The 57,671-nt window shown below is 41.3% G+C and carries 49 protein-coding genes (1 of these 49 running past the window's edge); 29 read left to right on the top strand and 20 right to left on the bottom strand.

All coding sequences use genetic code 11. The annotated features are described in order from the left end of the window. The first annotated feature begins 177 nt into the window (after positions 1 to 177). From traF to JFU56_RS04360, 5 genes are all read left to right on the top strand, one after another. Positions 178 to 1,269, top strand: a complete 1,092-nt coding sequence (gene traF / locus JFU56_RS04380; protein WP_198436064.1) for a conjugal transfer protein TraF — start codon at positions 178 to 180, stop codon at positions 1,267 to 1,269. Between the two features lie 172 nt (positions 1,270 to 1,441). Then, positions 1,442 to 2,278, top strand: a complete 837-nt coding sequence (locus JFU56_RS04375) for a crotonase/enoyl-CoA hydratase family protein (RefSeq protein WP_198436063.1) — start codon at positions 1,442 to 1,444, stop codon at positions 2,276 to 2,278. 17 nt (positions 2,279 to 2,295) lie between these two features. Continuing rightward, a complete protein-coding gene (locus JFU56_RS04370; RefSeq protein ID WP_198436062.1) occupies positions 2,296 to 4,749 on the top strand; it encodes a bifunctional acetate--CoA ligase family protein/GNAT family N-acetyltransferase in 2,454 nt (817 codons plus the stop codon). Beyond that, positions 4,742 to 5,668, top strand: a complete 927-nt coding sequence (locus JFU56_RS04365) for a LysR family transcriptional regulator (RefSeq protein WP_198436061.1) — start codon at positions 4,742 to 4,744, stop codon at positions 5,666 to 5,668. Before JFU56_RS04370 ends, JFU56_RS04365 begins: the two co-directional genes overlap by 8 nt. Before the next feature lie 68 nt (positions 5,669 to 5,736). Beyond that, positions 5,737 to 6,348: a LysE family translocator gene (locus JFU56_RS04360; RefSeq protein ID WP_019439463.1), complete on the top strand. Its 612-nt coding sequence runs from the start codon at positions 5,737 to 5,739 to the stop codon at positions 6,346 to 6,348. Between the two features lie 126 nt (positions 6,349 to 6,474). Here JFU56_RS04360 and JFU56_RS04355 read toward each other — a convergent pair whose 3' ends face one another. After that, the gene (locus tag JFU56_RS04355; RefSeq protein ID WP_242065849.1) at positions 6,475 to 9,282 is read right to left on the bottom strand and encodes an insulinase family protein; all 2,808 of its coding nucleotides are present in this window, start codon (positions 9,280 to 9,282) and stop codon (positions 6,475 to 6,477) included. A 333-nt stretch (positions 9,283 to 9,615) separates the two neighbouring features. Between JFU56_RS04355 and sixA the strand changes: the two genes are divergently transcribed. Then, positions 9,616 to 10,083: a phosphohistidine phosphatase SixA gene (sixA, locus tag JFU56_RS04350; RefSeq protein WP_198436059.1), complete on the top strand. Its 468-nt coding sequence runs from the start codon at positions 9,616 to 9,618 to the stop codon at positions 10,081 to 10,083. Positions 10,084 to 10,242: 159 nt separating this feature from the next. Then, the gene (locus tag JFU56_RS04345) at positions 10,243 to 10,440 is read left to right on the top strand and encodes a DUF1107 family protein (RefSeq protein WP_198436058.1); all 198 of its coding nucleotides are present in this window, start codon (positions 10,243 to 10,245) and stop codon (positions 10,438 to 10,440) included. 76 nt (positions 10,441 to 10,516) lie between these two features. On the opposite strand, the gene JFU56_RS04340 is transcribed toward JFU56_RS04345, so the two are convergent. After that, entirely contained in the window at positions 10,517 to 10,783 is a 267-nt protein-coding gene (locus tag JFU56_RS04340) for a hypothetical protein (RefSeq protein ID WP_198436057.1), read from the bottom strand. Positions 10,784 to 10,803: 20 nt separating this feature from the next. Next, on the bottom strand, positions 10,804 to 11,433 hold the full coding sequence (gene smrB, locus JFU56_RS04335; RefSeq protein ID WP_198436056.1) for an endonuclease SmrB: 630 nt from the start codon (positions 11,431 to 11,433) through the stop codon (positions 10,804 to 10,806). 75 nt (positions 11,434 to 11,508) lie between these two features. Between smrB and prmB the strand changes: the two genes are divergently transcribed. After that, positions 11,509 to 12,438 carry a 50S ribosomal protein L3 N(5)-glutamine methyltransferase gene (prmB, locus tag JFU56_RS04330; RefSeq protein WP_198436055.1) on the top strand — a complete coding sequence of 310 codons (930 nt, stop codon included), beginning with the start codon at positions 11,509 to 11,511 and terminating at the stop codon, positions 12,436 to 12,438. A gap of 226 nt (positions 12,439 to 12,664) precedes the next feature. Then, a complete protein-coding gene (gene aroC / locus JFU56_RS04325) occupies positions 12,665 to 13,753 on the top strand; it encodes a chorismate synthase (protein WP_198436054.1) in 1,089 nt (362 codons plus the stop codon). A 242-nt stretch (positions 13,754 to 13,995) separates the two neighbouring features. Here aroC and JFU56_RS04320 read toward each other — a convergent pair whose 3' ends face one another. From JFU56_RS04320 to ebgR, 4 genes are all read right to left on the bottom strand, one after another. Next, on the bottom strand, positions 13,996 to 15,426 hold the full coding sequence (locus JFU56_RS04320) for an amino acid permease (RefSeq protein WP_198436053.1): 1,431 nt from the start codon (positions 15,424 to 15,426) through the stop codon (positions 13,996 to 13,998). 167 nt (positions 15,427 to 15,593) lie between these two features. Continuing rightward, on the bottom strand, positions 15,594 to 16,046 hold the full coding sequence (locus JFU56_RS04315) for a beta-galactosidase subunit beta (protein WP_198436052.1): 453 nt from the start codon (positions 16,044 to 16,046) through the stop codon (positions 15,594 to 15,596). Beyond that, a complete protein-coding gene (gene ebgA / locus JFU56_RS04310) occupies positions 16,046 to 19,129 on the bottom strand; it encodes a beta-galactosidase subunit alpha (RefSeq protein WP_242065848.1) in 3,084 nt (1,027 codons plus the stop codon). Before ebgA ends, JFU56_RS04315 begins: the two co-directional genes overlap by 1 nt. Before the next feature lie 381 nt (positions 19,130 to 19,510). Then, positions 19,511 to 20,506, bottom strand: a complete 996-nt coding sequence (gene ebgR, locus JFU56_RS04305) for a transcriptional regulator EbgR (RefSeq protein WP_198436051.1) — start codon at positions 20,504 to 20,506, stop codon at positions 19,511 to 19,513. A 204-nt stretch (positions 20,507 to 20,710) separates the two neighbouring features. Here ebgR and galE point away from each other — a divergent pair, with 204 nt between their 5' ends. The 5 genes from galE to JFU56_RS04280 all read left to right on the top strand — a co-directional run bounded on the left by galE (position 20,711) and on the right by JFU56_RS04280 (position 28,061). Then, positions 20,711 to 21,721, top strand: coding sequence for a UDP-glucose 4-epimerase GalE (gene galE / locus JFU56_RS04300; protein WP_198436416.1), 1,011 nt, complete (start codon positions 20,711 to 20,713; stop codon positions 21,719 to 21,721). A gap of 4 nt (positions 21,722 to 21,725) precedes the next feature. Further along, entirely contained in the window at positions 21,726 to 22,802 is a 1,077-nt protein-coding gene (locus tag JFU56_RS04295; RefSeq protein ID WP_198436050.1) for a UDP-glucose--hexose-1-phosphate uridylyltransferase, read from the top strand. A 153-nt stretch (positions 22,803 to 22,955) separates the two neighbouring features. Beyond that, the gene (gene galK / locus JFU56_RS04290) at positions 22,956 to 24,116 is read left to right on the top strand and encodes a galactokinase (protein WP_198436415.1); all 1,161 of its coding nucleotides are present in this window, start codon (positions 22,956 to 22,958) and stop codon (positions 24,114 to 24,116) included. Between the two features lie 9 nt (positions 24,117 to 24,125). Beyond that, positions 24,126 to 25,226 (top strand): galactose-1-epimerase, encoded by a 1,101-nt coding sequence (galM, locus tag JFU56_RS04285; protein ID WP_242065847.1) that lies wholly within the window; start codon positions 24,126 to 24,128, stop codon positions 25,224 to 25,226. Positions 25,227 to 25,397: 171 nt separating this feature from the next. Then, a complete protein-coding gene (locus tag JFU56_RS04280) occupies positions 25,398 to 28,061 on the top strand; it encodes an ATP-binding protein (RefSeq protein WP_198436048.1) in 2,664 nt (887 codons plus the stop codon). Between the two features lie 70 nt (positions 28,062 to 28,131). Here the strand turns inward: JFU56_RS04280 and JFU56_RS04275 are convergent, their stop codons facing one another. Beyond that, a complete protein-coding gene (locus JFU56_RS04275) occupies positions 28,132 to 29,133 on the bottom strand; it encodes a substrate-binding domain-containing protein (RefSeq protein WP_198436047.1) in 1,002 nt (333 codons plus the stop codon). Positions 29,134 to 29,263: 130 nt separating this feature from the next. Here JFU56_RS04275 and JFU56_RS04270 point away from each other — a divergent pair, with 130 nt between their 5' ends. The 3 genes from JFU56_RS04270 to JFU56_RS04260 all read left to right on the top strand — a co-directional run bounded on the left by JFU56_RS04270 (position 29,264) and on the right by JFU56_RS04260 (position 30,495). After that, positions 29,264 to 29,596 (top strand): tRNA-binding protein, encoded by a 333-nt coding sequence (locus JFU56_RS04270; protein ID WP_198436046.1) that lies wholly within the window; start codon positions 29,264 to 29,266, stop codon positions 29,594 to 29,596. Positions 29,597 to 30,008: 412 nt separating this feature from the next. Then, a complete protein-coding gene (locus tag JFU56_RS04265) occupies positions 30,009 to 30,203 on the top strand; it encodes an SHOCT domain-containing protein (RefSeq protein ID WP_198436045.1) in 195 nt (64 codons plus the stop codon). A 55-nt stretch (positions 30,204 to 30,258) separates the two neighbouring features. Further along, positions 30,259 to 30,495 (top strand): DUF2933 domain-containing protein, encoded by a 237-nt coding sequence (locus JFU56_RS04260; RefSeq protein WP_242065846.1) that lies wholly within the window; start codon positions 30,259 to 30,261, stop codon positions 30,493 to 30,495. Between the two features lie 85 nt (positions 30,496 to 30,580). Here JFU56_RS04260 and JFU56_RS04255 read toward each other — a convergent pair whose 3' ends face one another. Continuing rightward, on the bottom strand, positions 30,581 to 31,921 hold the full coding sequence (locus JFU56_RS04255; RefSeq protein WP_198436044.1) for an aromatic amino acid transport family protein: 1,341 nt from the start codon (positions 31,919 to 31,921) through the stop codon (positions 30,581 to 30,583). 551 nt (positions 31,922 to 32,472) lie between these two features. Next, positions 32,473 to 33,762 carry a sphingomyelin phosphodiesterase gene (locus JFU56_RS04250; RefSeq protein WP_198436043.1) on the bottom strand — a complete coding sequence of 430 codons (1,290 nt, stop codon included), beginning with the start codon at positions 33,760 to 33,762 and terminating at the stop codon, positions 32,473 to 32,475. A 361-nt stretch (positions 33,763 to 34,123) separates the two neighbouring features. Between JFU56_RS04250 and JFU56_RS04245 the strand changes: the two genes are divergently transcribed. Together JFU56_RS04245 and JFU56_RS04240 are read left to right on the top strand one after the other, a co-directional pair. Continuing rightward, complete coding sequence (locus JFU56_RS04245; protein WP_198436042.1) at positions 34,124 to 35,491, top strand: sodium-dependent transporter; 1,368 nt, start codon at positions 34,124 to 34,126, stop codon at positions 35,489 to 35,491. A 339-nt stretch (positions 35,492 to 35,830) separates the two neighbouring features. Continuing rightward, entirely contained in the window at positions 35,831 to 36,832 is a 1,002-nt protein-coding gene (locus JFU56_RS04240; protein ID WP_198436041.1) for a porin, read from the top strand. Positions 36,833 to 36,961: 129 nt separating this feature from the next. Here JFU56_RS04240 and ybaK read toward each other — a convergent pair whose 3' ends face one another. The 3 genes from ybaK to JFU56_RS04225 form a co-directional block, all read right to left on the bottom strand. Next, on the bottom strand, positions 36,962 to 37,432 hold the full coding sequence (ybaK, locus tag JFU56_RS04235; RefSeq protein ID WP_198436040.1) for a Cys-tRNA(Pro) deacylase: 471 nt from the start codon (positions 37,430 to 37,432) through the stop codon (positions 36,962 to 36,964). Positions 37,433 to 37,485: 53 nt separating this feature from the next. Beyond that, a complete protein-coding gene (locus JFU56_RS04230) occupies positions 37,486 to 39,360 on the bottom strand; it encodes a monovalent cation:proton antiporter-2 (CPA2) family protein (protein WP_198436039.1) in 1,875 nt (624 codons plus the stop codon). A 161-nt stretch (positions 39,361 to 39,521) separates the two neighbouring features. Continuing rightward, positions 39,522 to 40,208, bottom strand: a complete 687-nt coding sequence (locus JFU56_RS04225; protein WP_198436038.1) for a DUF1868 domain-containing protein — start codon at positions 40,206 to 40,208, stop codon at positions 39,522 to 39,524. A 379-nt stretch (positions 40,209 to 40,587) separates the two neighbouring features. On the opposite strand from JFU56_RS04225, the gene JFU56_RS04220 reads away from it, so the two are divergent. From JFU56_RS04220 to JFU56_RS04200, 5 genes are all read left to right on the top strand, one after another. Beyond that, positions 40,588 to 41,670: an ABC transporter ATP-binding protein gene (locus JFU56_RS04220; protein WP_198436037.1), complete on the top strand. Its 1,083-nt coding sequence runs from the start codon at positions 40,588 to 40,590 to the stop codon at positions 41,668 to 41,670. Further along, positions 41,670 to 42,530 (top strand): ABC transporter permease, encoded by an 861-nt coding sequence (locus JFU56_RS04215; protein WP_198436036.1) that lies wholly within the window; start codon positions 41,670 to 41,672, stop codon positions 42,528 to 42,530. The genes JFU56_RS04220 and JFU56_RS04215 overlap by 1 nt, the downstream gene beginning before the upstream one ends. After that, on the top strand, positions 42,527 to 43,366 hold the full coding sequence (locus JFU56_RS04210; protein ID WP_198436035.1) for an ABC transporter permease: 840 nt from the start codon (positions 42,527 to 42,529) through the stop codon (positions 43,364 to 43,366). Before JFU56_RS04215 ends, JFU56_RS04210 begins: the two co-directional genes overlap by 4 nt. A 34-nt stretch (positions 43,367 to 43,400) precedes the next feature. Then, entirely contained in the window at positions 43,401 to 44,519 is a 1,119-nt protein-coding gene (locus JFU56_RS04205; RefSeq protein ID WP_198436034.1) for an extracellular solute-binding protein, read from the top strand. A 125-nt stretch (positions 44,520 to 44,644) separates the two neighbouring features. Then, positions 44,645 to 45,754 (top strand): ROK family transcriptional regulator, encoded by a 1,110-nt coding sequence (locus tag JFU56_RS04200; RefSeq protein WP_198436033.1) that lies wholly within the window; start codon positions 44,645 to 44,647, stop codon positions 45,752 to 45,754. 79 nt (positions 45,755 to 45,833) lie between these two features. Here JFU56_RS04200 and trpA read toward each other — a convergent pair whose 3' ends face one another. From trpA to JFU56_RS04170, 6 genes are read right to left on the bottom strand one after another with little or no spacing between them, the layout of a single operon-like run. Further along, on the bottom strand, positions 45,834 to 46,658 hold the full coding sequence (gene trpA / locus JFU56_RS04195) for a tryptophan synthase subunit alpha (protein WP_242065845.1): 825 nt from the start codon (positions 46,656 to 46,658) through the stop codon (positions 45,834 to 45,836). Further along, entirely contained in the window at positions 46,658 to 47,848 is a 1,191-nt protein-coding gene (gene trpB, locus JFU56_RS04190; protein ID WP_198436032.1) for a tryptophan synthase subunit beta, read from the bottom strand. The genes trpA and trpB overlap by 1 nt, the downstream gene beginning before the upstream one ends. A gap of 11 nt (positions 47,849 to 47,859) precedes the next feature. Continuing rightward, complete coding sequence (gene trpCF, locus JFU56_RS04185; RefSeq protein ID WP_198436031.1) at positions 47,860 to 49,272, bottom strand: bifunctional indole-3-glycerol-phosphate synthase TrpC/phosphoribosylanthranilate isomerase TrpF; 1,413 nt, start codon at positions 49,270 to 49,272, stop codon at positions 47,860 to 47,862. A 41-nt stretch (positions 49,273 to 49,313) separates the two neighbouring features. Then, positions 49,314 to 50,351, bottom strand: a complete 1,038-nt coding sequence (gene trpD, locus JFU56_RS04180) for an anthranilate phosphoribosyltransferase (protein ID WP_198436030.1) — start codon at positions 50,349 to 50,351, stop codon at positions 49,314 to 49,316. Between the two features lie 4 nt (positions 50,352 to 50,355). Continuing rightward, the gene (locus JFU56_RS04175) at positions 50,356 to 50,961 is read right to left on the bottom strand and encodes an aminodeoxychorismate/anthranilate synthase component II (protein WP_198436029.1); all 606 of its coding nucleotides are present in this window, start codon (positions 50,959 to 50,961) and stop codon (positions 50,356 to 50,358) included. Positions 50,962 to 50,971: 10 nt separating this feature from the next. After that, positions 50,972 to 52,621: an anthranilate synthase component 1 gene (locus JFU56_RS04170; RefSeq protein WP_198436028.1), complete on the bottom strand. Its 1,650-nt coding sequence runs from the start codon at positions 52,619 to 52,621 to the stop codon at positions 50,972 to 50,974. A 344-nt stretch (positions 52,622 to 52,965) separates the two neighbouring features. Between JFU56_RS04170 and JFU56_RS04165 the strand changes: the two genes are divergently transcribed. From JFU56_RS04165 to rluB, 5 genes are all read left to right on the top strand, one after another. Further along, the gene (locus JFU56_RS04165) at positions 52,966 to 53,832 is read left to right on the top strand and encodes a PHP domain-containing protein (protein ID WP_198436027.1); all 867 of its coding nucleotides are present in this window, start codon (positions 52,966 to 52,968) and stop codon (positions 53,830 to 53,832) included. A 78-nt stretch (positions 53,833 to 53,910) separates the two neighbouring features. Beyond that, the gene (locus JFU56_RS04160) at positions 53,911 to 54,531 is read left to right on the top strand and encodes an L-threonylcarbamoyladenylate synthase (protein ID WP_198436026.1); all 621 of its coding nucleotides are present in this window, start codon (positions 53,911 to 53,913) and stop codon (positions 54,529 to 54,531) included. A 3-nt stretch (positions 54,532 to 54,534) separates the two neighbouring features. After that, positions 54,535 to 55,320: a ScpA family protein gene (locus tag JFU56_RS04155; protein ID WP_198436025.1), complete on the top strand. Its 786-nt coding sequence runs from the start codon at positions 54,535 to 54,537 to the stop codon at positions 55,318 to 55,320. A 14-nt stretch (positions 55,321 to 55,334) separates the two neighbouring features. Next, positions 55,335 to 55,901 (top strand): SMC-Scp complex subunit ScpB, encoded by a 567-nt coding sequence (gene scpB / locus JFU56_RS04150; protein WP_374221035.1) that lies wholly within the window; start codon positions 55,335 to 55,337, stop codon positions 55,899 to 55,901. A 51-nt stretch (positions 55,902 to 55,952) separates the two neighbouring features. Next, positions 55,953 to 56,969 carry a 23S rRNA pseudouridine(2605) synthase RluB gene (rluB, locus tag JFU56_RS04145; protein WP_198436023.1) on the top strand — a complete coding sequence of 339 codons (1,017 nt, stop codon included), beginning with the start codon at positions 55,953 to 55,955 and terminating at the stop codon, positions 56,967 to 56,969. 75 nt (positions 56,970 to 57,044) lie between these two features. On the opposite strand, the gene JFU56_RS04140 is transcribed toward rluB, so the two are convergent. After that, on the bottom strand, positions 57,045 to 57,671 hold the 3' end of the coding sequence (locus JFU56_RS04140) for a cache domain-containing protein (protein ID WP_198436022.1). 1,878 nt of this gene lie beyond the right edge of the window; 627 of the gene's 2,505 nt are visible here — the last part of the coding sequence; the start codon falls outside the window, past its right edge; the stop codon is at positions 57,045 to 57,047.

The following is a 57,671-nucleotide window of genomic DNA, read 5'->3' as shown; positions in this document are numbered from 1 at the left end:
ACCGTATTACATATTATTCCTACCATGATTAATTGGCACATAAATCGCATGTTTAATTGTATATTTTATGCGGCAACACTAATTGCCTAAAGTTGTCAGCAGAGCTGACGATATAAATATTATCATTTGTGCGATTAAAGTTATCGCGATTCAAATATCATAAGGATTCATGAGCTGATGAAGATTCAACGTCGCCAAGCATTATTGTTACCTCTATCTCTAGGGATTGCATTCACAAGTTGTTCACTATTGGCGACGGAGTTTGATGCGCGTTCATATGCTATGGGTGGCGTTGGTGTCACGACGGCAGATTATGTCACCGCTTCGTTTCACAACCCGGCAATGGCGGCAAAGCATGACGTACGTGATGACTTTGGCTTACTTGCCCCTGTGATTGGATTACAAATTGATGATGAAGCTGATTTATTTAATGACCTACCGTCTGATCCATTAGAACTTGTTGGTGATAAAGCGTATTACGAAACTGGCTTTGGCCTTGTTGCATCCGTGCCTACACGTTATTACTCCACTAATGTATTTATCAAAGGCTATGCCGATTCATTAGCATTTGCAGATGTAGTTCCCAATGATAGTAATTCTAAAGTAAGCGTATACGCAATTTCTGTTTTAGAATTCGGCATGACTTTTGCGCGTAAGTTTGATACGCGTTACGGTGGTATGCACTTTGGATTTTCACCGAAATATAACATTTTCTCTACTTATAACTACTCTGAAGTTGTTAATGATTTTGATCCCGACAAATACAAAGACGGTGCGAGTAGTGATGATAAAGGGTTTAACCTTGATTTAGGCATGGAGATGGGATTGTTACATGGATTAAGTGTCGGTGCGGCAGTTAAAAACTTGATATCACAGGAAGTGGATTTGAAAACCATGAATAACTCTAGCGCGAGCTATAAGCTGAATCCAGTCGTCACGACCGGAATTAGTTGGACTGGTGATTATGCCATGCTAGCGATGGATATTGATTTAAATGCGGCGCTGGGTTATGAAAATATGAATACATTATCAGGGTTGAGTGATAATTTTGATGATACGCAAATGTTGAAAATTGGTGGTGAAATAGGCTCCGAATCAGCAGTACAGTTCCGCGCAGGTTATATGTACGATTTACAAGGTAATAAAAGCCAGATATTTACCGCTGGTGTAGGCTTATCACCGTTTAATGTTTTCCAACTTGACCTGGCTGCAAGTTATGGTGGTGAAAATAAACTCGGTGTTGCAGCACAAACCATGGTGTGGTTTTAAGAAAATACTTGTATGAGCACTATCTTTGAATGTAAGTATTACCGTTCAATATAATTTGGACATTTACTCTAAGAATATGAAAACTTGAGTTACGTCATGAACTAAAGAGCCTGTTTACTCTACTATCTTGTTATATGGTTTATTATTAATCTAATACAAGGAGTGTTAAGAGATGGCTGAGAATCAAACTGCAACAAACCAATCTACAGTAAAGCAACCACGCGTAATTGTGGAAATCATCGATGAAGTGGCGGTCGTCACCCTCAATCGAGGTGCTAAATATAATGCACTCGACATGGATATGTTTCATGCATTAGATAATACAGCGACAGAACTTGCTGATAACAAAGCCATCCGAGCAGTGATCGTTCGCGGTGATGGTAAGGTATTCTGCGCTGGCCTTGATGTTAAAAGTATTATCAAAAATCCCCTCAATCCCGGCAAACTATTAAAACGTGAAGAAGGCGAACTCGCTAATCTGGCTCAAAAAGTCGGTTATCTGTGGCGCCAAATTCCAGTACCTGTCATTGCGGTGACACACGGTGTGTGTTTTGGTGGCGGATTACAAATAGCACTCGGCGCTGATTTTCGTTACAGCACTGCAGATTGCGAATTTTCAGTGATGGAAATTAAATGGGGATTAATCCCTGATATGAGCGGTATGGTGACCATGCGTGAACTAACGCGCATTGATATTGCCAAAGAACTCACCATGACAGGACGTAAATTTAGCGGCACTGAAGCTGAGAAATATGGATTAGTGACACATGTTTGTGACGATCCAATGGCTGCGGCTATGACCTTTGTTGATAGCATAAAAACACGTTCTCCAGACGCTATTGTGGCGGCTAAATCATTATTGAATGAGTCATGGGTTGCATCAGAGCAAGCAGCCCTCGTACTCGAAACCCAAACACAGAAAAAAGTCATGGGAAAGTGGAATCAAATTGCGGCAGTAACTCGTAATTTTATCAAAAAATCATTACCCTATAGAAAACGTAGTATTTAACAGGCGATCTTATAACTATGTCCCAATTGAATATAAAAGCATTATTAGAACCTTCGTCAATAGCCGTTATTGGTGCTAAAAATAGCACTGAGAGTATTGGTTATTGGGTCGTTAAAAATTTAATAGCCAGTCAGTATGATGGTCCGATTATGCCGGTATCATTAAAGGCTAATAATGTCTGTGGGATTTTAGCATACGAGAAACCAAGTGATTTACCGATAGCGCCCGATCTCGGTGCTATTTGTACGCCGATCCGCTTTGCACCGAAAATTATCAAAGAGCTTGGTGAAATAGGCTGTAAAGCGGTTATTTTATTTAGTGACGAACCCTATGAAGGCAATGCTGAGACTTGGGAAAAAATCGGCTTGATTGCGGCAAAATACAATATTCGTGTATTAGGTCCGAGCAGCTTAGGGGTATTGAACCCACGGTTAAAATTAAATGTCAGTGTCGCTCACGTCGCGCCACCTGCCGGTGATGTGGCGGTGATTTCTCAATCTGCGGCATTTGCTACCTCGATGATCGATTGGGCTGAAACACGTGGTGTGGGCTTCTCTTGTTTCATTTCTATTGGTACCCGTATTGATGTGAACTTTGCTGATTTAATCGATTATTTAAGTCGTGATCGTTTTACTAAATCGATAGCCTTGTATGTTGATAATATTATCGATACACGTCGCTTTATGTCTGCAGCCAGAGCCGCGGCATTTAAAAAGCCGATTGTGGTGGTTCGTTCAAGTTCAAACATTGGTGGGCCAACCGAACAATTACAAGACCGCCGAAATAAAATATCTTATAACACTGCGTATACAGCGGCATTCCAACGATCGGGCATGCTCCGAGTGAATGATACGTTTGAATTATTGTCGGCGATCAAAACGGTTGCCACGATCAAACGTTCTGTACGTGGTGATAAAATGCTGATCATCTCTAACGGTGGTTCGCCTGCCTATATGGCGATCGATGTATTAATCAAATCAGGCTGTAAGTTAGCTGAACTGAGTTATGAAACCGAACAGAAATTGTTAAAAGCATTTCCGGGTAAAATCACCGCGATGAACCCGATCAATATTCTGGGTGGTGTGGATGCGCAGGCATACAGTAAAGTGATTGATATTGTCCTTGAAGATGCAAAGTACGATGCGCTACTGATTATTCATGCGCCACAAGTGACTGAGTCATGTCAGGCGACAGCTGAAAAACTGATCCCACAGCTCGTTAAAAATAATAAAAAAGGCCCGATTATATTCACTTCATGGATGGGTGAAACAAGTGGTCGAATTGCCCGCCAGACGTTAATTAAAGCCGGTATCCCATCTTATGGCACACCAGAAGTCGCGGTGAATGCGTTTAACTACATTGTTAAATTTAGACGTCACCAAAAGCAACTTATTCAAACACCAGAAACGTTAGCGGATCTAAATCCAGATGTGATGACTGACGCGAAGATGATGATTGATAAAGCCATGCGTAAGGGCGTCAAAGAACTCAATGAAAAGGGGATCAACTTACTGCTCAGCGCTTATGGTATTACCTCTGATACGACATTATCACGCGATGAAATTAATAAATTCAGAATTGAAGTCATTGATGATGCAGCGTTTGGCCCTATTATCTGTTTGGGTGAAGCAGGTGGTGATTGGGATATCGATCTAGATGCTGGCGTCGCCTTGCCACCGTTAAACATGGCGTTATCACGTTATCTTGTTGTTGGCGCAATCAAGCAAGGTATTATCCGTGAGCGTAGTTTATCAGTGCGTTTAAACATGGACGGTTTGTGTGAAATATTAACCCGTATCTCGCAAATGATTATTGATTTCCCGATGATTAAATCGCTCTTGTTAGAGCCATTAGCATTAGGTCGTACGGCATATAACATCAAGACTGAAAACGTTAAAATTGGTTTACGTGGTCGTCGTTCACAGCAAAAATTAGCAATATTACCTTATCCGAAAGAGCTGGAAAGTATCTACACCATGAAAAATGGTAAAGGGGTACTGTTAAGACCGATTCGTCATGAAGATGAACCGCAGCATCAAGTCTTTGATTCTTCACTTACCGCTGATGATCGTTATTTACGTTACTTTGGCGCACGTTCTAAGTTCACTCATTTCGAAATGGCGATGCTAACGCAAATTGATTACGAGCGTGAGATGGCGTTTATTGCCAGCGCTAAAAATCCGATGGGGCAGTCTGAAACCTTAGGGGTTGTACGGGCTATCTTTGATTGGGATAGTGGTGAAGCTGAATTTGCTATTTCAGTACGATCTGATTTGAAAGGTCAGGGCTTAGGTAAAGCGCTGATGTTGAAGATTATTGAGTTTTGTCGTCAATCGGGCTTAAAAACCATGGTGGGGTTCACCATGCCAACCAATTCCGGGATGATTAAATTAGCAAAATATTGTGGCTTTAAAGTGGTAATGGATTATCGTGAAGGCAACGCAGATTTAAAATTAAAGCTAAATGATTAATTTACAACGTATCAACCTAAACTTATTACTCAGTTTGCAGTACTTGTTGCAAGAACAGCAAGTCACTGCAGCGGCGCAACGGCAATTTATTACCCAGTCGGCAATGAGCAAAAACCTGGCTAAATTACGCGAGATATTTGCCGATCCCTTGCTGATAAAAATGGATAATAAAAGCCAGTTGACTGAAAAAGCCAAGCAGTTAAAACCAGTATTAGCGCAGATCCTAAATAACATCGATGGTCTGTTAGTGACGGGCGGTTTTGATCCTTTGCAATCGCAACGTGAGTTTACGATCGCTTCCACCGACTATGTGACCGATTATATTCTGCCAGTTGCAGTGGCGCACCTATACCAACAAGCACCGAATATTAAACTTAACCTGACGTATTGGGATAAGTTTACCTTGGCTGCGATGGAACGTGGTGAGATTGATTTAGGCGCGACGATCATTCGTCCTGAACATAAACACCTTTCGTACTTACCGCTAGAGCAAGACAGCTATGTGTGTATTATGCGTCAGGGACATCCGTTAGAGCAGGTGCCATTAACACTGTCTAATTACACCCAATATCCACACGGTATTATTACCTCGGGCGCAGACAAATCCAGTGATATTGACGTGGCATTGTCGGCGCAGGGGCTATTTAGGGATGTAGCATTACGCATTCCATCTTACTCTTCGGCTTTTAGTATTATTGCTAAAACAGACCATTTATTGACCATTCCTAATTCGATAGCCGATAAACTCATCATTGGCGAGCAGTTCACGCGAAAAAAATTACCCATTAAATTACCGATTTTACAGGCTGCAATCATCTGGCATCCGCGTTTTGACCATGATCTGGCGCATAAATGGCTGCGTGACGAACTACATGCTCAATTAAGTAGCAATATTCCAAATGGGACTATCGAGGAGTAAAAGAAGTCATTTTATTCATTTCAATATGCGTTCTATTATAATTGTAACGCAATGGAATGGTGAGCCTCATGTACGAAATTATAGTGTCTTTATTAATTATCAACTTCTTTGGTATGCTCAGCCCAGGGCCTGACATGATGTTAGTTTTAAAATACGGTAGCCTCAATGCTAAACGTGCTGCCTGGTACTGTGTTGGTGGCATCATTAGTGGTCTAGCTGTGCACATGATGTTAGGTTTATTCGGTATTTCATTATTGATCTCAAGCAACCCAATGTTATTCAATGTCGTACGTTGGTTAGGTGCTGCTTACCTTATTTATATTGGTATTAAATCACTGCGTGCTGGTAAAAGCGAAATTGAAGTGGATGCGGGTACGTTAAACTACCGTCCATTAAAAGCGTATTTAGATGGCTTATTGTGTAATTTGTTAAACCCTAAAATATTGATGTTTATGGTGGCTGCATTCAGTCAGGTAATTGCACCTGAAACACCAACGTCAGATAAATTATTAATCAGCTTATCTATCTTTGTAGAAACAGCCGTACTGTGGTCGTGTTTCATTATCTTGCTGAATCGCGGCACGCTAAAACAAATGTTGAATCGTTATCAAGACAAAATTAATAAAGCGACAGGTGGTCTACTGATCACACTGGGTGGCTTTATTGGTCTAAGTAGTTAATGAGTTAATCGCGAAGCAGTTAAGATGCGTTAACGATAAATTGATAAAATAAAGGCGCTGTGGGTGGATACCGACAGCGCCTTTTTTGTGCTTTTAATTTAGTACTTAAGATTTAGAGTGAAGAGCTTAAAGCTCAAAGATATTACTCTGTTGTTGGAAGGTTTCTACATCCGTAATATAGGTACCTTCAAACTTGTCTACAGCGCGTTCTTCGTATTCATCGACGTCTGTATCCTGCGCGTGTACTGGGCCCGCCGTAGCCATGATCAAGCGATCTGACGTGCGAGACTTTAATTCCACCATGAAGCGGATAAGGTCGACGCGTTCTATTTTCTCTAATTCTTCTGCGATCTTATCAGACTTATTAAAATCGCCATCTTTAATGCCAATCGAATGCCACAGACGCTTACTTTTACCGTTTATATTACTGTCTGGTTCGCGTAGCTTTGAGATTAAGCCTTGCTTACTCGATTGCCATTGCTGCTCGGTAAACGAGATCATCCCGAATGGGAAGAAATCAATAAAGTCATTGATTGCATCAAGTAGCTTGGTTGGCGGGGTATGTGGCGATTGCACATAGAACATCAACCCTGCATGACGGTTAAGCGGAATGTTACCTGTACCGACGACATAGCCGAGTTGTTGTTGGGTGCGCAGCTCATAGAAGAACTTCGATGACATCACATGATTGGCTAAGCTGTAATAGGCTAACTCTTTCGGTGATATTTTCGGTGCTTGATAATACACAATCAGCGCCGCATCGTTATGCTCGACAGCGACTTCATGCACCAAAGAACCGGTATCACGAATATCCACCAGTTTACGAATTGTTTCTTTACCTGGTGTACTTATCGGGTGCAGTTTTTCTTTGATGTATTGGCTTATTTCTAGGGCTTGGGACTGATGCCAATCACCGTGGACCAATACTTCGACACTGATGTTTTGATATACCTTTTCCAGATACTCTGGTAACTGTTCTTGCTTAATACTCGTCAAGGCTTTGGCTAAGCGCTCGCTCGATGGATTATTGGGTTGCAGTACAGAGGTTAATTCTGAAAATAATCGGTTGATCGGTTTCGCTTGTTTGTGGTTTTCCCATGAAATCAGTAGCTGATTACGAATACTGGCAAACGTCTCATTGTCCACGGCTTGTAAGTGGCGATGACCAATGAGTAATTTTAACAACTCAAGCTGTTTCTGAGCAAAGCCAGCAAGATGTAAGGTAAAGCCGCCTTGATGGGCATAAATATGGTAATTAATACCGGCAATCTCAGCTTGATAAGTGAGGCTGTTTAATTGCTCCATCAATAGTTCGACAGCTAACCGAGTCATGGCAATGTTATGGGTATTAGCGATGGCATATTCACTGTCAATGGAAATGAAGATATTCCCTTTCGGCAGATGGAACTCATGCTCTTGCATAAACCAGGTTTTAAAACCGTCACTTTTATCAATCAAGGTTGGTTTGTCACTGAGGTTGGCTTTATCCAGCGCTAGCGCTTCTAGTGATGAGCTCATGAACAGGTTTTTAATCGGTAGCGCAAAGTGTGCGTTCATCTCGACATCGGCCCAGCGTTGTTTTTGGCACGCTGAAAATGCATCGACACGATAAGGGGTGTCATACCAAGCTGCTTTTTTATCTGTTTCTAAGTTTGGCGCAGACACCATTAAACGCATATTGCTGGCATTAAGCTGCTGTAAGAAGAAACGACAAGCTTCGATATCAAAGCCTGTCATCATGTAATCACCGTAAATGACATGCTCAGGTTGATAGATGTGTAGGTTTTGCGACAGGTGTGAAACGTTTTTAATTGCAGGTATTTTTTCTTGATAGCGAAATGCTTGTTCTAGGAAGTTTTTCTTTTCGTCATAACGCCAAGCCTGTAGACCTTGTTCTGCGATCAGTTTGATATATTGCAAACAGCATTTAACAATATCGGAAATATGTTCAAAGCCCTCACTGGTTAGGCCTACGATGACATTATAATCTTTGAAATTGGCGCCTGTTTGACCACTGCCAGCCGATAGTGCTGTGACCCAACCTTTATGTTTTAGCAATGACAGTAAACTACCTTCGGTTTCATCACCGATTAATTGACTGATATAACTCAGTGGCTTGATCTGGTAGTAAGGCAGGATATTGCCCAAGGGAAAACAGATATACAATTTCTTGTGACCGCTAAGGGATTCAACCCAAATAGTCTGCTGTAATTGTGCTGCGGTATAGAGCGGGGTAGCTAAAGGCACTGCATTGATGCCGCGATTCGGTACTGCTGAAAACATGTCTCTGAGCATGTACTCTTGCTTATCTAATGTTTGATCAGACTGGATCACAAGCTTCATTAAAGAGGCGCAGTAATGCTGCTGGTAAAATCGTAACAACTCATCGCGTAAGGTGTAGTGTTCAGTATCTGATAATGTCGAGAGGTTACCCACTGAAAATTTACTGAAAGGATGGGTAGGATTAACGGTTTCTTTATGTGCTTGATAGAAACGCCGTACGTCATCTTTAAGCTTGAGCTTATATTCAGAATCAACAGCATGGCGTTCTCGCTCTAACAAGTCGGCATTAAAGCTGGGCGCAATAAAAAATTGCGCAAAACGATCAAGCGCGTTATGGAAATAGCTGTTGTTAATGTCAAAGTAATAGTTGGTGTATTCGGTCCCTGTCCAAGCGTTGTTACTGCCGCCATGCATGGAAATAAACGATTGGTATTCACCTGGTTTAGGGTATTTTTCGGTGCCGAGAAATAACATATGTTCGAGTAAGTGCGCGAGGCCTTCATGTTGCAGTGGATCATCAAAATGACCGACGGCAACAGACATGGACGCGGCTGATTTTTTACATTGTTCATCTTGGATCAGTAATACAACTAAACCATTTGGGAGCGTGATGTGGCGATATTGTTTGTAATCATTAGGGCTAGTTATCAAGGCGAGTGCTCCATGTGATGACTGCATTAGTGTGAGAATTTAAATAAGATCGACTTCAAAGTATAGCCAATCACAAATGCAGTAATGAATGCTGAGGTTTAAGCTTAATATAGATACCGAAATAGACGATACCGTTACATATAATATAAATCAGTATGGCGCTAAAATCGCGGTAAGTAATTATTTTTTGAAAACTTTTTAAAAGAAATGTTGAAAAATATAAGCGTGACGAGGTTTTTAATATTTTTGTCATCAAGTGACGTTACCATACAATCGTTTTTTTGGAGTATGTTAAGATCTACAAGACTTCAATTGATAATATAGTGTGGTGGTATGAAGATTTATATTATGCGTCATGGCCAAGCAGGTTTATATGCGAATAGCGATGCGGAACGTGAATTAACGGGTACAGGACGCCAGCAATCTGCTGATATGGCTGATTGGTTAAGTGCGATAGAGCCGACGTTAGATTGTGTATTACACAGTCCATATATTCGTGCTGCACAAACTTGGGATGTTATCGGGAACTTTTTCACGGTACATAAGGTCGAAGTATGTGAAGACATTACACCTTATGGAGATGCCGAATTTATAGCTGATTATGTTAAGGCGTTAGTCGCACAACATAATTATGAAACAGTCTTGCTGGTTTCACATTTACCTGTGGTGAGTTATTTAACCTCAGCGATGACAGCCGGTAAGCATATGCCTGCGTTCGCAACATCTGCGATTGCTTGCTTAGAAATGAATGGAAATGATTGTCACTTTAAGTGGTTAGAAACACCAGCGAGTATAAAGTAGTTAACTGATTTGTTATTTATTTTTATGATTAGTGCTTACACTTTATACAACGGATAATGCAGTGTTAAAACCCTTTGCATTACCCTATTGTTAGTATATTATGCCGCTTCTGTTTGGGTACTTGGATGGTACCTATATAAGCGTATAAAGGAGTGCTAAATGCGTAGTTTTAAACAGTTTAACTCGTTACGTATCGCAAAATATGTAAAAAGTTTTTTTCGTGGAACTCTGTATGTCACAGGTTTGGGATTATTAGAGTTTCAGCAAGGTATGTTAATCATGCCGAGTAACGCAGGTAACAATGTTAAAATGCGTGTCTCGGAAGTGAATCGTGAAATTAAACGATTTGCAGTTTAACAGACTGAGCTTGAGAGGTTAGTGTTACGCACTAACCTTTTTTTGTGCCTGTTTTTTAGTGCGGATAGTTTTCAGGTCACTCAAGAAACATCGCTGCATTAAACCCAGCCGTAACACATACACTCAACAGCATGATGATGATGATATTGTAACGCTTTAAAAAGCTCAGTTTTGGGTGCTTGGCGTGAAACGCTGCCGATTTTTCGGTCTTTACCTTTATCTTTGCTGATTTTATAACGTGTAGCCTATCTTCTTCCTGCATTGCTGCTTCAAGCTCAGCCAGACGTTCGTTATTTTCTTTTTCGAGTTCTGCAAACCACTGATCTTGTTTATCAACTACCATTAACTCATCACCTTAACTAGCTACCTTAAAAAATCTTCTTTATTCGTTAACTCAACCAAGATGGAGATAGCTGCACTGCCACCCCACGTTTTCGTTGCTTGATGGAAAGCCTCGATATCTGGATGCTGTGCTAACCACATCGGTAATTGGTGTTTCAGAATGTTTTTACCATGACCGTGCATCACATTACAGCAACGAATATGTTGTTTACGGCACTCTGCAATTAACGCGGATATTTCTACTTTGGCAATTTCTTGCGTTAGACCGTGTAAATCCAACATCAGCTCGGGTTCGTAATCACCACGACGTAATTTTTTCAACTCATACGGAGAAACGCCGTCACGTATATAGCGGGTAGGTCCTTCGTCGGCAATATGCGGTTGAAATTGATCGGAGAAAAAATGTTCACGTTGTGCTGATTCTTGTCTGATTGAATCATTTGGTTGTATTTTAGGTTTTTTAGCCCTGATTTTTTGTGTGCGTATGCTATCCTGTGGCAAAGGTTTTATACCTTTCATACTATCAGAGAAAAGAGTGTGTGCATCTGGTTCCGGCGTGGCTTGTGATACTTTAATCGCAGCAGCTTTGGTCTGTTCTTTGGCTGTGTCTATTTGCAGCAGCATCTTTTTTTTCATTTGTTTATTAAACATAATGTGGGTACCTAATTTCAACTGCGAAACCAGTTGATTAAACATTTTGTTATTTTACCAAAATTGGAGTCAATTGTGGACAGGATTTTTATTGACGAAGCAGTCAAAGAGTTAACTACTATACAAGATATCATCCGTTGGGCAGTTAGCCGCTTTAATGATGCGAATATTTTCTATGGTCACGGTACTGATAACGCATGGGATGAAGCTGTTCAGCTGATTTTACCAACGTTACACCTGCCATTAGATATTGATCCGCAAATTCGTCATGCGAAACTGCTTACATCAGAACGCCAAAAACTGGTTGAGCTAATTGTTCGCCGTGTTAATGAGCGTATTCCTGCTGCATACCTAACAAACAAAGCTTGGTTCGCAGGATTAGAATTCTTCGTTGATGAACGCGTACTTGTGCCTCGTTCACCGTTCGCAGAACTAATCATGAATGGTTTCCAACCTTGGTTAACACACGAACCTATGCGCGTACTTGATATGTGTACGGGCAGTGGTTGTATCGCAATTGCATTATCTCACGCATTCCCAGATTCAGAAATTGATGCTGTTGATATTGAACACGGCGCGATTGAAGTTGCCGAAATTAATATTCAGGATCACGGTGTAGAGCATCAAGTTACGCCAATTCAATCTGACTTGTTCTCAAACTTAACTGGCTTACGTTACGACATGATCGTATCTAACCCTCCTTATGTTGATCAAGAAGACATTGATAACCTGCCTGAAGAATTCAAGCATGAACCTGAGATTGGTTTACAGTCAGGCTTTGATGGTCTTGAACTTACGCTGAAGATGATTGCTCAAGCACCTGATATGCTAAACGATGGTGGTTTACTGTTCGTTGAGATCGGTAACAGCATGGTACACATGCAAGAGAAATTCCCAGAAGTACCATTTACATGGTTAGAAATGCAAAATGGCGGCCACGGTATCTTCGTGATCAGCAAAGAGCAGATCGAAGATTCAATGGCAGAGTTTGCTCAGTTTAAGTAAATAGTTTGCTCAGTTTAAATAAATAGCCGCACCGTTTAAATAGTCAAACTGTTTAAGTCATTCGGTAACGGATTATAGGCTATTAAAAGCCGCGATAAACCTGTGTTCATCTTTGATGGCCACAGGTTTTTTTTATTGTTTTTTTTAACGATTTGCTATTGTCGCTAAGCCGTAGGTCTTGTATTCTCAAGGGTATTAGTCAGTATTTTATAAAGGAAAAGCTGTTATGGCAGGGAATAGTATTGGGCAATTATTTAAGATCTCCACATTCGGAGAAAGCCATGGACCAGCACTTGGGTGCATCATTGATGGCTGCCCTCCAGGACTTGAAATTTCACTAGAAGATCTACAGTTTGATCTTGACCGTCGTAAGCCTGGCACATCTCGCTATACTACTCAGCGCCGTGAAGCTGATGAAGTACAGATCCTTTCTGGTATTTTTGAAGGTAAAACCACAGGTTGTTCAATTGGCCTGATGATCAAAAATACTGATCAACGTTCACAAGATTATTCGAACATCAAAGACACCTTCCGTCCGGGTCATGCTGATTACACATATCATCAAAAATTCGGCCATCGTGATTACCGTGGTGGTGGTCGTTCATCGGCACGTGAAACGGCAATGCGCGTAGCGGCAGGTGCTATTGCGAAAAAATACTTAAAAGAGCAACACGGTATTGTTATTCGCGGTTATTTATCACAACTGGGTCCAATTAAAGCTGAAGCGCTGCAATGGGATCAAGTTGAACAAAACCCATTTTTCTTCCCTGATCCAAGCAAATTAGAAGCGCTTGATGAATACATGCGCGGGTTGAAAAAATCAGGTAATTCAGTGGGTGCTAAAGTAACGGTTGTAGCTGAAGGTGTGCCAGTTGGTTTAGGTGAACCAGTATTTGATCGTTTAGACGCGGACATCGCACATTCATTAATGAGCATTAACGCAGTGAAGGGCGTTGAGATTGGTGATGGTTTTGGCGTTGTAGAACAGCTAGGTAGCGAACACCGTGATGAGATGACACCAGAAGATGGTTTCCTTTCTAATCACGCTGGTGGCGTACTCGGTGGCATTTCAAGTGGCCAAGATATTATTGCGCACATTGCAATGAAACCGACTTCAAGTATTACCATTCCTGGTAAATCAATTGATAAGTTTGGTAACGCGATTGAAGTGGTTACTAAAGGTCGTCACGATCCATGTGTGGGTATCCGCGCAGTGCCAATTGCTGAAGCACAACTTGCTATCACGCTAATGGACCACTTGCTAAGACACCGTGCGCAGAATCTACATGTAGAAACGCAAACACCAAATATGTAGTTTTTGGTTAGATAGATAGTAGACATTTAAATACCCATCAGCTTAGGTTGATGGGTATTTTTTTGCCTGTGAAATTGTGCACTGAAGAAATATACCCTCTCTTATTATTTAATCATAAAAGTAGGGGGTTAGGGTGGGATCATGTTTTTTGAGGTAACAAAAAAGGCACTGATAATAAATATCAGTGCCTTAAGGTTTACTTAGAATTTAACTATTTCTAATAAAGCCGACTCTAATAAAGTCTATTCCGCAGAAGCTAATGTTTGCTTCGTTGTAGTTTCACCTTGTGCTTGCTTCTTTTCAAAGCGAGAGATCCACCACCATGCTAGTGCCGAGAACACCATGGTCATGAATACGTTGATGAAGAATGCATTCACTAAATCAACACCTGTTGGGAATGCTGATGCAGTCATACTTACCACAAAGATAACGATAAGTACTGACACAACACTCATACCCACTTTACGAGAACCCATGCGGAAATCACGCGGTGTATCATCGTATTTAAGACGGAAGATGAAGTAAGCAACCATGATGAAGATAGGTGGTAACATTGCTGTACCAGCCGTTAAATTAATCGCTGTGCTCATCATCTCTTGTACTGATTCAGAACCAAAGCCATTCACTACTAACATGATCACTACGAACGCAAACTGCCACCAAGCTGCGCGTACTGGTACGCCGTGCTCGTTCAGTTCAGTTGTCTTCTCACCGTAAACACCTTTTGGAATTTCTGAGAAGTGAATTTTAACAGGTGCCGCAGTCCACATCATCATCGAACCGAACATGGCGATGAATAGAATCACACCAACAAAACGACCGACTAGGTTTTCAGAGATATTGAAGTATTGCGCCATACCTGTAAAGATTTCAACCATGCCGCCAGCATAAGTTAGTGCCTCACGTGGAACGAATACGTTTACAAGTAGTGAACCAACTGCGTACATCGCACCAATTAAAATACCAGCTGAAATGATCACGCGGATGAATGTTTTCTGGCCGCCTTTCACATCTTTCAAGTATGCCGCTGCTGTTTCTGCACCACCTGCTGCCTGGAAGATCCAACACATAATACCGATAGTTGCCCAGCTGATCGTTGGTGTCATTGCTTCAACTGTGATTGGTTGTGCTGGAACATGGTCACCGCTAAGTGCTGTCACTGCGCCAATGACATAGATAGCAAATAGTGCGAATACACCGTAAGCTACCATTTCTGATATTTTACCTAACCAAGATGCACCCTTAGTCGAGATGTGTGTTGCAGCAGCAAATAACACAATCGAGATAACAGACGTCACCACTGGAGAGAAGTTGTACTCATAACCAAGCATTGCATAAGATGCATAAGCAATTACGTTTGGCAGCAGCGATACGAACCAGAATAGGTTTACGAACCAATACAAGAACGAACCTAGGTAAGCATTTTTAGTACCTAATGGTTTTTTCAGCCAGTCATACATACCTGATTCAGAGTCTTTATTTGCTGATACAAATTCAGAAATAATAAACACGAACGGAATGAAGTAGACTAGCGTTGCAAGTAAGAAGATAGGTGCGGAACTTAATCCTAATTCGATGTTGTTATTAACGATGTTACGGACATTAAAGACCGCCGCTAGCGTCATAGACAACAAGGCAAACTTGCCAATGGTACCACGTGCAGATTGAGACATAGAGCCCTCCAAGGCTTTATACTATTTAGTGTAGGGGGAGCTGGAGGCTTCAACAAGTCGTTTTTAAAATGAATTGTTGAAGCACATTTCCCTGTCTTTCGTTAGGTCTGATTTTTATAATTATTAGTATTTATTCAGTGCTGTTTTGTCGCTATTTATTCAGCTCTTTATTTATTCAAAAAGTAGCCATCTTCAATAGTTACTTTCAGTACCACTTTTCGCACGCGGTTATCACCGTGGAAGCGATACGCTTTGCTATTATCAAATACAGCCATTTGGCCTTCACAAAGTTGTTTTGTCTGACCGTGACCAGTCAGGTATTCACGGTCAGTTTCATCGGTGTAAGGGTGTACTAGTTCAAGTTCAGCCTTATCTGCGACTTCGACAGTTTCACGGCCTTCGAGATAATAGTGCACATCAAAGTAACGACGGTTGCCTTCAAATTGCTCGGTGTTAGCCGCCACACCGTCTGCAATCATGTAAACTAATGAATCGCCAATGGAATACATCACGCCATCTTTTAGGTTGCCGATGTTTTCAATAGCTTCAATACAACGATTCCATTTACGCCCATCGCGATACACTGATTTGAAGTGGTCTAGGTTGTCTAAAATGATCATTACTTATCTCCGTCAGCAGTTTGGCTTGTTGACATAAATGTGTGATTAGCTAACGCGCTTGGCTTACAGCCACCTTGATGAAAAGGCACTAGCGTTAATGCGTAGTTGAACTTCTCCATGTACACACGGTATGAATCTAATACTTCCGAACCCCAAGAGTTTGAACCTAAGCCCATTAATTTGTGGTCAAGATTCACGGTGATGTAACCGCTCTTCTCAAGTTCAATCGTATGTTGTGCTTCATGGATATTATGGTTGGTATAGAACCACGCACTGAAGTTGATTTCTTGCGCTGGTTTCACTAATAAACCAGAGCCTTGGCGATTCGATAATGATGCCCATCGTACGTGTTGGCGGTTACCGTTGTTTTGTGGAAATGGGTAATTCTCAAACATATCGGCAACGTTAGTTTTATACACATCAATCAAGTTAGCTTGCTGGCTGTCTTGGTAGTTTTCTTCAGGACCTCGGCCATAATATTGCACTTGATCGAAGTCATTATTAATCCCTAAGTCCAGACCAAGCACTGGGATCACATGTGGGTAATCACCGTACTTCTCGCCTGATAGTTGAATGTTTAGCTGACCTTCTTTATTGATTTCATACACGTAAGTACAGCGCATACCAAAATCAAACACTGGCGGTGCAATAATGCTAGTCACGGTGAAAATCGCTTTGCCGTCGATTTGTTCAAGGTTAATTGAACGGAAGTGCTCTTGCATAATGTGTAAGTGAGCAGGTTCCCACAGGCCATCGTGTTCTTGCTTATGGTTATCAACCATTGGCTTGAAGAAGTTCAGTTTCGGGGCGCTGGCAATAAGCTCTTCGCCATTAACTAACCATGAATTCAGCTTACCGTTCACTTTAGAGAAGTTAAGCGCGAAGTTTAGCCCTTTAACGATATAATCTAAGCGAGATTCAACAATGTCTAACGCAATCGCGTTGCGGTTAGTGAATGCTGGTAACTGCTGAGTATCTTCTTTAAGTTGTACCTGGTAAACGGCGATATCATGGTTGGCTTCGCTGTAACGAGTACGAGAATCTTTACGAACAGTGAAGTTAATGAACGCTTCACGGCCATCGAGTTGAGGTAATGTGATCTCGATATCACGACTGCTGTTTTCAGCTAAACCTTCGACCTTTAGTGTCGTGCTTTGTAATGTATCACCAGCAACGCGTACTTCAGCTGTGATGGTGTAATCATCCAGGTTAGAGAACCAAAGTTTGTTGTCTACGGTGAAAATACCCTTGGCTGTATCTTTAGCGCGGATCTTCACAGGCGCAATCACTTGCTTGTATTCTTTTAGACCGGGTCCCGGTGTTTGATCTGAATAAATAAGACCATCCATACAGAAGTTGTAGTTATTTGGGTAATCACCGTAATCGCCGCCGTATTTTAAGAATTCAGTGCCGTTTTCATCTTTTGCTAGGATACCGTGGTCACACCATTCCCAAACAAAGTGACCTTGAATAGAGTCATGTTTGTAGAATACGTTTTGGTATTCGGTTAAACCACCAGGGCCGTTACCCATCGCATGGCCATATTCACAGATGATGCGTGGTTTGTTATGTGGGTGTTCACCAAAGGCATTCATTAATTGTGCACGTGAATACATGGTACTGATGATATCAACCACTTCAGCATCACGATCTTCTTCGTAATGGACTAGGCGAGTATCATCAATGGCTTTTGCTGCTGCGTACATCGCTTTGATATTACAGCCATAACCTGATTCATTGCCGAGTGACCACATGATAATAGAGGCATGGTTTTTCTGTGCATGAATGTGGCGTTCGATACGTTCAACGAATACTTGTTCCCATGCAGGGTCATTGGTAATACGGCTTAAGTCATCCACATTAGCAAAACCGTGTGTTTCCACATCTGTTTCACCCATAACGAATAAACCGTATACATCACACAGTTCATAAAAACGCGGGTCATTTGGATAATGCGCGGTACGGACAGAGTTGATGTTGTGTTGCTTCATCAAGATAATGTCTTTCTCAACACGATCCATGCCCACTGCACGACCTTTTAGATGATCATTATCATGGCGGTTAACACCGTGTAGCATCACGTAGTTGTTATTGATATAGAACAGACCATCACGGACTTTAATATCGCGGAAACCAACACGCTGAGGAATAACTTCTAGTACGTTACCTTGATCGTCTTTTAACGTCAGCACAAGTTGATATAAATAGGGATTTTCAGCAGTCCAGTGAGTTGGGTTGACAACATCAATGGTAACGTTTACATCTTGAGTCGAAGTAAAACACAGTGACTCGATATTGCCTGCTGCCAGTGCGGTAGTACCATCGAATAAAGTATATTCAAGTGAGTAGTTAGCCACTGGAGCTGCAGTTAAGTTTTCAATTACTGTTTTGCAAGAAAGCGTTGCGCTTTGATAAGTCTCATCAAAGTCTGTGCGTATTGTTAGATCTTGCACGTGTACTTGTTCTTTACCAATTAAATAAACATCACGGAAGATACCGCCAGTCCACCACATGTCTTGATCTTCGATGTAAGTTGAATCAGCCCATTGCATTACGCGTACAGACAATAAGTTTTCACCTTGCTGTGCGTATGCAGAGATATCGAACTCAGCTGTTAAACGGCTGCCTTTACTAAAGCCAACATAATGACCATTAACATAAACTTCAAAATAAGTTTCAACACCATCAAATTTGATAATGGTTTGTTTGTCGTTCCAGGTATCACCCAGTGTAAATGTACGTTGGTAAGCGCCGGTTGGATTATCACTTGGCACGAAAGGTACATCAATTGGGAATGGGAAACCTTCATCAGTATATTGAAGATCGCCGTGGCCTTCCATTTGCCACATATTTGGAACAGTGATCTTGTCCCAGTTATTCATGTATTGAGCATAGAATTCGTCAGGTACTAACAGCGGGTTAGTGAAGAAGTTAAAGTTCCATTGGCCACTTAATAGCTGGTAGTGGCTGCTTAATTCACGTTGGAACGTAGTTGCTGTTGATACTGAGTCATATGAGAAAAAGTAAGCACGTGGTGCCATTCTGTTTTCATTAAGGCGGAAGAAGTTTTCCCAATTGTTCACGTGTAGCCTCCAAGTCGAATAAATAATGCGAGTAAATTTTAGCGGACTGCTTTCTGGTAAAAGATATTAACTAAAGTTTTAGTAAAACGAATAGAAATGTTGTTTTAGTTTTAACTTGATCACATTTGATGGTGAGGTTTGTGAGCTGGATAACGTTAAAGGCAGGTTGCTATGTAACAAGGTTGTGGTGCTAATGTGATGTAGATCTAGAAATGTTAATGCGTGAATTTAAATGTTAATAACGGGATGAGTAGGTAGAGCAAGTCGAATGAAAACTAAAGGCAGAATTAAAGGGGGAGTTTAATGGCGATTTAAGGCGTTTTGAAGGAAGTAGCAGCATAGTCATACACTGCTTTAATGTCATTTTTAGGTGTTTAAAGCTTACTTTTTAGTGGTGCCACGTAAACGTAGATTACTTGGAATGTAAGCGTTAATGGCGATCACGCGTTGATCACGGCGACGTTCCATTAATAAGTTAACCCCTTGACTGCCCATCAGTTCTGAATGAATACGTACGGTGGACAAAGACGGGAAAGTAAATTTAGCCGTGGGAATATCATTCACACTGATCAAGGCAATATCATCTGGTATTGATAAACCTTGTTCATGAATCGCACGCAATACACCAATGGCAATCGAATCTGAGGCGATGAAAAATGCACTTGGGTGATCGGTTTCTAGCATCTTCTTAGCCAGCTTATAACCTGATGAACTTGAGAAATCACCGCGGTATAAATCAGATTCTGAGACAACGCCTTTTAACTGGCCATATTCAGTAAAGACTTGTTCACGAATATCTGGTGTTGCTTCGTCATCTTGACCACCAATAAAACCAATACGACTATACCCCTGATTAGTAAAGAAATTAATAACTTCCTTACTGATCCTGACAAGGTCTATATCCACAGAATCAAATTCCTGGCCGTGGTCGGTATAATCAATATAAACAATATTCTTAGTGATCTTTTTAATCGCGATTAACTGTTCGTCAGTTTGACGACCAACTAATAAGATGCCATCTATTTTTGGATTCTTAATATCGAGGCTGCTCTCGTAGCTGTTCGTCAGCACGATATCAAACTTATCACATTGCGTTTCTATGCCGTGACGGATCGCGAGATAATAAGGATCATTAATCTCGGTGTCTTGTTTGTAATTATACAGTGCTAAGAAATGCAGATGTTCTTTTGCTTTAGCCGGTAATGCACTAGCAAGTTTACGAGTTGAACTGGTTTTGTATTCCAGCTTTTCTGCTATTTCAAAAATACGTCGTTTGGTCTCTTCTTTCACACTTAATGTCGGATCTTCATTTAATACGCGCGACACAGTTGCTAATGAAACCTTAGCTTCGTTGGCGATTTCCTTTAATGTTGCCATTCATCCTCCAGCCCAGTCATTATTATTCTTTATAGGGGGTATTTTACGGAAAAAAAGGGAATTTTGATACCTAAATCTCACTTTTAGTAAAATGTTTACTGATTGGTGGTTGTTTTTGTGGAAACGTTTACATTTGATCGGTAGGGTACTCAAGTATCTTATAGATTTACCTATTTTGTGTTCAACATGGCGGGAGAATTCATTGTGAAAGTACTGGTAACAGGCGGGATGGGCTACATCGGTAGTCATACATGTGTACAGATGATTGCTGCAGGCATCGAGCCTATCATTATCGATAACTTAGATAATAGTAAATTAGCTGTACTCGATCGTATTGAAGCATTAACGCAGGTTCGTCCTGTTTTCTACCAAGGAGATGTGCGTGATGAAGCCTTCCTTGATCGTATTTTCACTGAACACGCTATTTCATCGGTGATCCATTTTGCAGGATTAAAAGCGGTTGGTGAGTCAGTGCAAAAACCACTGGAATACTACGATAACAATGTAAACGGCTCTTTAGTGCTGGTGCGTTCAATGCGTAAAGCCAATGTGAAAAGCATTGTATTTAGTTCTTCGGCAACCGTGTATGGCGATCCTGAGATAGTCCCTATTACTGAAGATTCACCAACTGGTGCCACAACCAATCCTTATGGGCGTAGTAAATACATCATTGAAGAATGTTATTCAGATCTGTTTGTTGCCGATAATGATTGGAGTATTACTTTACTACGTTACTTCAATCCGGTTGGCGCGCATCCGTCTGGCACCATGGGGGAAGATCCACAAGGGATCCCAAATAACTTAATGCCGTTTATTGCCCAAGTTGCCGTCGGTCGTCGTGAATCTCTGTCGGTATTTGGCGATGACTATCCAACACCTGATGGCACAGGCGTTCGTGATTATATTCATGTGATGGATTTAGCTGATGGACACATTGCCGCATTAACGACTGTGGGTGCTAAGTCTGGTTTACATATTTACAACCTTGGTACAGGCAAAGGTTCAAGTGTATTAGAAATGGTGAATGCGTTTGCGCAAGCATCTGGTCAACCTATCCCATATCAAGTATGTCCACGTCGCGCTGGTGATATTGCCGAGTGTTGGGCAAGTACAGCAAAAGCAGAAAAAGACTTAGGTTGGAAAGCCAGTCGTAATGTAATGGAAATGAGTGCTGATACATGGCGCTGGCAGTCAACTAATCCACAAGGATATTAAGCTTATGTCTACGCAAGAAGTTTATGAAGAATGTAACAAAGAATTCAACCCAATTGATCATCCGCATCGTCGTTATAATCCGTTAACAGGTCAATGGATCTTAGTATCACCTCACCGAGCAAAGCGCCCGTGGAGTGGTCAAGATGAAGAACCTGATACGGCGGAACTATCGACGTATGAGCAAGACTGTTTTTTATGTCCAACCAACAAACGTATTTCCGGAGATGAAAATCCAAATTACGACGGTACTTATGTGTTTAGTAATGACTTCGCCGCGTTAATGCCTGATTCACCAGCAGCGCCTAAATCAACTAATCCGTTGTTCAAAACTGAAGGCGTGCGTGGATTAAGCCGCGTTATTTGTTTTTCACCAGATCATAGTAAGACATTACCAGAACTGCCTACGGCAAAGATCCGCGGCGTGATCGATACTTGGAATGAACAAATTGAAGAACTAGGTAAAGAATATCTGTGGGTGCAAGCGTTCGAGAATAAAGGCGCAGCAATGGGCTGCTCGCAACCGCATCCACATGGCCAAGTATGGGCAAATAGTTTTTTACCTAACGAAATTGAACGTAAAGAAAAACTGCTGAAAGCATACCAGCAAGAGCATGGTTCGAACTTATTAGTTGATTACGTTGGCTCTGAATTACAAGACGGTGAACGTACAGTTGTTGAAACCGAACATTGGCTTGCTGTCGTGCCGTATTGGGCTGCATGGCCGTTCGAAACGATGTTATTGCCAAAAACACATATTCGCCGTATGAACGAATTAACGGATGAGCAACGCGATGACCTAGCGTTAGCGATTAAGAAGTTAACGTGTCGTTATGACAATCTTTTTAAATGCTCATTCCCTTATTCAATGGGTTGGCATTACGCGCCGTTCTTTGAAGAAGGCACGGATATTGAGCATTGGCAATTACATGCGCTGTTTTACCCGCCATTACTGCGCTCTGCATCAGTACGTAAATTCATGGTGGGTTATGAAATGTTAGGTGAAAACCAGCGTGATTTAACCGCCGAGCAAGCTGCGCAAAAACTACGTGATGTCAGCGACGTACATTATAAAGAATTATGATTGATGGCAAAAAGTGATGACTAATAGCAGAGAGTTATAATGACAAAACGCCGTTATTATAAAAAAAAGATAGCAATGAGACTCGGTAAGCGCAGTGTAATGACACTGCGCTCGACGAGAGATTCAGATCCCGAAAAAACGTGGAAGGCACCGATGACCAATTTAATTCAAAACGTAAAAAATGCATTTAACTCAGTATTAAACTACGCACCAACGCATGTTGTGCAAGCACCAGGTCGTGTAAACCTGATTGGCGAACATACCGATTATAACGATGGTTTTGTATTGCCTTGTGCAATCAACTATCAAACGGTGGTAGCAGCAGCAACACGTGATGACAATATTGTGCGTGTCGTTGCTGTTGATTATGAAAATGAAACGGATGAGTTTGATATTACTCAGCCAATTGAATTTCAAGACGATAAAATGTGGGCGAATTATATTCGTGGTGTGGTTAAGTGTTTGCTTGAACGTGGTTTTGAATTTAAAGGTGCCGATATTGCGGTGACTGGTAATGTGCCTCAAGGGGCTGGGTTAAGCTCATCTGCAGCACTTGAAGTGGTTATCGGTCAAACGTTTAAAGAGTTATACCATTTGAATATCACCCAAGCTGAAGTAGCCTTAAACGGCCAGCAAGCTGAGAATGAATTTGTTGGTTGTAACTGTGGCATTATGGATCAGATGGTATCGGCAGAAGGCAATGAAAATCACGCCATGTTACTTGATTGTCGTAGCCTTGAAACAACAGCCGTATCCATGCCTGAAAACATGTCAGTAGTGATCATCAATTCGAATAAGAAACGTGGGTTGGTGGATTCTGAATACAATACTCGCCGTGAGCAATGTGAAGAAGCAGCACGTATTTTTGGTGTAAAAGCATTACGTGATGTCTCTATTGAAACATTCAATGCCAAAGAACATGAGTTGGATGAGATGGTCGCAAAACGTGCTCGCCACGTGATCACCGAAAATGATCGCACCGTTGAAGCGGCAAGTGTGCTGGCTGCTGGTGACATTAAACGTATGGCTGAGCTGATGGAAGAATCGCATGCGTCAATGCGTGATGATTTTGAAATCACGGTAAAAGAAGTTGATGCCTTAGTTAATATTGTCAAAAACGTTATCGGCGTTGAGGGCGGTGTGCGCATGACGGGTGGTGGTTTTGGTGGTTGCATCGTTGCATTAGTGCCACCTGTATTAGTTGATTCGGTTCGCAGTGCAGTTGAAGAATTGTATGAGCCAGCGACGGGCTTAAAAGAATCTATCTATGTGTGCCAAGCTCAAAATGGCGCTGGATTAGTGTCTGCAGTATAGGGTGTGATGATGATTGAGCAATCAAGTTTGTTCGAGAGTATGACTGCTGAGGCGGCTTTTGACGGTCGCCCTGCTCAGTTGTTTGAACTGAAAAATAAGCGTGGCATGCGTATCGTGTTGATGGATGTTGGCGCTGCATGGCTAAGTTGTAAAGTACCTGTAGACGGGGGATGTCGAGAAGTATTGCTTGGTCAAAATAATATGGCCGACTTTCAATTGCAACAAAGTTATATGGGCGTAATCGTTGGTCGCGTGGCTAATCGCATCGCCAAAGGCCAGTTCTCTATTGCGGGCGTTGCATATCAAGTTGATACCAATCAAGCTGGTAATACCTTGCATGGTGGCACTGTGGGGTTTGATAAACGCCGTTGGGTTGCGACGGATAATCGTGAACAGCCTTTCAATATAAATAATAATGAAAAGAATAACGAAAATAGCATTGAGTTTGCATTAGTCTCACCGGATGGCGATCAGGGTTTTCCAGGTGAATTAACGGTTAGGGTCAAATATCAGCTAACTGATAATAATGAAGTGGTGATCAGTTATAGCGGACATACCACGCAAGCAACGCCAATCAACTTGACCAACCATGCCTATTTCAATTTGTTAGGCGCGGATAGTGGTCAATTAGCACTAACGCATAGCTTAAGCATAAATAGTGATGCTTTTGTACCGACAAATGAAGTGGGGATACCGACAGGCGAGTGGCAGAAAGTGCAGGGTGGGTACTTTGATTTCAGTACTGAGAAGTGTATTGAACAAGACTTTATGCTTGATGCACACCAGCAAGCAGCAAAAGGTTACGACCACGCTTTTATATTAGCTAAAAGTTGTTTACAAGGCGCGTTAGCAGCCAGACTGATATCTCCTGATAACTTGCTTACGCTGAATGTGTTTACCACCAAACCGGCCATGCAACTGTATACTGGAAACTGGTTAGCTGACACGCCAGATCGTATGGGTGGCCAATATCAAGACTATGCAGGAATTGCTTTAGAAACCCAGTTTGTAGCTGATGCAATGAATAACCTGCAGTGGGATCATCCAAACGTTGTGCTGCAACCGGCGGAAACCTACCAACACCAGACAAGTTATCAGTTTACGGTGTAATCTTCTTATTCCTGCTTATTATCTTACGCATCCGTGTTAACCACCGCGATGCGTAGTAAGGTATTTACCGCCAATTAATGTGGCTTAGATCATAGTTATAATACTTTTTTAAGGCAAAGGACTTAGATTACTTATACTAATAAACTAGTAGCTGGTTTTTATGGTGGTTAAATGTCTTTAAAGAAAAAAAGTATTATTGCACTGGGCTTTTATGCTTGCTTACTCATGAGCATAATTGCCAGCATTACCTATTATGTCGTCGAACCACCTATCCGTGATAATCTCGAAAATAACCTTAATTTAAGAACTCAATTACTGTCTCATGAAATTGAAGAGCCTTTAGAGCGCTCTGTTGCCACTTTACATGGGTTAGTCGGCGTTGCGGTAAGTGGTTATCCTATTGATGTACTTGATAACATGATTTTTTCGGTATTTTATCAGAGTAATGACATTATCATCAGTGGTGGCATCTGGCCTGAACCCAACACTTTAATTCCAGAAAAAAAATTAGCGAGTTTATTCTTTTCCCGAGATGAAAAGGGTAATGTTGAATTCATTGATGATTATAACAATCCTGCCATGGCACCTTATCAGCTAGAGCCTTGGTATACCTCAGTGGCACATGAAAATAGTGTTCGTAAAATATCGTGGTCAGCAGTATATGTAGACCCTTTCACCAAGCAAAAAATGATTACCGCATCACAACCGTATTTCAATAATGGTCAATTTTCAGGTGTGGCAACGATAGATATTTCGTTAAAAGGTATGGTGGGATTCATTGAATCACATGCCGAAGAGCATCAATTAGGTGTGCGTATTCACAGCGAAGGCATCGCCATTGCGGACTATAAATTTAATGTAACAGAAGGGATGTACATTGTTAAAAATAGCCTAGATAATTTTAATTGGCAGCTTGAGGTTATTAACTCTCATAATACCGTGGCTGATGATGTTTATACGCAAATTGTTAATATTGAGATGGGCATTATACCGTTACTATTAGTCTGTGTGATTATTGGTTATTACATTATAAATCATTGGGTAATAAATCCGATTACGCGAATATCAAAGCAGATTAATGAAAATGATGTCGGTGAAATTATCGATATTAATTATCGTTATAAAGATGAAATTGCCAATTTGATTGGTTCTTTTAATAAGAAGACCGAATACCTTGAAATAGAAAAAATAAAAGCGGAATCATCAACTAAAGCGAAAACCTCTTTTTTAGCCAATATGTCCCATGAAATTCGCACGCCGTTAAATGGCATTATTGGTATGTCCGATATTCTCGCTAGCACAGAGTTAACCTCGGTGCAGGTTGAATATTTACAAACCATAGATACTTCATCGAAAATTCTATTATTACTGATTAACGATATTTTAGATCTATCTAAAATAGAATCTGGTCATCTTTTGCTGGTGGCTCAGGAATCGAATGTCGCGGAAGTTGTGTATGACACTGTCACCATTGTACAGAGTAAAGCTGCTGAGAAAGGGTTATTATTACAAGTTGAGTTATCACCAGAACTACCTGAGTTAGTGATGATAGATGCCCACCGCTTACATCAAATATTGATGAATCTGATGTCTAATGCGGTTAAATTTACCCTAGAGGGATCGGTGACGTTATCGGTGGGTTATGAGCCTCAAGTCTGTCAATCGCAAGATCATGGTCCTCGAACTAGGGACAGAGGACGATTACTGTTTGCAGTTCAGGATACAGGTATAGGGATCGGTGCAGATAAATTAGAACAAGTATTTGCGCCTTTCACGCAAGAGGATGGCTCGATCACGCGTCAGTTTGGTGGCACCGGACTTGGGTTAGCTATATGCCGTCAATTAGTGGTGTTACTCGGCGGTGAGATTAAACTTGCATCTGAAAAGGGCGTTGGCAGTAAGTTTTATTTTGCACTTGATGTAGCAGTTGTTGAATCAAAAAATACTGCGTTAACCACCTTTAATGGCACGCCATGTTTAATTATCAGTGCGCAAAATAAGGATGCACAGCAACTGCAATCGGAATGCTTAAAGTGGGGACTCAATCCGACAGTGATAACGCCAGATACTCATTTCATGGCTGTTGCGAAGCAATATGCGCTGATTCTTTATTGCCAAAATAGTGCCGAAGTGACACTTGTTGATATCGAAAAATTGAATGGTTTAGATAATAATTCGGCTCTAGTTATTTGCACACAACAGAATGAACATATTGATTTGAACCATCCGGTCTTTAAGCATAGCCTTGATGGCTTGATCACCATGCCGCTGTTAGGAAAACGTTTTGCGAAAGTTGTGCGTAAAGCACTAGATAAATCACTATACAAGACAAATTCAAATTCAAATCACTTATCATTATCAACTAGCGCGCTAAAACTAAAAACCGGAAAAGAAGACAGTAATGCACGGAATGAGCATGAACATGAACTTAATTATGCAGGGTCGAATGATGACAGCGCCAAGCAAATAATTTTAGTTGTCGAAGATAATCTTATTAATCAGAAAGTCGCGACATTATTACTTAAAAAAGCAGGCTTTGCTGTAGCTCTAGCGAATAATGGTAAAGAGGCGTTAGAGATGATCCAAGCTGGTAATATCGAATATTCTCTGGTCTTAATGGATTGTATGATGCCGGTTATGGATGGTTTTACTGCCACTGGTGCGATTCGTGAATGGGAGCAACAGCAAACTAAAAAGCGGTTACCTATTATTGCCTTAACCGCCAGTGTATTTATCGAAGATATTGAAAAATGCTATCAATCAGGTATGGATGATTATGTGGCAAAACCTTTTAATAAAGATGTCGTGTTTGAAAAAATTGCCGCTTATACCTAATATGATGAGCCAAGCGCTTCATTGTTTCGGCTCGCCATTCAGTCTTTTCGTTTCAGCAAGTGCGTTTAAATTAAGCGCGTCTAGCGACGGATAATCGTTCCACTAATATAGCCTTAAATACTTTGCCCTTAATGTCACTATTATTGCCTTTGGCGAGCGCTAAAGATAATTCAGCTGCTTGTTCTGCCATGGTTTGAATTGGATAGTGCATAGTCGTCAGTTTAGGGTGTAGGTATTTAGCAATCAGGCCATTATCAAACCCCATCAAAGATATATCATTCGGTACCGAAATATGCTGCTTTTCAAGTGCTGTTAATGCCCCTGCGGCGACATAATCGTTGTAGCAAACGACTGCTGTTATCGGTAAATTAAGCGCAATAATTTCAGTCATAGCCACTTCGCCGCCTTCATCCGTTGGTTGACATTCTGTAATATATGCCTGACGTGGCGCAATATCATGGCTGGTTAATGCTTGCAGATAACCAGCTTTACGATGTGTAGAGTCATCAATATCATGGCAAGAGTTAATATAAGCAATGTGCTGATGGCCCTGAGTGATTAAATGCTGAGTGGCTAAGTTGGCTCCCTGTTGGTTATCTAATGCAATGCAGCGTTCTGCAATCTCTGGAATATGTCGATTGATGAGGACGAGTCCTGGCACTTCTTCGGCAAATTGGATCAACGCTTGATCCGTTAATGCTTTGGAGTGAATGACTAACGAATCACAGCGATTATTAATGAGTAATTCAATTGCTTCTTTCTCTGTGGTGGCATTGTGGTAGCCATTACCAATGAGCAAATGTTTTTGATGTGAACGCGCGACATTATCAACGGCTTTAATTAAGGCGCCAAAAAACGGATCGGATACATCGCCAACCATCACCCCGATAGTGTTAGTGCTTTTATTTACCAGCGCTCGAGCATTGGCGTTGGGGCGATAAGCTAAGGCTTTCATTGCCGCCTTAACCGATATGATAGCCGCCTTGCTGGCTTTTGGTGACTTGTTGACGACTCTGGAAACTGTGGCAACTGATACGCCAGCTGCTTTTGCTACATCTTTGATCGTTGCCATAATAAGACTTTTAATCCTTTAATTTGATCGAGTTAATATTTTAGTAAATGTTTTACTTTATTTGCTTGAACAATCACGCAGTATTGATAATGTAAACGTTACCACAAACTAAAGTTAAGGATAAATGAAAATGGAAACAATTGCATATGGTGATTTTGCAAAATTAGATATGCGTGTCGGAAACATTACCGATGTGAAACGTCATGAGAATGCGGACAAGCTTTATATTGTGCAAATTGATGTGGGTGAGCAGAGCTTACAAACAGTCACGAGCCTTGTGCCTTATTACACAGAGGAAGAATTGTTGGGTAAGCAAGTCGTCGTATTGTGTAATCTTGCAAAAGCGAAGATGCGTGGCGAAACGTCAGAGTGTATGTTGCTGTGTGCTGAGACCGATGATGAATCAGAAAGTGTATTACTGGCACCAGAGCGTTTAATGTCTGCAGGTGTAAAGATCGTTTAATTGAACAGGGGGCATATTGTCCCTCTGTTTATTTTTTATATTATTTTGGCTTATCTGCTGCTAGCTATACCGCCGGCTTATGACAACACGTCGGTGTATGTTCTGCATTGTCCTTACCTTGATATTCATCTAGTGAGCCACATTTACCTACCTACCTACCTAGACACCACCCACTGACTTATCTATTTAGCTTATATCGTTAAAGCATAAAAGTAGTGACTGTCGTTAGATATATTTATGCGCTGTATCCTTTCCACTAACGGGAAGGTAAAGCGTTTATGGCCATTAAATTAATTTTAAATTATTTAATAAAAAAGGTTTACCTTACAGTTAAGGTAAACCTTATCGTATATCTCAAGGTCAAACCGGAAACAATTAAGTTGCAATATATTTAGACTTTTGGAGGTTGTATATGTTTGGTTTTCATGAATTTAATTGGTTAATGCCTATTTCAATGGCGATATTTTGGGGGGGAGTATTCTATCTTTTATTTTCTGGTCTAGAGAAGAAGGTGAGTGTAGAGGCTCCGGTTGATATTGCAAAGCGACGGTTCGCTAGTGGTGATATCACCGTTGAAGAGTTAGATGAAATAAAGAAAAAACTGTAGGCAGTTAGGCCATATATCGACGTTAGATAAAAATTGAAACTATAGAAGGTGAAAAATGATGAAAATGAATAAACTGTGTAAATTGATGTTAGTTCTGTGTCTAGGCTTGCCGTTAGCCTATTTTGCTTTCGTAGGGAATATGTCGTTTGTGGCGATAGGTAGTAGTTTACTTATACCGCTGGTTTTATGTGTGGTGATGATGTTCTTTATGATGAAAATGATGGGGTGTGACAGTAAGAAAGAAAAAGATAAAGACACTCAAAATAAAGACATTGAATATGATAAGAATTAACCAATGTATAGAACCCAGATACAAAAAAACCGGCGAGGTGACTCGCCGGTTTCGTTCGTTATAAACTTATTCAGTTAGGGACGGTTTAGAATGCGCCGTAGATAACTGAAGTGATAGCCATTAGACCACAGATAGTAACGAAGATGTTTGCTGCTTTAGAGCTACCATATTTTTGCATCGAAGGTACTTTCTTGATTGCGTACATTGGCATTAGGAACAAGATAGCTGCAATCATTGGTGCGCCAATTGTTTCGATAAGACCTAGTACACTTGGGTTGATAATTGCTACAGCCCATGTAGTTAGTACGATGAATACGATAGAGAATTTATTAATGTTCTGCTCTGATGCTTTTGGTGCAACTTGCTTAACTAGACCGTTTAGACCTTCTTGAGCACCTAAGTAGTGACCGAAGTAGCTAGACGTAATCGCTGCGAATGCTACGAAAGGACCAAAGTATTGAATTAATACTGAGTCATGTACGTTTGCAAGGTAAGACAGGATTGAGATGTTTTGTGCCTTAGCTTCTGCTAGTTGCTCTGGTGATAGTGATAACACACAAGAGAATACGAATAGCATTACGAAACCAAGTAGCATTTGACCAGCACGTTTACAGATAAGGTCAGTTTTTTGTACAGCGTTGTCACCGTAAGTTTCACGTTGTGCTTTAGCAAATTGGCTGATTACTGGTGAATGGTTGAATGAGAACACAATCAGTGGAATCGATAACCAGATAACAGGTAAGAACGAAGATGCTTCAGGAACAACTGTTAACATCGTTGTGTTCCAGCTCGGGATTAAGAATAAAGATAAACCGAACAGGATGAATACTAGTGGGTAAACTAATGCTGATGTTGCTTTAAGCATTAAGTCTTTACCGAATAGAATCAACGCAGTCATTACTAAAATTAGACCACCAGATAGTAACCAACGTGGGATACCGCTTACTTTATCCATTAATTGAACACCAGCTTCGTTAAGCATCGGTGCACCATCAGCCGCTAGGCGTGGGATTTCAGTGAAGATATCAAGTTGGTTAACAATGAAACTTTCAAATGTATTTGTAATACCAACACCGTAGATTAGTACGATAGGGTAGATAGCAAAGAAGTAAGCAAATGTAATTAATTTTGCAGCGCCTTTACCAAAATGTTCTTCAACAACATCAGTGATGTCTGAATTAGGATTTTTTGATGATAATACGAAGCGAGCAAGAGATCTATGTGCTAACCAAGTCATAGGACCTGCAAGCAATGCTAGAACTACTAATGGCCAAAAACCACCTAAGCCTGCTTTAATAGGTAGGAATAAAACACCGGCACCTACTGCTGTACCGAATAAACTTAATACCCATGTTGTGTCTGCTTTGTTCCATTTAGCAGCGTCCATTGTGCTTCCTGCGCCTGTTTTAGTAGCTTGCTCTGACATTACGTTCTCACTTGTTTTTTTATACTCAATCTCAACTGCTGCATAGGATAATGATTTGAGTTTTATTTAAAGTGATGTAGATCGCTTTTTTGATTCGAACCTAAAAAAATACCTGTATTTATCAAAATAATTTGATGTTTTACGTATTTTTTATTAACAACCTTTCTATTTGTGTGTTTATTGTACTTGTTATTGTTTTGATGCTGCTTATTACTGTTTGTTTATCCTTGATTAGTGTTTTGTACTGCTAAATCCATTTATTGCAGCGTTAAACTTGTTCCTATAATAAGTGATAAAGCATCATAATAGCCAATAAGGGGTAGTTTTATCATTTTTAACAAGTTGGTAGCAATTGATTTGTATACACAGATCACACTAATGATTACAGGCCTCAACTTTATTTGAGTGCTACTTTTAACTGTTTCGAGGTAAAAGTAGTGTAACCACCTAGTTTTGAGTATTCATCTAGTAGTAATATCGAGTTTTAAGCCGATATTTCAGCATCTAAAGAGAATTGATGCTGAAATCGTCACCTGTAATATATTGTGCTGCTATTTTGCCTTCGGATAGATAAAATGGCCGCGAGCAGCGTAATGGTCAGATAAGTCCCAAATTCCCCACAGTGATTCAGTTAAAACCCGTGGTGCGAATATTTCTTGGCTTGCAGTGAGAGGCTGTAGATTCTCATTCCCTGTTAATGTGTAATCAAGATATTCTAAATAAGGCTTCTCTGCCCAATAGTTGGTGTCAGAATCAAAAGACAGATGATGGCCTTTATTTTCTGGCTCACTGGCATTTAGAATATATTCCATTTGGTCTCTATCTGCCGGTAAACCTATTTTATTGATATTGAAATCTCCGGCTAAAATGACCGCTTCATCCGCTGGGATATTTTGTTGTCTAATAAACTCGCCCATTTCCTCTAGCTGCGCTAAACGTGCCGAACGGTTTTGATCATCATCTGAAGATTGTGTATGGGTGGCAAATACATGGTAAATGTAACCTTGCTTATTAATACGGGTATAAATAACCCCGCGAGTTGCTGCGCACTGGATACCGTTACAATTGGTGTACTTTAGACTTTTCTCTTCTTCGACTGGCCATCGGGTCAAAATACGCGTGCCAGATTGCATGATCCTACCAAGTTTGAATATTTCACTGCTCGTAAAGCTATATTCTGCATTTAATTGCTTCAGTAATTTACTGGTTCGAATAAGGTCAAAGACTTCAGTTAATACTAAAACGTCATAACCAGACATGATTGCTGGCATTTCAGTGAGGCGTGTATCGACTTTTTTAGAACCGAATATCGTCGTTGCCCAAATGTTGTAGCTTAATAGACTCAATTCATTACCAGGCCCGAGAGCTGGTTTTTGGTCGTGTTGTTGTAGTACGTAATTAACCTTGCCTCCTTTGTGTAATTTCTCACTATTAAAGGCGATGGTATTTTGGCTCGCGGCGAGTTGTATCTCGAATCGCTGAATGGCACTGTCTGTTTGTGGTGCGATGGTCAATTCATCACTGTCGATACCGAAAGCAAGCGCATCGTTGCTGACTCTTTGTGTGAGGCTAAAGCTATAATCAGCATTACTTAATGAAATCGCAATATCATCGTCGTTATTCGTTCGGGTGATGCTAGCGAGGTCTGCGGTACTTAATGGCATAATCTCTGTTGTTAATAATTCTACATTATTGCCTTCTTCAATATACGCATAGAGTGTCTGCTGTGTGCTATTGGTGAATTGAATCATGGTATGGCGTTCAGCAGGCACCTGGCTCATAGCCATGAGTGCTGGTGTGAATGTGTATAACCAAAGTAAGGCTGTTATTTTCCTTAACATAAATATCCCTTTTGTTTTTTATTATGTGTGAACTGAGTGATTAACCAAAAGTTAGTATAAAATATTATTCGATATATTAAGTACGCATAGTAAGCAGTTTTAATGACGTTTTAATTAAACGATGATTTTTTATATGTTAATCCGGTTGGTCACTGTTGCTATGCCAAGGGTTTATTTTTATTTTTTGCGCAATCAAAAGAACATATATTTCATTTTTTTAGTGATCTATTGCTTAAAGTTAAGTGTTGTTGGTTTTTAAATCTATACAATATGCATTTTTATAGATTTTAATTGTTGCCTTTGCGGTTTTTTTAGGTATAAATCCTTTATTAATTGGATTTGGCAAATATGGTACGGATAAATGGCGGCAATACAGAATAATGATGGAGCATCTCGAGGACACTTTGGTTCACGTTTTGGTTTTATAATGGCGGCGGCAGGTTCTGCTGTTGGTGTTGGTAATATTTGGGGTTTCCCAACGCAAGCTGCGAGTAATGGCGGTGGCGCCTTTTTAATGGTGTACATGTTCCTGATCTTCTTATTGGGTTACCCAATGTTAGTTGCTGAGCTAATGGTTGGTCGCCACGGCCAAACTAATCCTGCTGACGCAATGGCTAAATTAGGCCGCTCACCTGCGACTAAAATGATTGGTAGCTTGATTGGTCTTGCTTCGATTATCTGTGCTGCAATGATCTTCAGCTTCTACGCTGTGCTTTCTGGCTGGTTTGTAAGTAACACGCTAGCGCCGATTGCCTCGATAGTCGGTGCGGATGAAGCAAGCCGTTGGTTAATTGATTTCTCGCTATCGCGTAATATCGTATTTACCTTAATATTTGCATTAATGTGTGTTTACGTTATTCAAAAAGGCGTACAAGACGGTATTGAAAAATGGTCGAAGCGTTTAATGCCGCTATTGTTCGCTATCTTGATTGCGAGCGTGATTTATATCTTGTTCCAGCCTGGCGCAATGGATGGTGTTGAAGCATTATTTACGGTTGATTTTGACAAAGTAATGCATCCTGATGTGATTATTGGTGCACTTGGTCAGACATTCTTCTCGCTATCGATTGGTACGGGTGCAATGATGATCTACGGTTCATACCTTAAAGCAAATGAAAACATCAGTAAGTTAGCGGTACACGTAACCTTTATGGACACAGGTGTTGCTTTCCTAGCAGCGATGCTGATCTTACCTGCGATGTATGTTGCTAAGCATAACGGTGTGACTATTTTTGATGCTGACGGTAACTTACTGAGTTCTGATACATTAGTGTTTACTGTATTACCTGCATTGTTTGCGACGATGGGCGCTGCAGAGCATGTTGTTGCGATTATCTTCTTTGCATTAATGTCTGTTGCAGCATTAACGTCGGCAATGTCGGTAGTTGAAGTACCAACGAGTTATATTGTCGATAAAACGTCAATGTCACGTAAGAAAGTAACTTGGATTGTTGGCGCGGCACTGACTGTATTAGCTATGGCTGTTGTGAGTAACTTCGACTTTATGTTTGGCTTCATGATTAAGCTAGCGACTGAAATTACACAACCGCTAGTATGCTTAGGTCTTGCTATCTTTGTTGGTTGGGTATGGCATCGTAATAGCCTACTGACTGAAATTAAAGGCCAAGATGGCGCTGATGAAAATGGTATCTTCTGGAAAGTATGGCCATTGTATGTGAAGTTTGTTTGCCCTGCTTTAATCATCGTATTAATCAGTACAACACTTTAATGCCAGCCTAAGCCTGAATAGGTCATGAAATAAAGAATGAATAGAGAGACTTATTTAGGTTTAGGTTGAGATAATAAGTGTAATAAAGCCCAGTAGAGCGATCTACTGGGCTTTTTGTTTTTTTGGTGGGGATTGTTGTTCTCTCGCATTGTTTATCATTAATCCCCATAAATACTGACCTCCTGATCACTTTTTTGCATAAAAAGTATCGCTGTAACATCACTTTTACAGAAAAGAACTACCCTTGACTAGTAGCCAGCTGTAAGGCTGCAATCACTTACCTTGAATATAAAAACACTTTTGTTAAATAAAAAACGACTTAAATAACAAGGATGGATAATGAAAAATACTTTATTAGTCACAGCAATTCTCGCTAGTCTGGTCCCAACTGCACAAGCTACCGTGAATGTTTACAAAGATGATGCTAATCAGGTTGATCTGTATGGTCGAGCTTACGCGGCTTATATTTACCAAGATGGTAAAGGTATAGAGAGTGACGGTCGTTCGGATAGCTATTTCCGTACTGGCTTTAAAGCTTCTTCAAATTTAAATGGTGATTTAACGGCACTTGGGCACATTGAGATGCAATTCGAATCTCGCGATAATAGTGATGCTAATTCAGAATCTAAAACGCGTTTGCTGTATGCCGGATTGAAAAATGATGGTGGGCAACTGACGTTTGGTCGTAACTATGCCGCAGATGAAATCATTGCTGATTGGGCAGATGCCGGTACCACCAATTATTCGGGTAACCCAGCACTTGGTAACTTAGGTCGACAAGCTAATATTTTAAAACTTGAAGCTAAGATGCTTGATGATAACCTTAACTTAGTGGCGCATGTGCAACCAGAATCCAGCGTTGATGCTAGTACAGGTAAAAATAGTCAATCAAGTTATGCGCTTGGTGGTGTATATGGTTTTGATTTTGGTCTGGAGTTAGGCGCAACCTACACTGGTGTGATGACGGAAAGTTATGTGGCTAATTTAGATTATGACCGTTCCACTATCCTTGTTGCAGCGCGTTATAAGCTGAAAGGTTTAACCGCTTCTATTGTGGGTGATAGCACTTCTGTTGATACGCCTAATACAGCCGGCGCTAAAGATGGTAATGACTGGATGGCTTATGAACTCTCGCTTGCTTACAGTTTAGATAAGCTAACGGGTACGGTGACTTATAAACAACGTGATACCGATACGATAAATGATAATACGGTCGATCAAACTGCGCTTGGTCTCGCTTATAAATTCAATGGCAACTTCCGCTTGGTGACTGAGTATGTGATTGATGGCGTTGATGGCGAAGAAGACCAGTGGCACATGGCTGCGCGATATGACTTCTAGTTAATCTCAGTTATTATTTATTCTTAAGTGCGCATAATAAAGCCCAGTAGTGCGATCTACAGGGCTTTATTTTTATACGCTCGACTTTATACGTTTCGATTTTAGATAGTTGACCGTAGCTGCTAATGACTATTCATTACTAATAGCTGCAAATTCGGCATTGGTTAACTGCTTTAAGTCTAACGGGCTAAGCTCGATCTCCAAGCCTCGGCGACCTGCACTCACATAGATCGTCTCATGATCTTGCGCTGAGTTGTCAATGACCGTTAATAGCCGTTTCTTTTGTCCCAATGGACTTACGCCACCCAGTACATACCCTGTCGAGCGCATGACATCATCTTTATCCGCCATCACTGCTTTCTTGGCTTTTGCAGCCTTAGCAATGGCTTTTAAATTGAGCATGCCAGTCACTGGCACAACCGCTACGGCTAGTTTTTTATCGCCGATATCAACGACTAAAGTTTTGAATATGCGCTCAGCAGCGACAGCCATTTTTTCTGCTGCCTCTAAGCCATACGACTCGGCATTTGAATCATGCTTATACTCATGGGTCTTGTGGACTATCTTTGCCTTTTTAGCTAATTGTACTGCTGGAGTCATGGTGTTTATTCAGCCTTATCTCTGTGGCGTTATTGCTAAATGCCGCGGTATTTTTAAATATCAAAAGTTATTGGCTTTTGCGACTTATCTTTATTTTTCATTACTTCGGCTAAACTATCTTCAAGCTGTAGATACAGGTCACGATAAGCGGTATTAAATTTATCGTCTTCACTATTATTGAGCCAAGTTTGATACAAGGTATCTTTACTGTGCTTTTCAATATCTTTGAAAGTAAGTTTAACGTCTTTTGCTTGTTCTTCATTAAAGCCTAGGTTCGTCAGTGCGTGTGAACCGAGTATTAGGGCTGAATGATAAGTTTCACTCACCACATTATCCGCACCGGCGTGACGTAGTGAATAACCATGACCACGGTCATAAGCACGCGCGAGTACTTTAACTTGTGGGTAATGCTGTTTGATGTAACGTACGAGATCAACCGCTCTAGCTTTATCGTCAATGGCAACGATAAATAAGCTGGCATTAGCGATGCCAGCTGTTTCAAGCAAACTTGGTTGTGTTGCATCACCAAAGTAACTTGTCATTTTAAATGAGCGTACTCTTTGGATCATATTAACATCATGATCCAGTACCACTGTTTTCACGCCATTTGCAACTAATAGACGATTAACTATCTGGCCGAAACGACCAATACCGGCCACGATGACATCACCATGTTCTTCGATATCATCACTTTCTTGTTGATTGGTCTTATCCATATAACGCGGTAAGATCACACGATCATAAAAGATAAATAATGCCGGTGTTAAGAACATCGACAGCGCAACGGAAAGAGATAAGGTTTGTGCAAGCGCAACGGGTAATACGTGGTTATTTACGGTAAAGCCCAGTAATACAAAACCAAACTCACCAGCTTGGGCTAAACTCAGCGCCAATAACCAGCGATCACGGCCTTTAATTTTAAATATCACCGTCAGAATAAACAATACGGTGGCTTTTATCAGCATCAAGCCCAGTGTTATCGAGATGATAGTTGCGGTGTCGTTAAACAGAATGTCAAAATCGATACCTGCGCCTACGGTCATGAAGAACAAGCCCAACAATAGGCCCTTGAAAGGTTCGATAGTGGCTTCAAGCTGATGTCTAAACTCACTGGTCGCTAATACGACACCAGCCAGGAAGGCGCCTAGGGCAGGGGAAAGACCAACTAAATTCATGATAGCGGCGATACCGATCACCAGCATTAATGAGGTGGCAGTAAAGATCTCGTTCACTTTAGAACTTGCGACAAATTTAAACAGTGGACGACTTAGATAGTGCCCGCCAACAATCACACCTGTGATCGCCACGATAATAACTAAGGCATAATAAATACCTGAGATATTAGCAACGAGGGATAATTCTTCATGCTGTGCACTTGCTGCTTGCACGGCATTTTGCGCTTGCTCAACCAATTCTGGGATGGCTAATAATGGAATTAACGCTAACATTGGGATCACGGCAATATCTTGAAACAATAATACGGAGAATGCAGAGCGTGCGCCTTCGGTTTTGGTCAGGCCTTTTTCGTTAAAGGTTTGCAATACGATCGCGGTTGATGACAATGAAAATACCAAGCCAATAGTCAGCGCAAGTCCCCAGTCTAAACCAAGCGTGAGCGCGATCCCCATCACTGCGGCAATCGTTAAGCCGACTTGTAAGCCACCTAAACCGATGAGACGATGACGCATATCCCAGAGCATGCGTGGCTCTAGTTCCAGTCCGACCAGAAATAGCATCATCACCACACCGAACTCGGCAAAATGCTGAATAGTCGCGGTTTCACTCCCCACTAAACCTATCACTGGGCCGATAATAACCCCGGCAATTAAATAACCTAGTACGGATCCGAGTCCGAGTCGTTTCGCTATCGGTACCGTGATAACGGCGGCAAACAGATAGATGAATGCTTGGATGAAATAACCTGTCATGGTGCGTCCTTGTTCCTTAGAGGGGCTGAAAAAGAATCTGTATTAGTTAATCTAGTGCACTAAAAAACCCTTAGCACTATTTTATCTAACTATCGTATGGTGATAGTCATAATAATAGGCACTAAGGGCTTAATTGGTAAAGCGTTATATTGTGTCTTGAGTTAATAACCGCTATCTAAAACAGTTAAGGGACTATATTTAAACATGTCGTTGAAATGACAGAATTCAACTGGTCCATGGTTGAAACGACCGAATTTTGCACTTAAGCGTTCGGTAATCCGGTCGGTGGTAACGAGGATTTCTGTTTTATCGTGCTCATCTAATTCGATAATGCGATAGCTTAATGAAATATGGAAATGATAGTCATCATGATTAGGATGTTTGATACCTGTCGCTTGGCTCAATAACGTTCGACATTGCCATAATGATTCACGTGATGCTGCAGTGGCGGGTTTAATACGAATGGCAGTGCCACCAATAGGGCAGTTATAGATAGAGTGAAAGTCCATTTCAAAATAGCCTAACCGCGGCATGGATGTTAATTCATTAATGAACAGGTCTGTGACTGCAGAGAGTGGTGCGTCTAGGCTTAATTTGTTGGTCCACAGTGGCTGTTGACGAATATTCTCACATACGCCTTCAAATACAGTCATGTGCATGCTTGTTATAGGTAAGAAAGCAAATTTATACGCACATTTCATCGCTTTGAGCTGATCTTGCCCCCATTTTATTTCAGCTAGTAACTGGGTTTCATTAGTCGATATATGGCATAGAAAAGTATTACCTTTAAATTCTTTTACTTGTCCATTTTTTTCGAATTTAACGCCAACGGCGGGTGCATATTTCATAACTTCTCACTTGTTCATATAATTCGAGAAAAATATACCACAACAATTAAATTAATCTAGTTAATTTAATTGTTGTGGATCTAATTATTGAAAAATGAATTAATTCAATCTGGATGATAGCTATTTATATTGCTGCGTGATTAACCTTTAATGCTGAGTTAAGTACCGCCAGAATAAGCAGGTTTTTATTTTACCCTGTTGTTTTTAATTGTATTTATTGTCTGCCGTGTTGTTGTTAAATTATGTGTTTTAGTGTTAATTATATTAACTACCCATTTGTGACGTAATTGTGACAATAGTTTAAAGTGTGATCAAAATCGTTGTTAAGTTAACTTGGTAAAGTTATTATCCACTCAAATCTTCTGTTAGGAAAACAAACATGACACAACTTAGCCTAAAGAATATCGCTAAGAATTTTGGTGATTTTGTCGCGTCAAAAGACATCAGCTTTACAGCAAAGAAAGGTGAATTAATTACATTACTCGGCCCATCGGGTTGTGGTAAAACGACTTTGCTTAAAATGATCGGTGGTTTTCATCATCCTGATAATGGCGAAATAAAAATAGGCGATACAGTTGTTAATAATGTGCCTCCAGAAAAACGTAATACATCAATGTGTTTTCAGTCGTACGCACTGTTTCCACATTTAAGCGTGCATCACAATGTTGCGTTTGGTCTCCAACAGAAAAAAATAGCCAAAGATGAAATTATTCGCCGTGTCGATGAAGCGATAGAGCAAGTATCGTTACAAGAACACGCGCATAAAATGCCAAGTGAATTATCGGGTGGTCAGCAGCAGCGTGTTGCTTTAGCACGGGCAATGGTTACTCGTCCTGATGTCATTCTATTTGATGAACCGCTATCTAACCTTGATGCAAAGTTACGTGAATCAGTACGTTTTGAAATACGTGCATTACAAAAGAAATATGGTTTAACAGCGGTTTATGTCACGCATGATCAAGCTGAAGCATTAGCTATGTCTGACAAGATTGTGGTATTAAATCGTGGTTCGATTGAGCAGATAGGGACGCCAGATGATATTTATTACACACCTATAAACAGCTTTGTGGCCGACTTTATTGGTTCAGCTAATATCTTTACCGCGAATGTAAGTACGACAGCGAATGCCAACGAATACAAATTACAAAGTGTGATGGGCGAGTTAACCGTTACCTCTGACGAGGCGCCTATCGCTGACCACATCAAAGTATGCTGGCGCCCAGAAGACGCGATCATCTTAGATGACACTTCGGCGTTAAATAATCAGCCAAACCAAGTCTTGCTAAACATTAAAAACATGGCATTCATGGGTAACGTAACTGACATTATTGCCACTATCCCCGGTGATGACTCAGGATTAGAGATCCGTTTACAAACCCCTAAAAAACCGAAGTTTGATGGTCAGCAATTGCGTATTTCACTGCCAGTAAATAGCATTCGTTTCTTAGAAGAGGCTAACTAATGAAATTACCACGCTGGAAGCTAATGTTATTACTTCTTCCTGGTATTGGCACAATTGCTTTGTTGATGGGCTCAACGCTTTACATGGTTGTGTCTCAAAGCTTTGGTTTGCACAATATGATGGGAGAGAGTCAGTTCACTTTAGATTTTTGGAAGGAGTCAATGCAAGATAACAAGTTGCATGTTGCACTTGCTTACTCGATTAAGGTTGCTGTATTTGGCGCGATAGGGGCGGTAACGCTAGCGTACCCGTTAGTATTATGGTTAAGAAAACCATTCACGGGGTCGACGCTGATCACCGGTATGTTACGTGCTCCGATGTTTATTCCGGGACTCGTTGCAGCGTTCTTAATGGTGAACGTGATCTCGTATCACGGTATCTTTAACGAAGGAATGATCTGGTTAGGCATTATCGATAAACCTATTCGAATGCAAAACGACTCATTTGGTTGGGGCGTGATCGTGCTACAAATTTGGAAGCAATTACCATTTGCGATGATCTTACTGGCGGGCGCGGCGAACTCCATTCGTTCCGACGTATTAGATGCTGCGAGTGATTTAGGCGCATCAAGTTGGCAACGATTTACACAAGTGATATTGCCATTGACGTTACCTGCGCTGCAAGTATCGCTGATCTTAATCTTTATCGGTGCGTTGGGTGATTATTCATTCTATTCGATTGCGGGTCCAAAGAATGCATATTCATTAGCGATGTTAATGCACATTACTTCAACAGAGTTTTATGAATGGAACAAATCAGCAGTGATCGCGGTTGTGATCATGTTAACTGCGGTTGTTGCATCATTGATTATTAGTTTAGTCACAACACCATTTATGAAAAAAACGGGGAAACTGAAATGACAGCCCAAACTAAAAATGGTGGTTTAATACATAAACTATCTATTGGCTTCTTTATCGTAATTAATTTTTTCTGGATTGGTGTCCCGTTTTTAATGGCGCTGCTGTGGTCTTTAGTTGATCCGAAACACCCGTGGAGCTACCCAGACATGTTTCCGCAAGTACTTTCATTTGGACGCTGGGAGCAGATGTGGGAAACGTCAGGCTTAGTGGAGGCGCTTACTAACAGTTATACCATCGCACCCTTGGTAGCATTCTTTACGGTAATACTGGCACTGCCGACTGCTTATGCCTTTGGTCGCATTGAGTTTCGCGGTAAAAAATTAGCTGAAGTAGTGGTGTTATTACCTCTCATCATGCCGGGCATGATCATCGGTGTGTTCTTTAGTTCTATGTTAATCAGCCTGGATTTGTCTGAACCGTTTTGGGGGATCGTGATTGGCCATACTGTATTAGCACTGCCTTATGCCATTCGTATTCTATCGGCAAGTTTTGCCAGTGTGCCACAGGATCTGATTGATGCGAGTAAAGATTTAGGTGGTAACTTCTTTACTACGTTCCGTCATGTGTTTATGCCGATGCTTAAACCGGGCTTATTAGCTTCATTGATCTTCTGTTTAGTGATCAGTATTGAAGAATTCAATATCGCTTTTGTACTGGGTTCACCTGACATTACTACCGTACCAACTATTTTATATTCGTATTTAGGCTATTCGTTTATTCGCCCTAATGCGGCCGTTATTTCATTAATCTTGGTGATCCCTAACGTTATTTTGATGTTAGTTATCGAACGATTATTGAAAGGTAACTATTTAGCCCAATCAACTGGTAAAGCCTAAATAATCTTAACCAACAATCATAATAAAGGACACTATGATGAAAAAAACACTTACAGCTATCGCAGCCACTGTTGCGTTAGGATTATCAGCGCAAGCTTCTGCTTATGATTTAAAAGATATGCAGTGGGAACAAGTTGTTGAACAAGCAAAGAAAGAGAAAGCGATCAATGTCTATGTTTGGTATTTCCAACCTCGTTTTCGCACCATATTTAAAGAGTTTGAAGATAAATACGGTATTAAAGTACGTGTACCAAACAGTAATGAAAAAGGTAATATCAACAAACTGATTGCTGAAGGCAAGCGTAGTGCAGGTAAAATTGATGTGATGGCGATTGATGCTGCACGTATGCCGTCACTAATGCAAAACAACTTAGTGTATGGCCCGATTACTGACGTATTACCGGATGCAAATAAGCTTAAAACGAAACTAAACGGCGTTGAAACGGACGGTTATGCTGTGTCATTTTGGGGTAATCAAACAGGTTTTGCCTATGACCCAAGTCGTGTAAATGAAGCAGAATTACCACAGTCGTTCGATGCGTTGGATAAGTGGATCACTGCTAATCCATACGCGTTTGGTGTTAATGATCCAAATAAAGGTGGTGCGGGTAATGCATTTATTCAGCGCTCGATTACTAACATGACCGGTGATAATCCTGCATATTATGAATCTGGATTTGATGCGAACAACACCACTCAATGGTCTGATGTTTGGACTTGGTTTGACAAGCACAGTGACGAGATCACTATCACGTCATCAAATGCAGATAGTTTAACCCGCATGAATGATGGTGAGATCTCACTGACTCCTGCATGGGAAGACCACTTGAAAGGGCTACAAGCACAAGGCGCTATCACACCACGTATTAAATTCTACATTCCTGAATTTGGTATGCCTGGTGGCGGAAATATGATCATGATGCCTGCTAACACCAGCAAGAAAGCAGCATCGATGTTATTCATTAACTGGATCACATCAGCGGAAGTGCAAACACGTTTTAATGAAGTCTTTGGTAGTGCGCCTCAACATCCAGATGCTGATGATTCAAAAGCGCTAGTATCGCAAGAGCAACGCCAATTTAGTACGCAGTTCTTTACATCGGATTATGCGACTAAAGCGAAGAAAGGGTTTACGGAAAATGTGTTAATGTAATACCCTGAAGCTCCGTATTGATACGGAGCTTTTTACATAACCTTTATGTTATGTAACTATATACTTTCTCAATTACGATCCTTATTTTTCATTTACGATCATCAATTTAAGCAGATACCTTAATCATGCCGAATAATATTTTATCAAATACCCAGCGTCAGATACTGTCACATATTTATGCCTACTCGCCGATCACGCGTGCTGAGTTAGCTGAGAAGAGTGGATTAACGCCTGCGGCTATGACAAAAATAACCAAGACGATGATTGATGATGGTTGGATCTTGGCATTAGGTCGATTACAGAGCCAAAGAGGGCAGCCTGGCATTGCGTTAGGTATTAATGGTGAAAAAGGTTATAGCTTAGGTATCAATATTGAAGTTGAAAAAATCAGTATTGAAATGGTTAATTTGAATGCGGAATCGGTATTTTCAAAATCAATTAAAGGTATTTTCGAAGATCCTATTTATAGTCGTGATGAACTGTTTTCATTATTGGATTTATTAAAGTTAGCATACCCAAATGAGTTCAATCATCTGGTGGGAGCTGGCGTCACAACAAGTTGTAATTTTAGTGACTGCGATAAAGTGATTTATCCTAAACATCTAAAGCAGTGGGAGTCATTGAATATTCGTGATGAACTTGCGCAGTATTTAGAAACGGATGTATGGCTGGAAAATGACGGTAATGCAGCTGCGTTAGGTGAATTTATTTATGATCGTAAACCGTTAAACAGTAATTTATTTTATCTTTACCTTGGTTACGGTATTGGTGGCGGTCATTTACATAATGGTGTGCCTTATCGTGGGCACTATGGTAATGCTGGGCGTATTGGTAAATTATTCCCACTAAAAGAATACCGACCTTCGTTAAATAACCTTTATAAGCAATTGGGCTTAACAGAAATAAACCCGATGCGTTACCAAGCCTTATTAAAGCAATTAGCGCAAGATGATGCGGTGATTGATACTTGGGTTAAAAATTCAATTCCCAGTATTAAACAAGCTGTTTGGGCGATTAAGACTATTTTAGATCCACAAGAAATCATTATCGGAGGGCTGATCCCACAGGCCATTTTCGATAAGATCCACAGTGAATTACAGCATGAATTACAAGATCTAAAAGACAGCGAAGAACCGCTATTAAAAGTGTCGTTAGCTAAATTAGCTGGGGATAAATCTGCTGCAATTGGCGCTGCAGTATTACCTTTATACAAGAAGATATTTGAATATATTTAACGGCAGGGAATAGCCGAGTAAAGCCAGCGCCTGTACGCCAGCTTTACTTGGTTTACTCGTTAGTCATCTTCATCACGCGTTATTTTGCGTTAGTTGTCGCCGCTTTCATTGGCGTCACAAATTCAGCTAATTCTTGTAGCATGTGTGCATTATCACCTAGATTCTTCTCAATGATATTTACAATTGCTGAACCCGAAATAGCACCCGCAGCACCCGCTGCAACAGCTTGTTTAACTTGCTCTGGTGATGAAATACCAAAACCAAGTAGACAAGGTGCGGCATTAAACGATTTCAGTTTTGCCAATAACGGACCAACAGGCATTTCTGCTTTGGTTTCTGCGCCTGTTACACCAGCGCGGCTTAGCAGGTAAGTATAACCAGAACCTTGCTCAGCTACTTGCTGCAGTGTTGCGTCATCGGCATTTGGCGGTGCGATGTAGATACTTTCAATACCCACTTTATCGCCAGCTTCTTTAAACTGCTGGCCGTATTGTACTGGCACGTCGGCAATCAATAATGAGTCGACGCCAGCTGCAGCCGCTTTCGCCATAAACTTATCGGTACCGTTACCGTATACAAGGTTGGCATACAATAATAGACCGATTGGCATTTGTGGGTGTTTAGCACGGATCTCTGTGAGCATTTCAAAACAGATATCTGGGTTGATACCGGCGTTTAGTGCGCGAGATGTGGCTTTTTGGATAGTAGGGCCATCAGCCACTGGATCTGAGAATGGAATACCGAGTTCTAATGCGTCAGCACCCGCTGCAATTAGCGTTTCGATGATCGCCATTGATTGTTCGCGGTTTGGATCGCCAATCGTTACGAATGGCACGAAAGCGCCTTCATTTTTTTCTGCTAGCTTTGCAAAAGCTTGTTGATAACGTCCCATTACATTTTCCATTATAGCGCTCCTTCACCTTCAAGAATGTCAGCAACGGTGAAGATATCTTTATCGCCACGTCCTGATAAGTTAACCACCAAAATTTGTTCTTTATCCATGTCTGCTTCCATCATCTGTAGTGCATATGCTAATGCATGAGATGATTCAAGTGCAGGGATAATACCTTCTTGTGATGATAGTAACTGGAATGACGCTAATGCTTCTTCATCGGTTACAGAGGGGTATTGTGCGCGACCTGATGTATATAAGTGCGCATGCTGTGGACCCACAGATGGGAAATCTAGCCCCGCAGATACAGAGTATGATTCTTGGATCTGACCATAAGTGTCTTGCATTAGTAGTGAGTGCATACCAAAGAAGATACCGTTTGTACCTTCGGCAATTGGTGCGCCATGTTCGCCACTTGCAATACCTTTACCTGCTGGTTCAACACCGTACAATTTCACGCTTTCTTCTTCGATGAAATCGTTGAACATACCAATCGCGTTTGAACCACCGCCAACACAAGCAATAACGGCATCGGGTAGACGACCTTCAGCTTTTAAGATCTGTTGTTTCGCTTCTTCACCGATCATTTTTTGGAATTCACGCACAATTGTTGGGAATGGGTGAGGACCAGCCGCTGTACCCAATAGATAATGGGCATTTTCATAGTTTGCAGACCAGTCACGTAGTGCTTCATTACAGGCATCTTTTAGTGTGCCAGCACCTGAATCAACGCCGATAACTTCAGCGCCCATTAACTTCATGCGGAATACGTTAGGCTTTTGGCGTTCCATGTCTTTCACACCCATGTAGATGCGACATTTTAGACCTAGCAACGCACATGCTAGTGCTGATGCAGTACCGTGTTGACCTGCGCCTGTTTCAGCGATGATCTCGGTTTTACCCATGCGCTTAGCGAGTAGTGCTTGACCCAATACTTGGTTGGTTTTGTGGGCACCACCGTGCAGTAGATCTTCACGCTTCAGGTAGATCTTCGTTTTTGAACCTTTAGTAATGTTACGGCATAGCGTCAATGGTGTTGGACGGCCTGCGTATTCATTCAATAGCGTTTGAAACTCTGCTTCAAATGCTGGATCGTTTTGTGAATCGATAAATGCATCTTCTAATTCATCTAATGCAGGTATTAAGATTTGCGATACGTATTGGCCGCCGAATTCGCCAAAAAAGGCATTAAGTTTTGCCATGATAAGTTCCTTTAATAATGTCTAAGCGCGCTAAATGCCGCGATAATTTTGTTTGTATCTTTAATACCAGGTGCTGATTCTAATCCTGAGTTTAGATCCAGCCCTAAGCAACCGAGTTTTGCTGCGTCAGCTACGTTGTCAGGGGTTAAGCCTCCTGCCAGCATAGTTTGACTGCAATCTTCAGGTGTTAGCAGTGACCAATCAAATGCTTGTCCTGTGCCGCCTGATTGTCCTGCTACCTTCGTATCGACTAAATGACGATCAACGTTGGCTGTATCTAGCTCTTTACTTAACTTTTTACTTAACTCTGCCGCTTCTTCACTAACACCGTGCGCTTTCCAAATTTCGATGCCGCTGTCGAGTAAAACTTTTAACATTGCAATGTAACTGTCGTCTTCGTTGCCGTGTAACTGTACCGCAGCTAAGCCTAAATGGTTCGCTACTTGTGCAACAAGCGTCACTTGTTCATCTACAAACACACCGACATAAGCGAGTGGTGCTGCAGCTATTACGTCTTGCGCTGTTGCTAAGTTTACGCAACGTGGCGATTTTTTTGCAAAGATAAGGCCGCCATAAATAGCGCCTTGTTCATAGACTGTTTTTGCGTCTTCTGGACGTGTTAAACCGCAAACTTTATTGTCGCCTAAAATCAAACGACGACAAGCTAAATCAACATTGTCTTGTGACATTAATGAACTGCCGACTAAGAAGCCATTGGCGTAGTTCGCTAAATCACGTACTTGCTGGTTACTATAAATGCCCGATTCTGAAATGATGATACGATCGACTGGAATTTGCGGAGCAATAACTTTGGTACGGTTTAAGTCAATAGACAGATCGCGCAGGTCACGGTTATTAATACCAATCACTTTTGCGTCTAAGGCTATTGCACGTACTAGCTCTGCTTCGTTGCTAACTTCTGTAAGCACGCCCATATTTAGGCTGTGCGCTACTTTAGCTAAGGCAATGTATTCAGCGTCATCTAATACTGACAGCATCAGCAGCGTTGCATCTGCTTGATGTAAGCGTGCTAAATAGATCTGGTATTCATCAATGATGAAGTCTTTACAGATCACAGGTTGCGTCACGATGCTACGTACTTTAGTGACGTAGTCAAAATCACCTTGGAAATATTTCTCATCGGTGAGTACTGAAACGGCTGCTGCATAATTTTTGTAAACGCCAGCAATCAAATCTAAATCGAATTCTGGGCGAATTAAACCTTTTGATGGCGATGCTTTCTTACATTCCAAAATAAACTTGGTTGGCTTGCCAGATAACGCGGCATAAAAGTCACGATCTGTCGGGACTAGTTCAGCAATAAAACTCGCGAGTGGTTGGCTGGCTTTACGCGCGGCAACCCAAGTCACTTTATCGTCGACAATATTACCGAGAATGGTTTGCTGTAACTCTTTCGTTAACATTTATGCTTCCTTCCTGTTAGATTCAGTTATTAACGGTATGGCTAAGCTTGCTGGCTTTTTGCTGCTAGCTGGTTAATCAAGGCTAATGCGCTGCCATTATCAATTGCAGCCATGGCTAATTCAGTGCCGTGTTTAAAGTCTGTTGCTATCTCTGCAACCATTAATAATGCCGATACGTTGATTGCCACAGCGGCTTTTTGTGCATCAGTGCCGTGACCTGATAATAGGCGCTCGATAATGACTTTATTTTCAGCTGCATCACCGCCGCGCAGTTCTGCTACGTCATAACGTGCCACGCCGAAGTCTTCAGGGCTGATGGTGTATTCTGTGATCATGCCGTTATTTAATTCAGCTACTTTGGTTTCACCGTGCAGGGCGACTTCATCTAAGCCACTGCCGTGGACGACTAATGCGCGTTGTACACCGAGTTTATCCATGGTTTCTGCTATCGGTAGAATTAAATTTTCGTCATACACTCCCATTAATTGTACTTGTGGGCGCGTTGGGTTTAATAACGGGCCAAGCAGATTAAAGATGGTGCGGGTTTTCAGGGTTTGGCGCACAGGCATCGCATGGCGAATACCGGCGTGGTATTGCGGCGCGAACAAAAAGCAAATACCTAATTCATCAAGGCAGGCTTTTGCTTGTGCAGGGGTTTGCGTTAAGTTAATGCCAAATGCTTCTAATAAGTCCGAAGAACCTGATTTGCTCGATACACTACGATTACCATGCTTAGTCATTTTCAACCCGCAAGCAGCTGCGACAAACGCGGCTGTTGTTGAGATATTAATGGTATTCATGTTATCGCCACCAGTACCACAGCAATCAGCATGTAATTCGTCAACTGCTGGGAATGGGGTTGCTGCCGCTAATAAGGCTTGTGCTGCGCCAGCGATCTCGTCGGGTTGCTCACCACGCATTTTTAACGCCGTTAATACAGATGAAAGTACGATTGGATCCATTTCACCTTGTACGACCGCGGTAAATACCGTTTCTGACTCTTCAATTGTCAGTACTTGGTTTGCATATAGCTTTTCGAGAATGTCGGCGATTGTTGGTGTTGTGTTTGTATTTTCCATTGACCTACTCCTTAGGACTTATTGCTGATTCTGTTGCCCATGCTAGGGTATTTTTTAACAGCGCAGCGCCTTCACTGGTTAATATTGATTCTGGATGAAATTGAAAACCTATCACTTTGTCTTCTGGCTGAATAATCGCCATTGGCATACCGTTAAATTCGGCATTAACCGTTAAGCTACTTGGTACTTTTGTTGCGACTAATGAGTGATAACGGGCAACTGGTAGTGGCTGGCTTAAACCGGCAAACATAAACTGACCATCATGGTTAATTGATGATGCTTTACCATGCATGATTTCTTCTGCACGGCCAACGACGCCACCATATTGCTGTACCAACGCTTGATGACCTAAGCAGATGCCGATCATGGGATATTGACCACGGCATAAGCGAATAAGTTCCAACAAACAACCTGCTTCTGATGGATTACCTGGCCCTGGTGAAAGTACCACAATTGGGTCGTTTTCACATGCATCAATTTGCTGCTTAATTGTTTCTGCGCTAATACTATTACGGTAAATCTTCACTTCATGGCCTAGGCTGCGAAACTGGTCCACGAGGTTGTAAGTAAAAGAGTCAAAGTTGTCTAATAAAAATAAAGTGTTGCTCATGTTGCCTCCGTTACTTAGCGTTGTTAGTTGGGGTTGAGTTAGCTTTTGCTTTCATACTGTTAGCTGCCATAATCTCTGCCAATGATGAACCTTGCGCTAGTGCCACGGCATTTAATACTGCGGCTGCTTTACTGCGGGTTTCATCTGCTTCAGATTGCGGGTTTGAATCGTAAACCACACCAGCGCCTGCTTGCACATAAGCGGTATCATTTTTTACAAATGCAGAGCGAATAACAATACAAGTATCCATCGTGCCGTCACCCGTAAGGTAACCGACCGCACCGCCATAACTACCACGACGTTGTTGTTCAACTTGACGCACAAGTTCCGCGGCGCGAATTTTTGGTGCGCCGACTAAGGTACCCATGTTCATGCAAGCTTGATAAGCGTGTAGGGCATCAAGATCGTTACGTAGTTTACCTTTTACGCGCGACACCAAGTGCATCACGTAGCTGTAACGGTCCACGTTTAATAGATTTGCCACGTAGCGTGTACCGGGTTGGCTAATACGAGCCACATCGTTACGTGCTAAATCAACCAGCATAATATGTTCAGCGGTTTCTTTTTTATCTTGGCGAAGTTCTAATTCAATACGACCATCTAAGTCAGGGCAAATAGAACCGTCAGCGCGGAAGCCACGGCGACGTGTGCCTGCAATAGGGTAAATCTCAACGTCATTGCTTTGCGCATCATATTTCAATGCACTTTCTGGTGATGCACCAAATAATACAAAGTCTGAATCGTTCAGATAGAACATGTACGGGCTGGCGTTCGTTTGCTTGAGTTTTTCATAAGCAGCGAGTGAATCAGGGCAAGGTAGATTAAAGCAACGTGATGGGACAACTTGGAAAATATCACCTTTACGAATGTAATCTTTTAAATCTTCTACTGTGCTGCAAAATTCACTATCACTGATATCGACGTTGAGTGTGAGGTCTGTGGTTTTAACTTCGGTGTTAGCGGCTAATACCGTTGTACATTCGGTTTGGATACGCGCTAATTTAGTTTCAGTCTCATTTAACGCCGTAACGAAGTGTTCACCACCAAATACGCTACCGATTAACTTTGATTGTTGGGTTTGGCGATCAATGACGATCAACGTTTCAGCCACATAGAATACAAAGTCAGGGCAGATATTCGCGCCATCAGGTACTTTTGGCAGAGACTCGACACTGGCAATCATGTCATAGGCAAAACAGCCGCCTAAGAATAACGCTTCGTGAAACGGTGTTTCTGGAATGACGCGATTGATCATGGTGCGCAGGGCATCAAACGGTGATGATGACTGCAAACGTGAATCTTCATCTAGGCTGTCGTCTGTTGGGGCAAAGCTTAATGCTAATTGGTCATGACTCAGAGATGTCACTGTATCGGTACCAAACTGGGCAGTAAATTCGCCAGCTAAAAATGGCAGTAAATTTTCACCATTCTTGGTCAATGCGCTAAATTGAACTGTGCGGCCAAAACAAGAGATTTTAACGGCAGCATCTAACAAAATTAAACTTTGTAGCGCGGTCTTGGTAACGATGTCCGCAGATTCTAGCAATAAGCTATTACCGCTGGGACGATACATGTGACGGTAGAATGCAAGGGGATCATCAATGTGCGGACAATCTTGCTGAATTGAATGTAATTTACCTGGCGCTAATCGCTGCGTCATAGTACTTTCCTTGCTTTAAAGTGACTAAATTTCCAATAAAAAAGCCCGTTTCAATGAAACGGGCTTTAATGTTTGTTATTTTTGTAGATTTACATTTACTGCAGATATCACAAAATCACATGCCCGTTTAAAGAGGAATGTGCCACCACCAACTGATTGTTTGGTTTGTAATAATTTGCATTGATTCTGAGCCATAAAGTTATCTAATTAGGTTAAACTTATGCGTTTAGGGCTATTATTGTCAATACATTTATTAATATTTGTGTGAAATTGTTAAATAAAACTTATAATAGGGCCTTATTGTTCCTTTTCTGACTTTTTATCGCTGGATACGCTCTACTTTTATGATATACGATTTACATTCTCATACTACTGCCTCTGACGGCTCTCTTAGTCCAGCTGAATTAGTACAACGTGCGGTTGAACATCGTGTGGATGTATTAGCGATCACCGATCACGACACCACTGACGGTTTACAAGAAGGCCATGACACGATTGCTGAAAAGCAACTGCCGCTGACGCTGATCAATGGCGTGGAAGTGTCGACTAACTGGCAAAATCATGAAATTCATGTTGTTGGTTTAAACGTCGACCTGGCCAATCCTGAATTACAGGCATTTTTAGCTGAACAACGTAACAAGCGTGAAGAGCGTGCTGTTGAAATGGGTAACCGTTTAGCTAAAGCACGTATTCCCAATGCCTATGAAGGTGCAAAAGCCTTGGCGGGTGATGCCAGTATCACCCGCAGTCACTTTGCTAAATACTTGGTTGAGCAAGGTGTGGAAAATACCTTTCAGAATGTATTTAAACGTTTCTTAGCCAAAGGTAAAACCGGTTACGTGCCACCGAACTGGGCAACAATTGAACAAACGATAGAAATAATACATCAATCAGGTGGCCAAGCTGTACTGGCTCATCCGCTGCAGTATAAACTGTCAACTAAATGGTTTAAAAGATTATTAGCAGCCTTTGAAGAAGCGGGTGGTGATGCACTGGAAGTGGGACAGCCACAACAAGGTATTACTGAACGAACTCAATTGGCGACTTATGGTCGTGATTATAATTTAGCTGGGTCTGTTGGTTCTGATTTTCATCGACCAAGTAGCTGGACTGAATTAGGTCGAAATTTATATATCCCTAAAGACTGCACCCCTGTGTGGTCGTCTTGGCCTGAAATCGATGCGAAAAAACCAGTTGCTATTGCCGAGTAAAGAGCTCAAATAGCGTTGGAATCTGAATGGATGTGAACTGCATCTGCAACGGTCATAAACAGTTAAGGTATCATTATTATGAGTCAATTTTTTTATGTACACCCTGATAATCCGCAAGCGCGCTTAATCAGTCAGGCCGTTGCTATATTACGTGACGGTGGTGTGATCATCTATCCGACAGATTCAGGTTATGCGTTAGGTTGCCACACTGGTGACAAAGCCGCGTTAGAGCGTATTTGTAAAATCCGTAAGTTAGATAAAGACCATAACTTTACGTTACTGTGTCGTGATTTATCAGAGCTATCGTCGTACGCTCGTGTGGATAATAGTGCTTATCGTGCGCTTAAAAACAATACCCCAGGTCCGTATACCTTTATTTTTAAAGGCACGAAAGAAGTGCCGCGCCGTTTAATGAATCCAAAGCGTAAAACCATTGGTATTCGTGTTCCTGATAACGCTATTGCATTGGCATTATTAGAAACCTTAGGGGAACCTATGATGTCGACGTCTTTAATCTTACCTGGGAACGAGGGCACTGAATTTGATCCTGAAGCTATCCGTGATCAACTTGAGAACCAAGTCGATCTGATTATTAATGGTGGCTATTTAGGTGAGCAAGCGACAACCGTAATTGATTATTCTGAAGGTAATGCTGTGCTCCTTCGTCAAGGTGCTGGTGATGCATCTGCTTTCGTGTAACCCGTGGTAGAGTCTAGCACTGCGATTGCCAAGGTTAATGGCGAATTATTACGTAAAGTACCCAAGGATTTGTTTATTCCGCCAGATGCGCTGAGTGTATTTTTAGACGCATTTGAAGGGCCATTAGATTTATTACTGTATTTAATTAAAAAGCAAAAACTCGATATTTTGCAGTTACCAATGCAAAAAATCACGGCGCAATACATGGAATATGTGGAATTAATGACCACGTTGAAAATTGAGTTGGCCGGTGAGTATTTGGTGATGGCCGCCTTGCTGGCGGAAATTAAATCACGTTTGCTATTACCTAAATTAGTGGTGGCAGAAGAAGAACTTGATGATCCACGTTTAGTGCTGATCAGACAGTTACAAGAATACGAAATATTTAAGAATGCAGCAGAAGAATTAGATAAGCAACCACGAATATTACGTGATATTTTTGTTGCTAGTGCTGATCTACCTGATAATATTACCGCCGCACCGTTATTAGCTGAGGTATCTCTACGAGACTTGGCGTATAATCTGCAAAAATTACTCAAGAAAGCAGAACACTTCGAGCATCATCAGATCCAACGTGAGGTATTAACCACGCGCGAAAAGATGACGCACATACTGGCATTACTGCAAGATGGTAAAGTACGCACTTTCCATCAAATTATCGATCTTGAAGAAGGCCGACGCGGTATTGTGGTGAGTTTTCTCGCAATCCTTGAGTTACTTAAAGAGTCTTTAATCAGTCTGATCCAGAATAATCACTTGGGTGAGATATACTTAAGCTTAGCCGAATAAGTATGAGACCGACTGTGAATACAACACCTTATAAACAGATTATCGAAGCTGCTATTTTTGTGGCCAAGAAACCGTTATCATTAGCGGCTTTGTGCCGAGATGTGCTTGCCGAAGAAGACCTAAGCCGTCAGCAAGTCGTGGCTTACATTGCCGAGATAACGCATGATTATCAAGGTAAGGGTATTGAGCTGGTGGAAGTGGCCAGTGGTTATCGTTTTCAAGCGCGTTCTCATTTAACGCCTTGGCTGCAACGTATGTTGCAAGATAAACCGGCGAAATACTCGCGCGCGACATTAGAAACATTAGCACTGATTGCTTATCGTCAACCCGTTAGTCGGGGTGATATTGAAGCAGTTCGTGGGGTTGCCGTCAGCAGCCAAACGATCCACACCCTTGAAGAACGGGAATGGATCAAAGTGATTGGCCGTAAAGAAGTACCGGGACGACCGGCTTTGTATGCGACAACCACGCAATTTTTAGATTACTTTGGTATTAAAAGTATTCAAGAGTTACCCCCATTGGATGAAGCTCTATTGGCTAAATTAGCCGCCATGGATGATGAAATTGTATTGGATATCTAACGGTATCAAATAAAAATAACGAAGAATTTAACTTAATATTTAGGAAAACTGATGAGTGAAAAGCTACAGAAAGTACTAGCACGTGCTGGTTTAGGTTCCCGTCGTGAGATGGAAGCTGTGATCGCAGAAGGCCGTGTCAGCGTTAATGGTGATATTGTGACATTGGGTACCCGTGTTGAAGAAACGGATAAAGTTCGTTTGGATGGACATCCGGTACAAATTATCACAGAAGAAGAAAACGTTTGTCGTATTCTTGCATACCATAAGCCTGAAGGTGAGTTATGTACACGTAAAGATCCAGAAGGTCGTAAGACTGTATTCGATCGTCTACCACCATTAAAAAGCGGCCGTTGGATCGCGATTGGTCGTCTAGATATCAATACATCTGGTCTATTATTATTTACTACAGATGGTGAGCTAGCAAACCGTCTAATGCACCCAAGCCACGAAGTAGAGCGTGAATACTCTTGTCGTATCTTTGGTGAAGTAACACCGAAAATCATTCAAAACCTACGTATGGGTGTTGAATTGGAAGATGGCCCAGCTAAATTCCAAAAAATTAAAGGTGTTGCTGAGGGAACTGGCGGCGAAGGTCTTAACCAATGGTACAACGTACTATTGAGTGAAGGTCGTAACCGTGAAGTTCGTCGTTTATGGGAATCTCAAGGTATTCAGGTAAGTCGTCTTATCCGTATCCGTTATGGTTCATTAGTACTTGATCGCCGTCTACCACGTGGTGGTTGGTCAGAACTAGCACTTGATGAGATTAATTACTTGCGCGCTATCGTTTCATTACCACCTGAAACAACAGCACGTAACCTCGATCGTAAAGAAACACGTATTCGTCAAGGCCGTATCCGTCGCTCATTGAAAAACAATGAAACACGCCAGAGACCGAAAAAAGATGGTCGATTGGGTAAAGAAATGGAAGAAACGAATGAACCTCGTGGTAAAGGCCAAGGCCGTACTAAGCCAGCAGGTTCAGGTATTCCGCTACACGGTAAGAAAGCACCGACTAGACAGCGTAGTCCTAAAAAAGGTGTAGCGAAGAAACGTTCTCGTATCTAAGCACACATTTTTAATTGTCAGTCTCTAGTTAATAAAGTAGAGAGCATAGACTTAACTACATAACGCGTTATCCCGCTACGAATCAGCATTGGGATAGCGCGTTTTTTTTTGATAAATACTCGTTAGTTTCGCTAATGGTAGGGGGCGATCAAAATAATAGCCTTGTACTAAGTCACAGCCATAATGACGAAGGCGGGCATATTGCTCTTCCGTTTCAACCCCTTCGGCAATAACGGTTAAATCACATAGCTGGCCAATAGCGATGATGGTTTTGACTAAGGACTCACTTTGGCTATTGATTAAAAATTTATCGATAAATGAACGGTCAATTTTTATTTCAGTGATTGGCATATTACTTAAGTAACTTAACGAGGAGTAGCCAGTACCAAAGTCATCAAGTGAGAGTTTAAAATGACAGTCCCTGATTGATTGCAGAATAGGCTGCACTTTCGCTAAGTCATTAATCAATACATTCTCAGTAATCTCCAACGTCACTAGATGATTATCAACGGCCATATCAGTGGTGATCTTAATCAGGTTACTGACAAAGTCGGGTTCCATTAATTGCTTAGGAGAAATGTTAATTGATAGCTGTAGTTGAATATCACTGTCGCGATTAAAGCGTAAAATATCCGTTAATGATTTTTCAATCACAAAACGGCCAATTTCATTGATTATACCGACGTCTTCTGCGACCTTAAT

Source organism: Moritella sp. F3 (genome assembly GCF_015082335.1).
Taxonomy (GTDB): Bacteria; Pseudomonadota; Gammaproteobacteria; order Enterobacterales; family Moritellaceae; genus Moritella.
Note: the sequence above shows the minus strand (reverse complement) of the source record. Positions and strands in the feature narration are given on the sequence as shown.

Excerpts from the sequence above, each read along its gene's own strand:
- rluB (WP_198436023.1), top strand. The coding sequence starts at position 55,953 with ATGAGTGAAAAGCTACAGAAAGTACTAGCACGTGCTGGTTTAGGTTCC.
- JFU56_RS04215 (WP_198436036.1), top strand. The coding sequence starts at position 41,670 with ATGAAATTACCACGCTGGAAGCTAATGTTATTACTTCTTCCTGGTATT.
- JFU56_RS04260 (WP_242065846.1), top strand. The coding sequence starts at position 30,259 with ATGATGAAAATGAATAAACTGTGTAAATTGATGTTAGTTCTGTGTCTA.
- JFU56_RS04230 (WP_198436039.1), bottom strand. The coding sequence starts at position 39,360 with ATGACAGGTTATTTCATCCAAGCATTCATCTATCTGTTTGCCGCCGTT.
- smrB (WP_198436056.1), bottom strand. The coding sequence starts at position 11,433 with ATGTTTAATAAACAAATGAAAAAAAAGATGCTGCTGCAAATAGACACA.
- JFU56_RS04265 (WP_198436045.1), top strand. The coding sequence starts at position 30,009 with ATGTTTGGTTTTCATGAATTTAATTGGTTAATGCCTATTTCAATGGCG.
- JFU56_RS04340 (WP_198436057.1), bottom strand. The coding sequence starts at position 10,783 with ATGGTAGTTGATAAACAAGATCAGTGGTTTGCAGAACTCGAAAAAGAA.
- JFU56_RS04360 (WP_019439463.1), top strand. The coding sequence starts at position 5,737 with ATGTACGAAATTATAGTGTCTTTATTAATTATCAACTTCTTTGGTATG.
- JFU56_RS04225 (WP_198436038.1), bottom strand. The coding sequence starts at position 40,208 with ATGAAATATGCACCCGCCGTTGGCGTTAAATTCGAAAAAAATGGACAA.
- JFU56_RS04295 (WP_198436050.1), top strand. The coding sequence starts at position 21,726 with ATGTCTACGCAAGAAGTTTATGAAGAATGTAACAAAGAATTCAACCCA.
- galM (WP_242065847.1), top strand. The coding sequence starts at position 24,126 with ATGATTGAGCAATCAAGTTTGTTCGAGAGTATGACTGCTGAGGCGGCT.
- JFU56_RS04240 (WP_198436041.1), top strand. The coding sequence starts at position 35,831 with ATGAAAAATACTTTATTAGTCACAGCAATTCTCGCTAGTCTGGTCCCA.
- JFU56_RS04275 (WP_198436047.1), bottom strand. The coding sequence starts at position 29,133 with ATGGCAACGATCAAAGATGTAGCAAAAGCAGCTGGCGTATCAGTTGCC.
- ybaK (WP_198436040.1), bottom strand. The coding sequence starts at position 37,432 with ATGACTCCAGCAGTACAATTAGCTAAAAAGGCAAAGATAGTCCACAAG.
- trpA (WP_242065845.1), bottom strand. The coding sequence starts at position 46,658 with ATGGAAAATGTAATGGGACGTTATCAACAAGCTTTTGCAAAGCTAGCA.
- JFU56_RS04250 (WP_198436043.1), bottom strand. The coding sequence starts at position 33,762 with ATGTTAAGGAAAATAACAGCCTTACTTTGGTTATACACATTCACACCA.
- trpD (WP_198436030.1), bottom strand. The coding sequence starts at position 50,351 with ATGGAAAATACAAACACAACACCAACAATCGCCGACATTCTCGAAAAG.
- ebgR (WP_198436051.1), bottom strand. The coding sequence starts at position 20,506 with ATGGCAACATTAAAGGAAATCGCCAACGAAGCTAAGGTTTCATTAGCA.
- JFU56_RS04270 (WP_198436046.1), top strand. The coding sequence starts at position 29,264 with ATGGAAACAATTGCATATGGTGATTTTGCAAAATTAGATATGCGTGTC.
- JFU56_RS04165 (WP_198436027.1), top strand. The coding sequence starts at position 52,966 with ATGATATACGATTTACATTCTCATACTACTGCCTCTGACGGCTCTCTT.
- JFU56_RS04245 (WP_198436042.1), top strand. The coding sequence starts at position 34,124 with ATGGCGGCAATACAGAATAATGATGGAGCATCTCGAGGACACTTTGGT.
- JFU56_RS04170 (WP_198436028.1), bottom strand. The coding sequence starts at position 52,621 with ATGACGCAGCGATTAGCGCCAGGTAAATTACATTCAATTCAGCAAGAT.
- JFU56_RS04320 (WP_198436053.1), bottom strand. The coding sequence starts at position 15,426 with ATGTCTCAATCTGCACGTGGTACCATTGGCAAGTTTGCCTTGTTGTCT.
- JFU56_RS04255 (WP_198436044.1), bottom strand. The coding sequence starts at position 31,921 with ATGTCAGAGCAAGCTACTAAAACAGGCGCAGGAAGCACAATGGACGCT.
- JFU56_RS04280 (WP_198436048.1), top strand. The coding sequence starts at position 25,398 with ATGTCTTTAAAGAAAAAAAGTATTATTGCACTGGGCTTTTATGCTTGC.
- JFU56_RS04220 (WP_198436037.1), top strand. The coding sequence starts at position 40,588 with ATGACACAACTTAGCCTAAAGAATATCGCTAAGAATTTTGGTGATTTT.
- galK (WP_198436415.1), top strand. The coding sequence starts at position 22,956 with ATGACCAATTTAATTCAAAACGTAAAAAATGCATTTAACTCAGTATTA.
- JFU56_RS04160 (WP_198436026.1), top strand. The coding sequence starts at position 53,911 with ATGAGTCAATTTTTTTATGTACACCCTGATAATCCGCAAGCGCGCTTA.
- JFU56_RS04370 (WP_198436062.1), top strand. The coding sequence starts at position 2,296 with ATGTCCCAATTGAATATAAAAGCATTATTAGAACCTTCGTCAATAGCC.
- aroC (WP_198436054.1), top strand. The coding sequence starts at position 12,665 with ATGGCAGGGAATAGTATTGGGCAATTATTTAAGATCTCCACATTCGGA.
- JFU56_RS04365 (WP_198436061.1), top strand. The coding sequence starts at position 4,742 with ATGATTAATTTACAACGTATCAACCTAAACTTATTACTCAGTTTGCAG.
- JFU56_RS04200 (WP_198436033.1), top strand. The coding sequence starts at position 44,645 with ATGCCGAATAATATTTTATCAAATACCCAGCGTCAGATACTGTCACAT.
- sixA (WP_198436059.1), top strand. The coding sequence starts at position 9,616 with ATGAAGATTTATATTATGCGTCATGGCCAAGCAGGTTTATATGCGAAT.
- JFU56_RS04375 (WP_198436063.1), top strand. The coding sequence starts at position 1,442 with ATGGCTGAGAATCAAACTGCAACAAACCAATCTACAGTAAAGCAACCA.
- JFU56_RS04315 (WP_198436052.1), bottom strand. The coding sequence starts at position 16,046 with ATGATCATTTTAGACAACCTAGACCACTTCAAATCAGTGTATCGCGAT.
- JFU56_RS04345 (WP_198436058.1), top strand. The coding sequence starts at position 10,243 with ATGCGTAGTTTTAAACAGTTTAACTCGTTACGTATCGCAAAATATGTA.
- JFU56_RS04205 (WP_198436034.1), top strand. The coding sequence starts at position 43,401 with ATGATGAAAAAAACACTTACAGCTATCGCAGCCACTGTTGCGTTAGGA.
- trpCF (WP_198436031.1), bottom strand. The coding sequence starts at position 49,272 with ATGTTAACGAAAGAGTTACAGCAAACCATTCTCGGTAATATTGTCGAC.
- trpB (WP_198436032.1), bottom strand. The coding sequence starts at position 47,848 with ATGGCAAAACTTAATGCCTTTTTTGGCGAATTCGGCGGCCAATACGTA.
- JFU56_RS04175 (WP_198436029.1), bottom strand. The coding sequence starts at position 50,961 with ATGAGCAACACTTTATTTTTATTAGACAACTTTGACTCTTTTACTTAC.
- traF (WP_198436064.1), top strand. The coding sequence starts at position 178 with ATGAAGATTCAACGTCGCCAAGCATTATTGTTACCTCTATCTCTAGGG.
- JFU56_RS04210 (WP_198436035.1), top strand. The coding sequence starts at position 42,527 with ATGACAGCCCAAACTAAAAATGGTGGTTTAATACATAAACTATCTATT.